Genomic DNA, 53,967 nt, shown 5'->3' on the forward strand with positions numbered 1-53,967 from the left:
TCGATCATGCCGCAGAAGCGCAACCCCGACGCCGCCGAATTGGTGCGCGGGCACAGCGGGCGGATCACCGGCTGCCTCGTCAGCCTGATGGTGACGATGAAGGGGCTGCCGCTCGCCTATTCCAAGGACATGCAGGACGACAAGCCGCCCGTCTTCGAATGCCACGACCTGCTGGCGATCTCGATCGCGGCGATGACCGGCATGATCGAGAGCGCCACCTTCCGCACCGACCGGATGCGCGCGTTGGCGGAAAGCGGCTTCGCCACCGCGACCGACCTCGCGGACTGGCTGGTGCGCGAGGCCGATGTGCCGTTCCGCGAGGCGCATCACATCACCGGCCGCGCGGTGGCCCGCGCCGAGGCGCTCGGCTGCACGCTCGACAAGGTGCCGCTCGCCGACCTGCAGGCGATCGACGCGCGGATCACCGATGCGGTTTACGGCGTGCTGTCGGTCGACGCGTCGGTGGCGAGCCGCAAGAGCTTCGGCGGCACCGCGCCCGACAATGTCCGCGCCGCGATCCGGGCGGCGCGCGCATGAGGGCGCTGCTGCTGCTCGTCGCCGCGCTGCCGCTCGCCGCGTGCGGATCGACGCAGGCGCTGAAGCCGGCGGCCGGCAAGCCGATGCCGGTCACGCCCTACGGCGCGGCGCAACAGCCGGCGGTCGCCGACCTGCTCACCCCCTCGGTACAGGCGCGGCCGCAGCGCACCGGGGAAGTCCTCAAAAGCTCGCAGAAACGGGAGCCCGACCCGTTCGACCTTCCCCCACGCTGACGATTATCTGCGAGTGACCATGGACCATTTTCATTACCGCGACGGTGCCCTGTGGTGCGAGGGCGTGCCGCTGACCCGGATCGCCGACGAGGTGGGCACCCCCGTCTACGTCTATTCCGCCGCCGCCTTCCGCGCGCAGGCGCGCGCGTTCCGCGATGCGCTGTCGGGGGTGCCGGACGTGCATCTCGCCTATGCGATCAAGGCCAATCCCAATCTGGCGGTGCTGCGCGTCGTCGCCGCCGAGGGCTATGGCGCCGATGTCGTCTCCGGCGGCGAGATGGCGCGCGCGTTGGCGGCCGGTATCCCGGCGAGCGGGATCGTCTTCTCGGGCGTCGGCAAGACGCGCGCCGAATTGCTGCGCGGGCTGCAGGCTGGAATTGGCCAGTTCAACCTCGAGCTGGAAGAAGAGGGTATCGTCCTCGCGCAGCTGGCGCACGAACGCGGACTGACCGCGCGCGCGGTGCTGCGCGTCAACCCGGACGTCGACGCGGGCACGCACGCCAAGATCTCGACCGGGCGTAAGGAGAACAAGTTCGGCGTGCCGATCGATCAGGCGCCGGCGATGTATGCGCGGCTGGCGGCGCTGCCTGGCCTGTCGATGCAGGGCGTTGCAATCCACATCGGCAGCCAGTTGTTCGATCTCGCCCCGCTGGAAGCCGCCTATGTCCGCGTGAAGGCGCTGGCCGACGAGCTGCGCGCAGCAGGTCATGAGGTGGCGCGCGTCGATCTCGGCGGCGGGCTCGGCGTCCGCTACAAGGCCGGCGACGATCCGCGCACCCCGGCCGAATATGGCGCGATGGTCGAGCGCGTGACCAAGGGCTGGGATGTGCAACTGATGTTCGAGCCCGGTCGCGTGATCGCGGGCAATGCCGGGGTGCTGCTGACGCGTGTCATCTGGGTGAAGCCGGGGGTGGTGCATCCCTATGTGATCGTCGACGCGGCGATGAACGATCTGGCGCGTCCGGCGCTGTACGACGCATGGCACGATGTCGATGCGGTGACGCCGAGCGGCGAACGGATGACGGCGAACGTCGCCGGCCCGGTGTGCGAGACCGGCGACACCTTCGCGATGGCGCGCGAGATGGACGCGGTGCGGGGCGGCGACCTCGCCGTGCTGCGTACCGCCGGCGCCTATGGCGCGACGATGGCGTCGACCTACAACAGCCGCGCCTTGGTGCCCGAGGTGCTGGTCGATGGCGATCGCTATGCGGTGGTCGCCGACCGCATCGCCGCGGAGACGATCCTCGCCGCGGAGCGCGTGCCGGAGTGGCTGTAGGGGCGGGCGTGACCTTTGCCGTATACCGTCACCCCGGCAAAGGCCGGGGTCCAGTTGGGGGACGTAGCCGCATCAAACGCTCCGCTTGCCACTGGACCCCGGCCTCCGCCGGGGTGACGGGAAGTGAGGGGAGTGCCCTTCCTCGTCATTGCGAGCGCAGCGAAGCAATCCAGAGCCAAGCGCGCAACGCTCTGGATTGCTTCGCTGCGCTCGCAATGACGGCGTGGGGTCGCGCGGCATGACGCTCCACAGCCTCCCGCTATTTGTCCGCCTTAACGGCCGCCCGGTGATCCTCGTCGGCGAGGGCGAGGCGGCGGAGCCGAAGCGGCGGTTGCTCGAACGTGCGGGAGCGGTGATCGTCGGCGAGGACCATTCCGACGCCCGCCTCGCGATCGTCGCCGATGACGACGAAGCAGTCGCGCGGCTCAAGGCGCGCGGCGTGCTGGTGAATGCCGTCGACCGCCCCGAACTCTGCGACTTTACCTTGCCCGCGATCGTCGACCGCGCGCCGGTACTGGTCGCGATCGGCACCGGCGGCGTTTCGGCCGGGCTGGCGGCGGCGGTGCGGCAGCGGCTGGAGGCGGTGCTGCCCGCGTCGTTGGGGCGGCTCGCCGAGGCGCTGCACGGTGCGCGCGCGGCGTTGCGCGCCGCGCTGCCCGATGGCGGCGCGCGGCGGCGCGCGATCGGCGCGGCGCTCGCACCCGGTGCTGCGCTCGATCCGCTGACCGATTATGACGGGCGTGACGCTGCGGCGGCGGTGCTCGGCGGGCGGGCGACGACCGGCGTCGTGCGGCTCGAACTCGCCTCGCGCGACCCCGACGACCTCACGCTGCGGCAGGCGCGGCTGCTCGCCGCCGCCGACCGCGTCACGCACCGCGCCGACGTCCCTGCCGCGATCCTCGACCGGGCGCGCGCCGACGCCGCGCGTGAACGATGCGACGAAGCGCCGACGGACGGCACCGGGCTGACCGTCGATATCGGAATGCGATCATGAGCGGCGTGGCATGGCGCGTCGGAGAGGACGGCAAGGTCGACAAGGTCGCACCGAAGGCGGCGCTGTCGGGGGAGGCGACGTTCCGATGGATTCATCTCGCCTCGAACGCCGCCGAGGCGCAGGCGTGGCTGCGCGACGCCGCCGGGCTCGACACCTTTACCGTCGACGCGTTGACCGCCGCCGAGACGCGCCCGCGTGCGGAGAAGATCGGGCACGGTGCGTTCGTCAACCTGCGCGGGCGTACCGACGAGCCGCTCGACACTTCGGACGTGCTCGCCTCCATCCGCATCTGGGCGACCAAGGGGCGCGTCATCACCGTCTCGCGCAAGCGACTGGTGACGCTGGCGCGCGTCGAGGAGCAGATGGAGCGCGGCGAGCTGCGCGACCCCGGCGACCTGATCGCGGCGATCGCCACTGCGATCACCGAGGACCTCGACCCGGTCGTCGCCGATCTCGGCGACGGGCTCGACGATTGCGAGCAGAAGCTGAGCGCGCACCGCGTCTTCGAGCTGCGCCGTTCGGTGACGCGGATGCGCTCGGAGGCGATCAATTACCGCCGCTTCCTCAGCCCACAGCGCGCCGCGCTGGAGCGGCTGGCGACGTTGCCCGGCGACTGGCTGGCGGAAGACGATCGCGCGCATCTGTCCGCCGCCGCCGACCGCGCCGCGCGCATGGCCGAGGAGGTGGAGTCGATTCGCGAGCGCGCCGCGCTGATGCACGAGGCGCTGACCGACCTGCGCGCCGAACAGCTCGACCAGCGCAGCCTGGTGATCGCGATGGTGGCGATGATCTTCCTGCCGCTGACGTTCCTGACCGGACTGTACGGGATGAACGTCAAGGGGCTTCCCTATGCCGAGGAACCGTGGGCGTTCGACGCGATCGCGGGCGCGTGCGCGGTGATCGCGGCGGGGATCGTGATCTGGTTCGTCCAGCGGCACTGGTTCAAGGGCTAGGCGCGCGCGCTGTCGCGTCCGTCATCCCCGCGAAGGCGGGGATCCAGAACCTCTAACGGCAGCAACTCCTTCGAAGACCTGCGCGTCTGGATCCCCGCCTTCGCGGGAATGACGGACGTCGCTTTACGCCGCGCGCGCCTGACGCCAGGCGCTGGCGATTTCCTCCAGCTCGGCGGCGACGGCGCGGAACGGGCTGCCGTCGGTGCCGATGCTCGCCTCGATCACCTGCCGCCGGCAGCCACCATAGAAGCGTGCCAGCGCGCGCGACACGTCGCCGCCCTTCTCGAAATCGAGATTGGCTTCCAGCGCGAACAGGATCGCGGTGGCGCGGGTGATGCGTTCGCTGCGGGTGGCGAACTGCTTGTGATCGGCCGCCCAGGCGGCGACGCGCAGCGCCTGCGTCAGCTCCTCGTAGAGCAGCTGGACGAGCGCCGGGCCGTCGGCCGCAGCGGTGCGGCCCGCGAGGTCGATCTCGCGATAGGTGCGCGCCGGATCGCGCAGCAGGGAAGAGGCGTAGGCCATGATCTGTCGTCTCTCCCGATCAGCTCGACTTGTACCAGCCGTCGATCTGCTGCTTCATGAACGACTGCGTCTGCTTGTAGGCCGATACGCGAGAGTTCATGCTGGCATATTGCTGCGTCAGCCGCGCCGAGAACCGCGTCGACTGTTCGTCGATCTTGGCGCTTTCCTTGGTCAGATCGTCCTGCGCCTTGCGGAGCTTCAGGTCGGTTGCGCCGAGCCCGTAGAGCGTGCTGCCCGACGAGAGCTTCAATGACTGCATCGCGGCGTTGATGCCGGTCGCGCCGAAGCTGTTGGGCGTGAACATCGCCTGGATCGCATCGGGCGAGTCCTTCATCGCCTTGGTCAGCGCGGCGTCGTCGATCGTCAGCTCGCCGGTGGTCTTGTCGGTGGTGACGCCGATCCCGGCCAGCGTGGAGGGCGTGCCCGGCGCTGCATCGGGGAGCAAGGTCTTGCTCGCAAAGCCCTGCAGGTTGCGCAGCAGCTGCTTGGCGGCGGGATCGGCGCGCAGGCTGCCGTCGACCGCATTGGTCTGCTGCTTCACCTCGTTGAGCAACTGGTTGAAGGTCTCGACGAAATCCTTGACGCCGTTGGTCAGCGCGGTGTCGGGGCGCGTGCCGGTCAGCGTCATCGAACCGGTGCCGGCCAGCGTCAGCTTCACGCCGGGGATCAGATCGCTGATCTCATTGCTGGGACGCTGGACGGTGACGCCGTCGACCGACAATTCGGCGTTGGCGGACTTGCCGACGACCGCCATCTTCGAGGTCGCGGTCGCATCCGGCCCGATGCTGAGCGTATCGAGCGTGCCGCCGGTGCCCTTCACCGAAAACGCCTGCGCGGTGCCGCTCTGCCCCTTCAGCGACAGGAACGCGCCGCCATCGGCGTCGGTGATGATCGCGGCGGTGACGCCGGTGTTCTTGGCGTTGATCGCGGCGGCGATCCCCGACAGCGTGTCGTTGGGCGGCGCGATGTCGACGTCGAAGCTCAGGTCGGTGCCGTCGCTGGCCTTGCCGACGGTCAGGCCGTCCATCTTGCCCGCGGTGTAATTCGCGGTGCCGATGTTGATCGTCAGCTTGCCGGTGCCGAACTGGTCGGTCTTGCCCAGCTTCGCGCTGGTAACCGTCTGGACGGTGGCGAGCGAGGTGACGGTGACGTTCGCCGAGGCGGTGGCCGACATCGGCGCACCGGAAATCGCGGTCGCGCCGGCGACCTTCGGATCGCTGACGTTCGGCTGCGTCGCGAGCGAGCCGCCAGTGACGAGCGTGTTGACCGCCTTGGCGAAGTCGCTGACGAAATTCTTGAGCGTCGCGGCGTCGGAAATCTGCGCGGTCAGCTTGTCGGTCTTGGCGGTGATCTGCGCGCGCTTGGCGGCGAACTGCGCGTCGACCAACTGCGTGACGAGCGTGTCGGTGTCCACACCCGAGCCCGAGCCGAGCGAGGTCAGGATCGAGTTGGCGGTCGACTTGTTGATCGAGGATGCGGTCGACGTCTTGGTGGTCGACGACGCGGTCGCCGACGACGTTTTCGTCGTCGTCGCCGTGCTGCTCGTGCTGGTGCTGCTGATCGTCGCCATGATGCTCTCCTAAACGGCCGCGCGCGGCGATTCTTTATGACTGTCGGACACCATTTTCGTCGAAACGTGCGGTGTCGGGCACGTCGACCGGCGGTTGCGTTCCGCCGGCTTGCGCATTGAGTCCAAAGACAAAAGCCAGCACGGTGGCGATGGCGAGGTACAGATCGTCGCGCACCTCCTGTCCCTCGCGGCTGGTATAGTAAACGGCGCGCGCCAGCGCCGGATACTCGAGGATCGGCAGCGCGCGGTCCTTCGCGGCGGACCGGATCGCGAGCGCCAGCGCGCCGCGCCCCTTGGCGACCACCACCGGCACCTCGTCGCGCCCACGTTCGTAGCGCAACGCGACCGCGAAATGCGTCGGGTTGGTGAGTACGACATGCGCCTGGTCGAGCGCCTTGTGCATCCCCCCGGACAGCATTTCGCGCTGCTTCATGCGCATATGCCCCTTCATCTCGGGGTTGCCCTCGCTCTCCTTATGCTCGTCCTTGACCTCCTGCTTGGTCATGCGCAGCTTCTTGAGCAGCTGCATGATCTGGGTCGGCACGTCGATCATGCCGATCGCGACCAGCCCCATCGACATGACGAGCAGGACGTGGGTCAGCGTCGACCCCAGCCCAGCGAGCGCGACCGGCAGGTTCGAGGCGGCGAGCCCGAAGCTGAAATGCGCGGTCTGCCGCAGCATCCACGCGCCGATCGCGCCCAGCAACGTCACCTTGAGCAGCGATTTGCCGAGTTCGATCCAGCCCTGCATCCCGACGATGCGCATGATCCCGGAGCCGGGATTGATCCGTGATGCCTTGGGCGCGAGCAATTTGGCGTTGAAGCTGAGCGAGCCGAGCCCGGCCTGGCTGGCGATCGCGGCGGCGATCGTGATCGCGAACAGCGTGCCGAGCGGCGCGGCGAGCTTCCACCCGGCCTGCACCAGCGGGCGCCACGGCTGGAAATCCTCGACATCGGCGCGCCCGAAGCTGAAGCTCGCCGCCATCACCTCGCGACACGCCGCGAGCAGCGCCGGGCCGAAGAACATGATCCACGTGATGCCGGCCAGCACGACGAACGCGGTTGCGAGATCGCGGCTCTTGAGGACATCGCCCTTCTCCTTGGCGTCGTCGCGACGCTTCTGGGTTGGGGCTTCTGTCTTGTCGCCACCCTCCGACATCAGCCGAGCACCAGGCTTTGCGCGGCGGCGAGCCCTTCACGGACGATCACCTGCATGTAATCGCCCATCGCGGGCAGCGCGATCGCGAGGCTGATTACGCCGACCGCAAGGCTGGCGGGCAGGCCGATCGAGAACAGGTTGAGCGACGGCGCCGAGCGCGACACCATCCCCATCACCAGGTTGAGGCACAGCAGCAGGAAGCCGACCGGCAGCGCGAGCAACAGCCCGGCCATGAACGCATAGCCGCCGAACAGCGCGATGTCGCGCAGCTGCGCCGCGTTCATCCACGCCGCGCCGGGCGGCAGCGCGGTGTAGCTCTTCACCACCATGTCGACGAGCACCAGATGCCCGTCGAGCGACAGGAACAGCAAGGTCAGCAGGATCGACAGGAACTGGCCGACCGCCGGGCTGGAGCGCCCCGAATTGGGGTCGATCATATTGGCGAAGCCGATCCCCATCGATCCGCCGATGATCTCGCCCGCCACCAATGGTGCGGCGAAGGCGATCTGGACGATGAAGCCCATCGCGAGCCCGACCAGTGCTTCGGCCGCGACCGCCACGAAGGTGGCGAGCGCGAAGATCGTCGGCGGCTGCTGGATCGATGTGGTGCCGAGCACCAGCACCCCGACCGCGCCCGACAGCGTGATCCGCACCGGCAAGGGCACGGAGACGTTGCCGAACACGGGTGCCGCGATGAACGCCGCGCCGACGCGGATCATCACGAAGATCAGCGCCCAGAGTTGCGGTTCGATGCTTAAGCCAAAGCCCAGCACCTTACGCCTCCGTCACCCCGGCGCAGGCCGGGGTCCAGAGCCACGCAGAACCACGCTTGCGGCTCTGGACCCCGACCTGCGCCGGGGCGACGGGGAGGGTCTGGCCCAAGGTTAGTGGACCAGATCCGGGATGCGCGCGAAGATCTCGGTGGTGAAGTCGCTCAGCAGCCCGAGGATCATCGCGCCGAACACCATGATCGACACCGCGACGACGATCAGCTTCGGGACGAAGCTCAGCGTCTGTTCGTTGATCGAGGTCGCGGCCTGCACCATCCCGAGGATCAGCCCCGACAGCAACGCCGGGATCAGGATCGGCGCGGAGACGAGCGCCAGCACCCACATGGTCTGGTTGGCGACGGTCAGGAAGTAATCGGCGTCGACGAGCGGTTGCATGTCACTATTCTCTCTTCGTCATTCCCGCGGAGGCGGGAATCCAGATGCGCAGGTCTGGCGATGGAGTCGGTACGTCGGAGGTTCTGGTTTCCCGCCTTCGCGGGAATGACGGAAGGCTAAGTGGCGAACGAATTTGCCAGACTGCCCATCGTCAGCGCCCAGCCATCGACCAGCACGAACAACAGCAATTTGAATGGCAGCGAGATGATCGTCGGGCTAAGCATCGCCATGCCGAGCGCCATCAGCACGGTGGCGACGACCAGGTCGATGACGATGAACGGCAGGAACAGCAGGAAGCCGATCTGGAACGCGGTCTTCAGTTCCGAGGTGACGAACGCCGGCAGCAGCACCGAGTACGGGATGTCGTTCGGCGACGCATAGGGGCCGGACTTTGCCATCTGCGCGAACATCGTCACGTCCTTCACGCGCGTCTGCTTGGACATGAAGGCGTGCAGCGGTGCGGCGGCGGTCTGGATCAGCTGCGTGCCGTTCATCCGCCCCTGCGAATAGGGCTGAATCGCGGTCGTGTTGATCTGGTTGATCGTCGGCGCCATGATGAAGAAGCTGAGGAACAGCGACAGGCCGATCAGCACCTGGTTGGGCGGGGTCTGTTGCAGCCCCATCGCCTGCCGCAAAATCGACAGCACGATGATGATCCGCGTGAAGCTGGTCATCATCAGCACGATGCCTGGCAGCACCGTGAGCAGGCCCATGATGATGAGCACTTGCAACGACAGCGACAGCGAGCCGTTGTTGTTCTGCGCGCCGGCATCGCCGCGCGACAATTGCCCGAGCGCGCGATCGACCGCGTCGCCGACGCCCGGTGCGGGCGCCGCCGGGGCACCCTGTACCGCCGGCTGCGACGGGGCAGGGAAGTTCTGCGCCAGCGCCGGCATCGCGACGCACAGCGCCACGACGATCGCGAGCAATGCGAGGATCAGGTGCGACCTTTTGCCCGCGGTCCGTGCGCGCGGGCGGATCAGCGCGCCGCTGTGCATCGCCGAGGCGCTCACGCGGCGGGCTCCACCGGCACGCGCCCTTCGGCCTTGTCGACCAGCGTCACCCCGGCGCGGTTGACTGACACGAGCAGCCGACGCCCCTCGAAATCGACCACCGCCAGCTTGACGCCCGGCGAGATCATCATCGTCTCGCGCACCGCGATGCCGCGCGTCGACGGCTTACCCGGCATCCGCGCCTCGAGCCGACGCCACAGGTACAGGCAGCCAATCATCAACCCGCAGACGAGCGGGAGCATCACGACCAGCTTCAGGATATAGGTCCACATCATCGCGTGCGTGCCCCTCAGCCGCGCTTCTCGGGCGAGACCAGCTCGGTCATCTTGACGCCGTAGCGCTCGCCGACCGTCACGATCTCGCCGCGACCGATCAGCGTGCCGTTGACCAGCACGTCGAGCAGCTCGCCCGCCTGCCGGTCCAGCTCGATCACGCTCGATTCGCCCAGCGCGAGCAATTCGCGCAGCGACAAGGTGGTCGAGCCGATCTCGACGGTCAGCTTCACGTCGACGCCCTGCAGAAGCCGCAGGTTGGCGGCGACGGCGGCGTCGATCGCGAATCCGCCGGTCATGTCGTTCATTGCAGGGGTCCTTCGAACTTGGAGATGCGAATGGCCGCGCGGCCGTTGGACGTGCCCACGGTGCCCAGCCCCAGCGCCATCCCGCCGACCACGATCGGCACGTCCGCGCCGAAGCTGATCGGGATGATGTCGCCTTCCTTGAGATCCATGAGCCGCGAGAGCGGGATGGTCGGCTCGGCGAGCACCGAGCGGACCGGGAAGCGTACGCCCATCGCCGCGCGCGTCAGCTGGGTGCGCCATTCGGCGTCGACCTCGCTGGGCTTGGCGACGACCTTGCCAGTCAGCGCGACCGTGTGCGGCTTCAGCGTCGCAACCGGATAGAGGATGTCGACGAACGCCGGCTTGGCGCTGCCGCGCGCGATCGCGAAGCGGGTGGCGATCACCACCTCGTCGCCCTCGACGCCCGGGATCATGCTCCCGCCCAGCTCGAACGGCTCGGCGGTGAAGCGCGCGCGTGCCAGCGGCTCCCATGCGGTTTCCAGCGCGCGGGCCAATGCCTTGGCGATGCGCGCTACGATCACGTCGCAGGCCGGGGTGAATTCGAGCGCGAGCACCGGCGAGACGTCGCCGGTGCCGCCGAAGAACAGGTCGATGATCTCGACGACGAACTGGCTGTCGAGCACGCACAGCGCCGGGCGTCCGTCCATCGACAGCGGCAGCCACGCGGTCAGCTTGTCGCCACGCGCCGCGCGATAGTCGGCGAGCCGCAGCACCTCCAGCGGCTCGGCCCAGGCGCGCGTCTCGGCGCGCCAATAGCCCTCGAACGTCTGGCGAACCCCGCGGGCGGCGCGCGCCGACAGATGCTGCAACGTGTGCAGATCGCCGAACGGATGCAGCTTCGCGGGCGCGCCGCTCCCCCCGCCCAATGCGGCAGCAGGGCCGATCGGCGTACCGGAGTCGAATCCGGCGTCCAGGGAGGAGGGCGTGTTAACCATCTCCGTTCACTGAACCACGAAAGTGGTAAAGTAGACGTTACTGATCCCGCCAAACCCCTCCTTTTCGCGCAGAACCTGGTTGATCGTCGCGACGAGCCGTTTCTGAAGCTGCGCCTTGCCGGTTCCGGTGAACACCTGATCCTCGGGCGTGTCGCCCAGCGTCAGCAGGATCGCCGAGCGAATCGCAATGTCGTTGGTCTTCAGATTCGAGATGACCTTGTCGTCATAGGGCGTCGACACGGCCAGCCCGATCTGGATGAAGTGCACCGAATCCTGCAGGTTCGAGGTGAACTCCTTCTCCATCGCGTAATAGTTCGAGGCATAGGGCTCGCCGCCATGACCCTCCGGGGTCGGTGCGCCGTGCGACTCGCTGGCACCGCCTTCGCCCTCGCCGCCGCCCTCGGCCTTGGCTTCGCCACCGCCGTGGCCGCCCTCACCACCCTCGCCGCCTTCGCCGCCCTCACCGGCGTGCTTCTGCTCGCTCTTGGGGACGAGCTTGGGCTTGTTCGGGTCTTCGTGCGCGGCTGCTTTTTCGCCGCCGCCCCCGCCGACCATGCCCGAGCCGGCGGCATACAGACCGGCCCCGACGCCACCGCCCAACAGGACGATGACGCCGACGGCGCCGATCACGATCATCTTCATCTTGCCCTTTTTCTTGGGCGCGGCGTCTGCGGCCGGAGCGTCACTCATCGGTCGTTTCCCTTAGTCATGCGATACGCTGGTCGGTGTCGTCGGTATCCGCGGTGGCGGCCCGACGGGCGGAAGGCGGCGCGGCCGGGACCGGCGCGGCGCGTTGTTGCTGCTGTTGTTGCGAGGGCTGGCGGTCGCCCTGCGCGCTCGCGCCGCCGGGCTGCGCATGGTGGAGCTTCAGCCCGCGCGCCTCGGCCATTTCGGTGAGTCGCGGCTGCGCATCGGCGAGCATCGCGCGCGTCTGCGGTTGTTCGGCGGTCAGCTGGACCTGCACGCTATCGCCCTCGCGGCGCAGCACGACGTCGATCGAGCCGAGCGCGTCGGGGACGACGCGGATGCGCATGTCATTGGAATCGGCCATGTCGCGCAGCTTCTCGATGTGCTGGATCATCGCCGCGGGCCAGTGCGGCTGGCGCATGTCGAGCGTCTGCTGCTGCGCCTGGCCGGTCGCGGTGACCGCGGCGGCGGAGATCGCGGCGGTCGCCTGCGGTTGTGTGATCGGGGCGGCCGGATCGGCGGGGCGGGCGCGATCCTCGGCGGTGACGGCGCGGTGGATCGCCTCGGCGAAGGTGCGGGCGGCGCTGGCAATCGCCGGCGCGGGGGCGGCGTCGGTGGCGACCTGAGCAGGCGCGGGTGCTGCGCGCGGCGTGTCGCGGACAGCGGGAGCGTCGGCCGGGGGCGTTTCGATCGCCGCCACGGGTGCCGATGTGGTCGCGGCGGGGGACACGTCCGTGGTCGAAATGACCGGCTGTGGTGCGGGCGGCGTCGCGGCAATCGGGGCCGGGGTGACGATCGGTGCATCGACCTGGACCGTTGCGGCGCTGGCGATGATCGGGGTGGATGGTGCGACGGGAGCGGTGCGCAGCGGCGAAGCGGTGGCGACGTCGGTGCCTGCCGGCGCCGTTTCGGCGGGCGCGGTTTGCGTCGCGGCGGGAGCATCGTTCGCGGCCGCCGGTGCCGCGACCGGCGTCAAAATAGCAGCCTCGGTGCTGGGCGCGTCGACCGTTCGAGCCGCTGGACGTGGGCTTTCGACGGCGAGCGTGCGCGTCGGGGTCGCTGCGATCGACGTCGCGGCGGCGGATGGCATGTCGACGCGGATGGTCGACGTTGGAGCGGTGCGGGAGGGTGCGGCGTCCTGAACGATCGCGGCGGCGAGGTCGGGGGCGATCTCGACAATCGGCGGCTGACCCGCTTCGTCCGGCTTCGTGACGGGAGCGGCTGCGTTCGGGTCGCGAAGCGGCGTCGGCGCGAGGGTGGCGCGCGCGGGCTGTCGGGGTTGGGCGAGGGGAGGCGTTGCGCCCGACACGATGTCGGGAGCGCTGGCACCGCGCGGGGTCTGTTCCAGTTGGGTGACGATAGCCGGTGCGCTCGACAAGATGTCTGGACGCGCGGGCTGTTCCGGTTGGGGGACGGTCGCCGGTGCGTTCGACGCGCTGATAGGAGCGGTGACACCGCGCCGGGACGTGGCCGCCGGACCCGGCGTGGGGCGTGGAGGGGCCGACGCCGCTGCCGGGGCGGGAGCGGCGGGTTGCGGCGCAGGAGCAGGATCGGCGGATGATGGGGCGGCCTGCGGCGGGACGATCGCGTCCGCCGCGCGGGTGGCGGGAAGCGGGACGATCGTCGCCGTCGCCGTTGCAGGCGGAGTCCGGGTCTGGGCGACTGCGGCTTCCTCGGGCGAGGCGGTCGGCGTTGTCGTGGTCGGTTCGGCAGTCGGTGCGGTTACATGCGGGGAAACCACCGCGGAAAGCTGCGTCGCGCGACGCGGAGTCGTCGCGTGGGCCGGCGTGACGACGGTCGGCGTTTCGGTGCTCCGCTCCGGCGACGTGACGATCGACGGCACTGCGGGGGGCGACGCCGCCAGCGTGGCCTGAACGTCGGCGACCGGCACCGGGGCGTGCGGGGTGGTTGCGGGCGGCTCTACCGTCGCGGTCGTTGCGTCAGCGGTAATCGTCAGCGCGTCTGTGGGGGGGGGCGGCGTTTCGGTGGAAGCGATCGACGCGTCCCGATCGGCGTGGTCATGCGCGACCGCCTTTGCAATCGTGTCGGTCGCATCGATGTCGCTTTTGGTCAGCGGCGGCTGAACGGGCGGATCGAGGGTGACGACGCGCAGCCGCGGGCGCGCCGCCGGTTCGGCGGCCGGCGTCGGCTCTGGCGTCGGCGCTACTACAGTGCCGGGAACTACCGTCGCTACGGGAACCGCCACCTCGGCGGGCGTCGCGAGCGCCGGCGGCGGCGGGGGGACCGCCACGCCGGTCGCATCGGCCAGCCACGCCAGCGCCGCCTCGCCGGTCGGGATCGCGGCATCGACCAGCGGCAGCCCGGTGCCGGTACCGGCAAGATCCTGCCGCCCCGGCTCCCCCACGACCGTCGGCACGCCGACCGCGACGCCATCGCCGCAGCCGGGCAGCACCAGCTTCAGGAAGTCGCCGCTCGCGCCCGCCACGCCCGGCTTGGGCGAGGCCGCACCCGGCAGCATCGCGCCCGGTGCCGTCGTCAGGAGAAGGCTTGCGATCGTGGTCAAGGGTCAGGCCGCTTTCGTGGACAGGGTTCGCCAGCCACATTGCAAGGAGCGTGCCGTTTACTTCTTCGGGCGCGCGGGGACGTCCTCGAGCGTCTTCATCTCGGCGCGCAGATCGGCGGCGTGCTGGCGTTCCATCAGCTTTTCGACCGCGCTTTGGTCGCGGCGCGCGCCACGCGTTGCCTCGGTGCTGCGCTCGACCTGCGCCTCGGCGGCGCGGACGCGGTTCATCGCGGCCTCCGCCGAGCGGTGCAGCCGCTCGCGAAAATGCGCGGTCGCGGCGAGGTTGACCGCGCCGGCGACGGTGGATGGGGCTGGGGCGACGGCGTCGGCGAGCTGCGCGATGCGCTGCGCCAGTTGCGTTTCGCTGGTCAGCTGCGCCTGCGTCCGCGCCTCGTCGGCGCGCGCCAGCCCGAGCTGGAGCGTGCGGACGCGGTGCAGGCGCTTGAGCCGTTTGGCGTCAGGCATCGCCGAAGACGCCGACCAGCTCCATCTCGGCATCGGTCAGCGACACCATCTGGTGCGTGTCCTGGCGAATGAATTCCATGATCGCGGGTTGATAGGCGATCGCGGCGTCGATCGCGGGATCGCTGCCGCTGCGATATGCGCCCATCAGCACGAGGTCGCGGTTTTCCTCATAAGTCGCCAGATGCCGGCGCAGGATACGCGCGGCCTGCTGGTGATGCTGCGGCACGATGTCGTTCATGACGCGGCTGATCGACTTGGAGATGTCGATCGCCGGATAGACCGCGCGCTCGGCCATCGCGCGGCTGAGCACGATATGCCCGTCGAGGATCGAGCGCGCCGAATCGACGACCGGATCGTTGCCGTCGTCGCCGTCGGCGAGCACGGTATAGATGCCGGTGATCGACCCGCCGGTGTTCACGTCTGACCCGGCGCGCTCCAGCAGATTGGGGAGCATCGCGATCGCCGACGGGGGATAGCCGCGCGCCGACGCCGGCTCGCCCAGCGCGAGCCCGATCTCGCGCCCGGCGTGCGCGACGCGGGTCAGCGAATCGATGATGAGCAGCACGCTCTTGCCCTCGGCGCGGAACGCCTCGGCGATCGCGGTGGCGCGCAATGCGCCGCGGATGCGGAGCACCGGCGAGTGGTTGGCAGGTACCGCAACGACGACCGAACGCTTGCGCGCCTCGCCCGCGACCTTGGTTTCGAGGAAGTCGGCGACCTCGCGGCTGCGCTCGCCGATCAGCCCGATCACGACGACATCGGCCTGCGCCGCGCGCACCATCATGCCCAGCAGCACCGACTTGCCGACGCCCGAGCCCGCCATGATCCCGACGCGCTGGCCCTGGCCGACGGTGAGCAAGCCGTTGATCGCGCGCACCCCGACATCCATCGGCGCGAGCACGCGGCCCCGGTCGAGCGGCGATTGCATATGCCCGGCGAGCGGCCAGCGGCCTGCGCCGCGGATCGGGCCGAGCCCGTCGATCGGCTGGCCAGCGCCATCGACGACGCGCCCGAGCATCGCCGCGCCGACCTCCGCCTCCCCCGGGGGGCCGAGCGGACGGACAGGGGCGTTGGGAAGCAAGGCGGCGGGGCCGCCGAGATTCATCATCAGCGTGCGGCCGTTGCGGAAGCCGATCACCTCCGCCTCGACCTGCTGCCCGCCGTCCGCGCCGATCTTGCAGACGGTGCCGACCGGTAGCGACAGCCCGACCGCCTCCATCAGCAAGCCGTCATAGGACGAAAGCCGCCCGGCGACGCGCGGCTTCGGCCGCGATCCGGCGAGCGCGAGCGTGCCGAGGTAATCCTCGGCGAAGCGGTTCAGCACGCGGGCACCGCCGCGCGTTCGATCGCGTGGGTCAGCTGTTCCAGCCACATTGCGGGGCCGTCCTCGACGATCGTCGACGCGGCCTCCATGACGAAGCTGCCGCGTGCGACGCTTTCGTCGGCGACCGGGAAGACGGTGCCGGGCACGCGGCCTTCGAGCAGCGGCAAATCCTCGGGATGGACGCGCAGCATCGCCGATTCGCTGGCGTCGGCGAGCAGCTCGGTCGCGGCATCGACGCGCGCGGCGAGCAACGGCGCGGACACGCCGATCTCGCCGACCAATTGCGTGACCAGCATCGTGACGGTGCGACGCAATGCCTCGGCCATTGCGACGCGGTCGATCGCGCCGCCGGCCTTCATCGCGCCCGCGACCGCCTCCAGCAGCTCGCGCTCGCGCGACACCACCGCGTCCGCCGCCATCGCGGCGTCGGCGAGCCCTTCGTGATAGCCGGCGATCCGTGCCGCCTCGATCTGCTCGACGCAGGCCGGGATCGGCGCGTCGGCGTCGAGCATGTCCCAGCCGGCGGTCGGATCGGCATCCGGGTCCGCGGGCGAGAAATGGCGCGGCTGGTCGCCGGCCGTGTCGTCCGACGGGTGCTCGGCCGCGGTCGGCGCTGGGGAGCGGGCGCCGAACGCCTGTTCGATGCGCGCGATCAGGTCCGCGGGCGTGAAGCCCGGCGCGATCCCGGATTGCGCGCGCGTGCGGCTGAGTGCCGCGGCATCGGCGCGTGATGGCATACCACTGACGAAATCCGCCTCAGACATAATCGTCGTCGCCTGCCCCCAGGTTGATCGTGCCATCCTTGGCGAGGTTGCGGGCGATCTGGATGATCGCCTTCTGCGCTTCGAGCACTTCGCTCAGCTTCATCGGCCCACGCGCTTCCATATCGTCGCGGATGCCGGATGCGGCGCGGGCGGACATGCAGCCGAGGATGCGGTTGCGTGCCGCCTCGTCCACGCCCTTCAGCGCACGGCCCAGCGTATCGCCGTCGACGTTGCGGATGAGCGTGCCCAGCCCCTTGTCGTCCAGCTCCAGCAGGTTGTCGAAGACGAACATCGCCTCCTCGATCTGCCGCGCGATGTCGCGGTCCATCTTGAGCAGCTTCGGCATGACGCGCTGTTCGGTCGACTTGCGCGCGCCCTGCAGGATCTTCGCCGCCTCGCGCGCGCCGCCCAGTTGCAGCGCGGTGGAAGACGCGCCGCCGCCGCCGCTCGCCCCGCCGCCGCCGGTGCGGCTGGCGATCAGCGTGCGCAGCGCGTCGACCGCGTCGGGCGTGATCGGCCCGAGCCGCGCGATGCGGTGCAGGATGTCGGGCTGCGTCAGTTCGGGCAGCAGTTCGAGCACCTGGCTGCCGATCGCCGGATCGAGATTGGCAATCATCACCGCGCAGATCTGCGGATGCTCCTTGTCGAGCATCGCCGCGATCTCCTTGGCATCCAGCCAGTCGAGCAGGTCGATCTCGCACACCGCCTCGGCCGGGGTGATCTGCGCCAGCACGCTCTCGGCCTTGTCGCGGCCCAGCGCGCGCGTCATCACCGCCTCGACCTTCGGGCCGGGGTTGAAGGTGATGCCGGTGCGCTCGCGCGCCTTGCCGACGAAATCGTCGAGCACCAGCTCGACCTCTTCCTCGCTGACGTCGGCGACCGCGAACATCGCGGTGCCCAGCTTGCGGACCTCCTCGGGATCGAGCTTTTGCAGGATCGCGGCGGCCTCTTCCTCGCCGACGAGCATCATCAGCACCGCGGCGCGCTCGACGCCGGTGAAGATCCGCGGGGCGGTGGCGACCTCGGTCACGGTTTGGCGTCCGCGACCAGCATGTCACGCACCGCCAGCGCCGCGCGCGCCGGATTGTCGCGCGTGAAGCCGCGCACCGCGTCGATGCGCTCCTCGTAGCTCTGGCTGGTCTCGATCTGGTCGAGGCTGACCGGCGCCTGGACCGCGATGTGCTCGCCGTCCGCCTTTTCGCCGTCGGTGCCCTCGCCCGACGCATCGGTCAGCGCTGCGCCGTCGGCCTTGTTCGCGTCCGCGGCGGCGTCCTTGGCGGTGGTGGCGTCCTCGCGCTTCTTCATCAGCGCCTTGGCGATCGGACGCACGCCGAGCAGCAGCACCAGCAGCGCGATGACGAGCGCGGTCAGGTTGCGCGCGAGCATCGGCACCAGCGCATTGTCGTACCATTTCGGCGCGGCGGCGGCATCGGCGCTGGCGTCGGCGAACTTGCGGCTGATGACGGTGACGTTGTCGTTGCGCGACTGATCGAAGCCGACCGCGCTCTTCACCAGATCGTTGATCTGCTGGATCTCCATCGCGGTGCGCTTGGTCTTCTCGGGATCGCGGAGCAGCACCGCGACCGACAGCCGCTTGATGTTGCCCGGCGCGGCGCGCGTGACCGAGACTTCCTTGTTCAGATCATAGGCGCGCTGGAACGCGTCGGTCTGCTTGGCCGGATCGGGCGCGGGGCCGCCGGCGGCGGGCTGCGCCGCGGGGGTGCCGGGGTTGCCGGTCGCGGGCTGCGGGGTCGACAACTGCGAGGCGGGCGGCGGCGTGTTGCTGAGCGCACCCGGGATGCCGGACGGCGGCGCGTTGGTCGCCATGTTGCCGGTCCAGTTGCCGGTCTCGGCACGCAGCCGGCCTTCCTTGTCGTAGCTTTCGCGCGTCGCGCTGGTTTCGTCGAGGTTGACGTCGGCCTGCACCTCGGCAGTGAAATTGCCCGCGCCGACCAGCGGCGTCAGAAGCTGGATCAATTGCTGGCGATATTTGTCCTCGACGCGGCGCTGGAACTCGATGCGCTTGTCGTTGGCGCTGTCGGGGCCGTCGCCCGACTTGGTGAGCAGCCCGCCCATCTGGTCGACGATCGTCACCGCATCGGGCTTCAGCCCCGGCACCGACGAGGCGACGAGGTTGACGATCGACTGGACCTGTGCGTCGCTCAGCGAGCGGCCGCCCTGCAGCTTGACGACCACCGACGCCGACGGCGCGGCATTGTCGCGCACGAACACGCTCGCCTCGGGCATCGCCAGATGCACGCGCGCCTCGGCGACCGCGTCGATCTCCTGGATCGAGCGCGCCAGCTCGGTTTCGCGCGCCTGCCGCAGCCGTTCGCCCTCGACTGCGCGGCTGACGCCCATCGGCAGCTCGTCGAGGATCGCGTACCCGCCCGGCGCGGCCTTGGGCAGACCTTGCCCGGCGAGCAGCAGCCGCGCCTTGGAGAAATCCTCCTCGTTGACGGTCAGCGTGCCCGCCGAATCGTCGATATGGCTGGGGATGTTCGCGGCCGACAGCGCGGTGGTGACCGCGGCCTTGTCCGAATCGGGCAGCCCCGAGAACAACGTCTTCTGCGGCGGAGTCGACAGCGCCGACCAGGCGAGCCCGGCCGCGCCGATCAGCCCGACCATCAACGCCATCGGCCCGGCGCGGCGCACCGCGGGTTGCGCCATCACGCCCTGGATCTGGCGCAGCGGGTTGGCGAACTTCTCGGGCACCAGCGTGACGGGCACCGGGTTCTGCGGGGTGAGAGCGTTGCTCATATCAGACCGGCATGCTCATGATGTCCTTGTACGCGGACAGGATCTTGTTGCGGACCTGCAAGGTGGCCTCGAAGCCGACCGACGCTTCCTGACGTGCGAGCATCACCTTCGCGATGTCGACGGTCTCACCGCGTTCGTATTGCTCCGACAGCGCCGAGGCCTTTTGCTGGCCGTCGTTCACCTTGGCGATCGCCGACTGCATCGTGTCGGCGAAGCTGCTCGCGTTCGCCGCGCCGCCGGTGACCGGGGCAGGAGCCGCCGAGGCCACGCCGCTGGTGCGGTTCAGCGCGGCGTTGCGCTCCAGGATCTGCGCGCGCAGCGCCATCACCCGGTCGACGCCGCCGACGCCTCCGATCGCGCTCATGCCGACAGCATCCGGCTGGTGCCGGCGGCGAGATCGTCACCCTGTTCCCGCGCCTTGGCGAGCCGGTAGCGCAGCGTCCGCTCCGAAATGCCGAGCCGCTTCGCGGTCTCGATCCGGCTGCCGCCGCACGCCGCCAGCGTCTCGCGGATCGCGGCGAATTCGGAGAATTGCACGACCTGCCCCAGCGTATTGTCGTCGCCGCCGTGGCCCGATGCGGCGCGCGGCGCGGGCGAAGGACGGTCGAAGACGATGTGATCGGCCTCGATCGTGTCGCCGCCCGCGAACAGCAAGGCGCGCTGGATCACATTCTCCAGCTCGCGGACGTTGCCCGGCCAGTCGTGCGCGACCAGCCGCGCGATCGCGGCGTCGCTCGGCCACGGCACCGAGGCGCGGGTGCCGGCGTGGCGCAGGATCATCGTCGCGGCGAGCGCGGGAATGTCCTGCGGCCGCTCGGCGAGCGCGCGGGTCGACAGCGGGAACACCGACAGGCGGTAGTAAAGATCGGCGCGGAACCGGCCCGCCGCCACCTCGGCCTGAAGATCGCGGTTGGCGCAGGCGACCACGCGCACGTCCACCGCCTGCGGCATGGTCGCGCCGATCGGCACCACCTCGCGCTCCTGCAACACGCGCAGCAGCTTGGCCTGAAGGTTGAGCGGCATCTCGGCGATCTCGTCGAGCAGCAACGTGCCGCCGTTCGCGGCGCGGAAGAAGCCCTCACCGCCCGACGACGCGCCGGTGAACGCGCCCTTCTGGTGGCCGAAGAGCATCGCCTCCAGCATCGTCTCGGGCAAGGCGGCGCAGTTGATCGCGACGAACGGGCCGTCGCGGCGCTCGGAGTTCAGGTGGATGGTGCGCGCCAGCACTTCCTTGCCGGTGCCGGTCGGGCCGTTGATGAGCACGGTGATGTCGGCCTGCGCGACGCGCTCGGCCAGCGCGAGCAGCGCCAGCGACTCGGGATCGGCGGCGGTCGGCAGCTCGGGCCCGCCGACCAGCGCACGCGCGAAGGCGTTGCCGACCGCCACATCCTCGTGGCCATAGGCGATGCGCGCCGGTTGGCCGTCGCGGAACGGGATCACCTCGCGCCCGGCATTGCCGACGATCAGCGTACGCGCCGGGGCGGGCACCGCCTCGCCGTCGGCGACCAGATAGGCGACGTTCGGCTGCGGCCGGGCGGCGGGGGCCTGCACGGCAAAGCCCTGCGCGCGCAGCGAGGACACGAGCGTCAGGTGCGCGCGCTCCACGGTGGCTGTCGGCATGATCGAACGCATGGCCAGTATTTCCCTCGAATCAGTGCGACGGTGATGCGGCCGTGGTGGTTAACGCGCGGTATAATTGCCGCCGTTGCCGGCAGACTTTTTCCGGGCGCCCGGGGCGCCCGCGCGCGCATACACGTAGGGGGAAGTGGGAGGCGGGGGCGGTCCGCCCCTCGCAGAAATTCTGCGACGAAAAGCGCTAAAGGTCCGGCGCGGGCAGCCGTTTGATGCGGTGACGGCACGGCCACCTGCTCATTCGGGGGCGGCGGGACGGGCCGGTAGATGGAGATTTTCCCATGACCGTGATCAACACCAACACCTCGGCAATGCGCGCCACCAACGCTTCGACCGCCGCGAGCAAGGCGCTGTCGACCTCGATGGAGCGTCTGTCGACCGGCAAGCGCATCAACTCGGCGAAGGACGACGCCGCCGGCCTCGCGATCGCGAACCGCATGGCGAGCCAGACCAAGAGCATGGCGATGGCCGTCCGCAACGCCAACGACGGCATCAGCCTGGCGCAGACCGCCGAAGGCGCGATGGGCGAAGTCACCAACATGCTGACCCGCATGAAGGAACTGTCGACGCAGTCGGCCAACGGTACGCTGAAGGACACCGACCGCAGCGCGCTCCAGTCGGAAATGAGCCAGCTGACGCAGGAAATCGCCAACGTCGCCAAGACGACCTCGTTCAACGGCGTCAACTTGCTCGACGGCAGCTCCGATGCGGTCAAGCTGCAGACCGGCATCAACGCCGATCAGACGATCGATATGAAGCTGACCGACACCCGCACCTCCTCGCTGGGCCTGACCGCCTCGGTTAAGGGCGGCGAAGTGGCGGCGGCAGTCTCCGCCGGCGATGTGAAGATTAACGGCGTGGACATCGGCACTGCGACCAAGGACGCCTCTTCGGTGGCGGCGGCGGTCAACAGCAAGCCGACCACGGGTGTCGTTGCGACCGCAAAGAACACTGTCACTGCAACGCTGGACGCGACGAAGCTGGTGGTCGGCAACAAAATGACGGTTGGCGGCACCGTCGTCACGATGACGGCGGCCGAGAAGGATGCAACCTCGGTAGCGGCGCGCATCAACCAGACGCTCGGTTCGACCAGCCAAATCTCGGCGAGCGCCGATAAGGACGGCAATCTGGTGCTGACCAGCAAGGACGGCAGCAACATCGGCATCACCAACACCGATGCGATGATCAGCAGCGCCACGACCCCGACCAACTCGACCCTCATCGCCAGCTCGGCGACGGCTGCCGTGACCGCAATCGGGACGGTTTCGCTGGAAGATATGTCGGGTGCGGGCATCGACATCACCGGCACCACCCCGGGCAACGGCGGTTTCACGACCGGCAAGACCGCTGGCGTCGTCTCGATCGCAACCCAGGCCGGTGCCTCGGCGGCGATGGCGGTGATCGATAGCGCGCTCGACAAGGTCTCGGCGGCGCGTGGTACGATGGGTGCGGCGCAGAACCGGCTGGAATCGACGGTCAACAACCTGACCACCACCGCGACCAACCTGTCGGACGCCAAGAGCCGTATCGAGGACGCCGACTTCTCGACCGAGACGACCGCGCTCGCCAAGGCGCAGATCCTCGGTCAGGCCTCGACCGCGATGCTGGCGCAGGCCAACCAGTCGCAGCAGGGCGTGATGAAGCTGCTCGGCTAAGTCCGGCAGCCGACCACCGGCCTCTTGCCCCCGATCAGAGCGGGGCCGGTGCCGGACAAGAAGACCCCCGTCAGCCGGATGGCTGGCGGGGGTTTTCGCTGTTTGCGGGTCCGCGCCGAACGCCGTCGCGCCTGCGCAGGCAGGGGCCTATCGCTGTTTCGTTGGTCGATCAGGCTGACACATTGCGCGTGAGCCGTGTGTCAGATGACGCGCGGCACGACGCAGACATGGGCCCCTGCCAGTGCAGGGCGACGGCGCGTGGCGCGGATGGCAGCCCCTCTTGCGCGGTCGCCTGCGTTCGTTCGATTCCAGCCGGGCGGCGTGATGAAATGAGGGCGCGTGATCGTTACGCGCGCTTCTTTCGGGATGCCGGCGTCTTCTTGACCGGCGCTCTCCGCCCGGCTGCAACGCCGAGCATTGCCCATTCGCGCAATGCCTCGGGATCGTCGTGGCACTCCTCGGGCGCGCGGCGGTAGTTCATCGACGCCACCGTGCCGTCGCGGCGCTCATGCGTGAAGCGCGCGCAGCCTGCCGCGTCCCATGCCGCGTCGCTGTCGGCATCGCCCTTGAACCACAGGCTGCCGTCGCCGTCGACGATCGCGAAGACCACACCGTCGAGGTAGAGCGTCACGCCGCCCATCATCCGGCGGTGCGTGACGCTGCCCTCCGCTGTCAGCGCCTCCGCGACCCAGTCGATCAATCCCTGGTCCAGCGCCACGTCAATGCCCCGCGGTCAGCTTCAGCCCGGCGATGCACCCGACTGCGCCGAGGATCAGCAGCAGCCGCACCGGGGTCGCCGCCTCGCCGTAGAAGAAAATGCCGGTCAGCACGGTGCCGAGCGCACCGATCCCGGTCCATACCGCATAGGCCGTCCCCATCGGGATGCTGCGCGCCGCGACCTCCAGCAGCAGCATCGACATCGATATCGAGGCGAGGAAGGCGAGCGTCCAGCCGATGTGGCGGAAGCCGTCGGCGTTGCGCAGGCAGGTGGTGAAGCCGACCTCGAACAGCCCGCCGACGACCAGCCAGACCCACGCCATCAGCCGCGCCCCGCCAGCGTGCGCAACGCCGCGCCGTCGACGCGCTGCACGGTCCATTCACCTTGCGCGACCGCACCCTTGGCGCGGTAGAAGTCGATCGCGGGGGTGTTCCAGTCGAGCACCCACCATTCGAAGCGCGCATAGCCGCGATCGACCGCGATGCCGGCCAGCGCCTCGAGCAACGCCGCGCCGGCGCCCTGTCCGCGCGCTTCGGGCGCGATGTAGAGATCGTCGAGCCAGATGCCGCGCTTGCCGGTCCATGTGGAGAAGGTGAGGTAGAAGATCGCGAAGCCGACCGCGCGGCCGTCGAGGTCGGCGATCAGCGCCTCGGCGGCGGGGGTCGTGCCGAACAGCGCGTCGTGGAGCATCGGCGCGGTCGTCTCGACCGCGTCGGGCGCCTTCTCGAACGCGGCGAGATCGCGGACGAAACCGAGCATCGTCGGAACGTCGGCGGGGGCGGCGGGGCGGATCGTGAGCGTCATCGCCGCGGGTGTAGCGCGTCGTGATGAGCTGCCCAACCTTCGTCCACTGCCTTGCCGTCATTCCCGCGCAGGCGGGGATCCAGAACCTCTGACGTTTCGCTTCTATCGACGGGCCTGCGCGTCTGGATTCCCGCCTGCGCGGGAATGACGGATGAGTCGTCAGGCAGCGCCTTCGAGCGCCCCGTGCGACACCGGCCGCCTTTGTGCCGCGTAGAGGCACGCCGCGACAATCACCCCCGCGCCGGCCAGCGTCGTCGGCGCGACGCGCTCGCCGAAGCACAGCCAGCCGAGCACCGCGGCATAGACGAACGACGTATATTCGGTGGTCGCCAGAAACCCCGCCTCGGCATGCGCATAGGCCCATCCGAGGAGGAACAGCGACGCGGTTGCGAGCAGTGCAGCGATCACGATTTTCCACCACATCGCGGACGCGGGCGGCACCGCCAGCCACGGCGCGGCGCAGAGCAGCAGCAGCGCGATGACCGCAGACTGGACGAAGGCGATCTCGCGCGGGCCCGCCGCCTGGCTCTGGAGCCGCGCGACGATCAAATTCGCGGCGTAGAGGATCGCCGAGGCGAGGATCGCGCCCGCGCCCGCCAACGCTTCCGGCCCGAGCGCCAGGCGCGTCTGCCCGGCAAGGATCACCGCCACGCCAGCCAGCGCCGCGAAGGATGCCGCGACGACCCGCGCGCCGACGCGCTCACCGAGCAACCACGCGCCGAGCAGCAGCGCGAGCAGCGGCGCGATGTAGGTCAGCGCGATCGCCTGCGCCATTGGCACCCGCGCCAGCCCCCAGAAGAACAGCAAGGCCATCGCGGTGGTCAGCGTGCCGCGCGCCAGATGCAGCCGCAGCGCCCGCGCGCCGATCCGCCGCCCGCCGCCGATGTGCCACGCCGCGCCGCCGATCGCGGTCGATAGCAGCGTCCGCCACAGCAGCGCATTGTAGACGCCGATCGCCAGCACCAGCGACTTCATGAACGCGTCCATGATCGAGAACAGCCCGATCCCGCCTGCCGCGACGGCGAGCGCCAGTGCGGGGGAGAGATGGCGCGAGTTGGTCAACGGATCAGGCGGATGTCGACGTCGCCGTCGAACGCCTGCCAGGCGCGATCGGCGGTCACGACGGTTGCGCGACGGACGATGCCGAGCGCCAGACAGGCACGATCGGCAAAAGACAGTCGCAACGCCTGCGCGCGGGGGTGAAGCGCGGCACTGACCCGAGCCTGTTCGCTGTCGAAGGAGCCGATCGCCACTTCAAGGCGGCGCAAGCTATCCAGCACCGCCCCCGCGTCTATGCCACGGCGGACACATTTGTGGAGCACTTCATCGAGATTGACCGCCGAAAGCAGCGCGCCGCGCACGAACGGCAGCGCGACATCACTGCCTGCTTCGTCGAACAACAACGCCAGCAGCGCGGATGAATCGAAGACGATCGTCACGCTGCCGATGCCGCGTCCGCGTCACCTTCTCGGCGCTGTTCCTCTCGGCGACCGGCGAGCAGATCGTCGACGATACTTCCATGTGCATCACGGAACGGACGGAAGATGTCCTGCACCTCCCGAACGACCTGGGCGTGCGTCCTAAGGACCATTCCGCCTTGTGCGTCACGGTCGATGACGACCATGTCGCCGTCCTTGATGCTCAACTCGCGGCGCAGGTCGGCAGGAATAACGATCTTGCCGCCCGCGATCACCTTTGCATGATAGGTCACGTCACGCCCTCCAGGACCTGACGTATATCACAGGACCTATTCCGCCGCCAGTTTCGCCGCCGCGTCCGCTGCCTCGATTTCCACCGCCTTCGCCTCGACCAGCTTGACGATATGCTCGATCATGTCGGCGTCCTGCACGTGGTGGTCGGTGACGCCCGACAGATAGACCATGTGCTTGCCGTTGCCGCCGCCGGTGATGCCAATGTCGGTTTCGCGCGCCTCGCCGGGACCGTTGACGACGCAGCCGAGCACCGACAGGCTCATCGGGGTGCGGATGTGCTGGAGCCGTTCCTCCAGCGCCTGCACGGTGCGGATCACGTCGAAGCCTTGTCGCGCGCAGCTGGGGCAGCTCACCACGCGCACGCCGCGGTTGCGGATGCCGAGCGCCTTGAGGATCTCGAACCCGACGCGGACTTCCTCCTCCGGCTCGGCCGACAGCGAGACGCGGATCGTGTCGCCGATCCCGAACCACAGGAGCGAACCGAGCCCGATCGACGACTTCACCGTGCCGCCGATCAGCCCGCCGGCCTCGGTGATGCCGAGGTGAAGCGGGCAGTCGGTCGCCTCGGCGAGCCCCTGATAGGCGGCGACCGCGAGGAAGACGTCTGACGCCTTCACCGCGACCTTATATTCGTGGAAGTCGTGATCCTGGAGCAGCTTGATATGGTCGAGCGCCGATTCGACCAGCGCCTCGGGGCACGGCTCGCCGTATTTTTCGAGCAGGTCCTTCTCGAGCGACCCGGCGTTGACGCCGATGCGGATCGCGCAGCCGTTGGCCTTGGCGGCGCGCACGACCTCGGCGACGCGGTCGGACGAGCCGATGTTGCCGGGGTTGATGCGCAGGCAGGCCGCGCCGGCGTCGGCGGCCTCGAGCGCGCGCTTGTAGTGGAAATGGATGTCGGCGACGATCGGCACCTTCGCGGCGCGGACGATCTGGCCGAGCGCGGCGGTGGAGGCGACGTCGGGGCAGCTGACGCGAACGATGTCCGCCCCCGCCTCCTCGCAGCGGCGGATCTGGTCGATCGTCGCGGCGGCATCCTCGGTCGGAGTATTGGTCATCGTCTGCACGGTGACCGGGGCATCCCCGCCGACGGGGACATTGCCGACCATGATCTGGCGGCTGGGACGACGCGCGATATCGCGCCACGGACGGATCGACATAGACGCCATATACGCGTGTGGCGTGGCAGTTCAAAGTCGCAGCATCCGCCAAGCAATGCTAGGCGACCGCAAATGCAGCGTCATTACGGCCTGGACTGGCTCCGCATCGGGGCGTTCGCGATCCTGATCCTCTATCACGTCGGCATGGTGTTCGTGCCGTGGGACTTCCATGCGAAGCTGCCGGGCGCGTGGTGGGTGGCAGTGCCGATGATGGCGTCGAACCCGTGGCGGCTGGCGCTGTTGTTCCTCGTTTCGGGATACGCCAGCCGCGCGCTGATGCTGCGCAACAAGGCGCCGTGGCGGTTCGCGCGGCAGCGCTCGCTCAGGCTGCTCGTCCCGCTGATCTTTGGCATCGCGGTGATCGTGCCGGTGCAGCCGTGGGTCGAGCTGTCGCAGAAATATGGCTATCCGCACGGGTTCGGGCACTTCTGGGTGCACGATTACTTCCGGTTCGCGCAGGTCGGGGCGCTGTTCCTGCCCGCCTGGAACCACCTGTGGTTCGTCGCCTATCTGTGGGTCTATACGTTGGTGCTCGCCGCGGGTGCATTGCTGCTGCCGCGGGTGGTGCGGCGCGCGATCCAGGCAGGGTTTGCGTGGATGATGCGCGGGCCGGCGCTGCTGGTGGTGCCGATCGCGTGGATGGTGCTGGTCAGCTTCTGGCTGTTTCCCGGCGGACGCGAGACGCACGCGCTGGTCGACGACTGGGTCGCGCATTTCAGCTACTTCCCGTTCTTCCTGTTCGGCTACGCGCTGGCGTGCGCGCCGGAGACGCTGGCGGCGCTGGTCGCGCGGTGGAAGCCGTCGGCGGCGATCGCGCTGGCGGCCTATGCGGTCGTCGCGGGGATCGAAATCCGGTGGCCGGGCAGCAGCATGCCGTACCCTTGGGGGATCGTCTTCTCGGTGGCGCGATCGGTCGAGGGCTGGGCGGCGGTCGCGGCGCTGATCGGCTATGCCGACGGGCACTGGAACCGCGACCGCAAGTGGCGGCGGGTGCTGACCGAGGCGGTGTTTCCCTTTTACATCGTCCACCAGTCGATCATCGTGCTGGTCGCCTTCTGGCTGGCGCCGTTCGCGCTGCCGGGCGGGCTGGCGTTCGCATTGCTGGTCGCGGCGACGCTGGCGGGGTGCTGGGCCTTCTATCTGGGCGGGCGCGCAATCGGGCCGCTGCGCCCGCTGATCGGGCTGCGGCGGCATGCGTCGCGGCGGACGCATGTCGATCCGCGGCCGGCGATCGTTTGAGGTAGCGGTGGCCTGCCTTCTTCCGTCATACCGGACTTGATCCGGGATCCCGCTTTTGGGTTCGGCCGGGAAGAAGCGGGGCCCCGGATCAAGTCCGGGGCGACGAGGGTTTGTGGCGCTCCCCGTGCCTCCTACTGCCCGAACGACCCCGCGCGGTAGAGCAAGGTGATCGCGACGCGGCGGTTGCGGGGGTCCTGCGGGTTGTCGGCGATCATCGGTTCGCGGTCCGCCACGCCCTCAATCCGGTTGAAGCGCGTCTCAGGGATGCCGCCCAGCGCCAACCGGCGGCGCGTCGCCTCGGCGCGGCCGGACGACAGCATCCAGTTGTTCATCGCGCGCGGATCGCCATACGGCAGGCTGTCGGTATAGCCGCGGATCGAGATCGGGTTCTGCGTTTCCTTGATCCCCTGCGCGACCAGCCCGATCAGCGCCGAGGCATCGCTGGCCAGCGCAGTCGTGCCCAGCGCGAACATCGAATAATCGGCGTCGTCGACCAGATCGATGCGCATCCCGTCCGACGTCATCGTGAAGCGGATGTGCTTGGCCAGCTTCGCCAGCTCGCGCTGCGCCATGATCTTCTGCATCACCTGCTGGCGCAGCTTGGCGAAGTTCTTGGCGTCTTCCTTGGCGACCGCGCTGCTGCTGCGCAGCGAGCCCTTCTTGCCGAATCCCTTGGCCTCGCCGACCGGATCGGTGGTGACCAGCGCCAGCGCGTGTAGATCCGACGTGCCCGCCTTCGGACCGATCTTCTCCTTCGAGGTCAGCGATTCGCCGCCGAACATGCCGTTGCCGCCGATCCCGACGCGCTTCTTGTCGATCAGCGTCGGCGCGAAATAATCGGCGATGCCCTTGCGTTGCTTCTCGGTCGTCGCGCCGAGCAGCCACAGCAGCAGGAAGAACGCCATCATCGCGGTCACGAAATCGGCATAGGCCACCTTCCACGCGCCACCGTGGTGTCCCCCGGCGACCATCGTGATCTTCTTGACGATGACGATCTTGGGCGGCTCGTTCTTGCCGTGCGGTGCCTTGGCCATCGGGTTTACTTACCGCGCAGGCCGTCGAAGACCTCGGCGAAGCCGGGCTGGTTCTTGTGGTCGATCCCCGAGCGCGCCGCCTCGATCACCAGCGGCTGCGGATGGCCGTGGAGCGAGGCGATGATGATCTGCTTGACGACATGATAGATCGCCGCGTCGGCATCGATCACCTGCTTCAGCCGCCCCGCGAACGGATTGACGATCCCGTACGCCAGCAACACGCCCATGAAGGTGCCGACCAGCGCCGAGCCGATCATCCCGCCCAGCACCGACGGCGGCTTGTCGATCGAGCCCATCGTCTTCACGATGCCCAGCACCGCCGCGACGATTCCGAGCGCGGGCAGCGCGTCGGCGAGGCTCTGCAGCGTGTGCTCCGGCCCCTCGACCTCGTGGTGGTGGGTCTTGATCGCGTTGTCCATGACCTCCTCGACCGCATGGACGTCGAGGGTGCCCGAGGACACGACGACCAGCCGCAGCGTGTCGGCGATCAGGTTGACCAACGTATGGTCCTTCAGCAGCTTGGGATATTCGGCGAACACCGCCGAGGACTTCGGGTCCTCGACATGCGGTTCCAGCGCGATCGGCCCTTCCATCCGCAGCATCTTCATCAGCTTGCTGACGAGGAAGATGACGTCGAGATAATCCTGCTTCTTGTATTTTGGGCCCTTGAAGACCTTGCCGAGCCCGCCGCCGACCGCCTTCAATTCCTTGCCGGAATTGCCGATGACCAGCGCGCCGACCGCGGCGCCGCCGATGATGAGCATTTCGTGCGGGATCGCCTCGAACACCGGGCCGAGGTTGCCGCCGGTGATGGCGAAACCGCCGAACACCATGCCGAGGAGGATGACGAGGCCGATGGCCGGGAACATGGCACTTTTCCCCAATAAGCGTGCGGGATGATTCTCGAGGGGAGTGGTTAACCCGACAGCGGTGGAGAAGTGGTTACCGCGGGGGGGTGTGATGCGGCGTTTGCCGTTGGGGGCTGACTGACTGTCCGCTCATCCCGCAAACGTCATTGCGAGCGTAGCGAAGCAATCCAGGGCCGGATCAGGACGCCCTGGATTGCTTCGCTACGCTCGCAATGACGGAAGAGTGGATCAGCGCAGGTAGCTGAACAGCGATAGCTGCGACAGTTTCGAGAAGCTCGACTGGGTCGCGTTCAGGATCGTCATCGTCTTGGCGAATTCCGCCGCGGTCGCGGTCATGTCGGTATCCTCCAGCGACGAGCGCAGCTCCTCGCGGTCGGCCGAGACATTCTCCTGCAACGTCTGCTGAAGTTCGACGCGCGCGGCGCGGGCGCCGACCGATGCTTGGACGATCGAGACCTGATCGGTCGCGCTGTTGACCTTGTCGAGCGCGCCGCGCGCGGACTCGCCGGTCGGGTCGCCGCCCTGCAAGGCCGCGGCGAGCTGCGACAGGATCGCCAGCGTGTCGCCGGCCGGGCTCTGGAAGATGCGCGCGGCGGTCTCGGTCGGCTGGATCGACATATTGTCGGCAATCGGCACTTCGGACAGCGACGGCGCGGTATTGTAGGTGAAGGTGCCGTCGGTGTTCTTCGTGATCGCCGCGTCGCCGCTGGCGCTGCCGAACAGCGAGCGGCCATTCGAATCGGTGACGTTGCCCAGCCCGATCAGCGTGTCGACGACCGCCTTCATCTCGTCGCCGATCACCTTGCGATCCTGGACGCTGAGCGAGCCGTTGCTGGCGCGCACCGTCAGTTCGGTCGCGCGCTGCATCTGCGTGTAGACCGAATCGAGCGTCGTATCGGCCTGCGACAGCAGCGACGACGACATGTTCATGTTCGACGTATAGGCAGCCGCGTCGATGTTCTTGCGGTCGAACTCGGCAAGCTGCTGCCCGACCGCGACATTTTCCGACGGCGAGGTGAATTTCTTGCCGGTCGCCAGCTGGGTCTGGAGCTTGACCGCGTTCGACATCAGCGATCCCATCCGGGCCGCGGAACGATCGAACATGAGGCTGCTGGAGATCTGCATGGCGATTACCTGATCTCGAGGATCGACTGGAAGGTTTCCTTGGCGACCTGGATGACGCGGCTCGATGCCTGATACGCCTGCTGATATTTCAGCAGGTCGACCGCCTCGTTATCCAGATTGACGCCGGTCAGTTCGGAGCGCGTGGTGATCGCGCCGTCGCGGATCGTGGTCTGCGCCTCCGCGACCAGCCGCCGCTGCTTGAGCGTCGCGGCATTGTCGGTGACGAGCCCCTGTACGCTGCCCTCGAACCCCATGCTGCTGCGCTTGCCCGCCAGCGCGACCAGGTTCGATGCGTCGCGCGATCCACCCGCGCGCCCGGCCGCCGCGATCTGGTCGCCGCCGGTCAGGGCCACCTTGAACTGGGTCGGGTCGGTGGTACTCGCCGTGAAGAAGTCGGTGCCGACGTTGCCCTTCAGATCGTCGCCGGCGGCCTGCAACGTGTTGACCGTCTCGGTCAGGTCCTTGGCGATGCGCCCCAGCGCGTCGCGCGTGGTGGCGATCCGCTGCGCACCTTCGACCATCCCGGCCAGCGACCCGCCATCGGGGTCGAACAGCGTCGGGGAGCCGGTGGGCGGGCGCACCGCGAGCGCGACGTTGCTGCCGGTGCGGCCATAGGCGACCTCGCTGGCGTCGCGCGGGTCGACGAGCACGGGGCCGTTGGGGCCGGCGGCGCGGACGGTGGCGCGGCCGTAATCGTCGATCTTGACGTCGACGTCGGTCAGCGCGCTCATCTGCTGAAGCAAATCGTCGCGCTGGTCCATCAGCCCGGCCATCGCCGAGGTGCCGGGTGCGGTCTTCACCAGCCCCTGGTTGACCTTGAGCATCGCCTGATTGAGCCGCGTCAGCTCGGCGGCGGCCTGACCGGCCTGTCCGTCCAGCTCGGCCGCCGAATCGTCGAGCGCGCGCGCGGTGACGCCGAACGCATCGGCGACCGACGAGCCGGCGCTCAGCATCCCGGCGCGCAGCGCGGTGGAGGAGGGATCTGCCTGAAGCGCGGTGCCGGCGGCGAAGAAGGCGGTCATCCGCGACGACAGCCCGCCGCTGCCCAGCGCGGTCTCGATCCGCTCCAGCCAGACCGATCCGGCCTCGGTACGCGACAGATCGGAAGCGGCGGTGCGCAGCGTCTGGTCGGCATAGCTGTTGCCGGCGCGCAGGATGTTGAAGGCCGACGACCCCATGCCGTTCGGCGAAGATGTGTTGAAGCCGGTGCCCCCGGTGATCTCGCGGATGCTGGGCGTGCGCCGGACGTAGGACGCGTTGCCAGCATTGGCGATGTTCTCCGACGTCGTCGCCAGCGCCGTCTGATACGTGCGCACGCCCGAAGCGCCTAAGGAGAGCAGATCACTCATGCGGTGAGAGTCGCACGATTCGGGTTAAGATCGGGTTGACGGGTGGTTTGACAGGTTTTTGGCCCATTGCCCGGCTGGGGAGGCGAGGCTCGCCTCAGGGTCGACGTCCTTGCGAGCGCAGCGAAGCAATCCAGGGCGTCCTGGTCCGGCTCTGGATTGCTTCGCTGCGCTCGCAATGACGGGGGTGACTCAGGGCTTCGGTGTTGCCGTCGCTGCCCCGTCCGTACCCGCCCCCATTTCCGGTTGCGACTGCGCCAGGAACTTGCTCATCGCCTGCCCGATGCCGAGCGGATGGTGTTCGGCCATGTTCTGGACGACCTTCTGGTCGCTCATGTCGCGGAAGGTGTCCATAGCCTTGCTGTCGATCAGCGGGTCGGCGAGCTTCGCCTGGCGCATCGATTTGAGCATCATGCCGGTGAACACCGACTCGAATTGCTGCGCGGCCTTGTCGAGGTTCTGCTTGGTCGCGGCCCGCGACAGCCCCGTATCGAGCCCGGTCTGGCCGGTGATCGGCCCAATCGCGTCGCTCATTACAGCACCACCAGTTCGGCCTTGAGCGCGCCGGCTTCCTTGAGCGCCTCGAGGATCGCGACGAGGTCGGCCGGGGACGCGCCGATCGCGTTCACCGCCTTTACGACATCGGCCAGCTTCGGGCCGGGCGTCAGCATGAACATCGGCTTCTTCTCCTCGCTGACCTGCACGTTGGAGCGGTTCTCCAGCGCGGTCTGGCCGTTGCTGAGCGGGGCGGGCTGGCTGACGCGCTGGCTCTCGTCGATGCGGACGGTCAGCTTGCCGTGCGTCACCGCCGCGGAGGCGAGCCGCACCGCCGAGTTGATGACCACCGTGCCGGTGCGCGCGTTGACGATCACTCGGGCGGGCGGTTCGGCGCTGTCGACGGTCAAATTCTCGATCTCGCTCATCAGCGTCGCGCGGACGTCGGCGCCGACCGGTGCACGCACCGCCACCGACACCGCGTCGGTCGCCTGCGCGCTGCCGAAGCCGAGCTTGCGGTTGATCGCGGCGGCGACGTTCTGCGCGGTCGTGAAATCGGCGCGCGCGAGATTGTAGGTGAGGAACGGCGTGTCGGCGAAGCCGGTCGCGACCGCGCGCTCCACCGTGGCGCCCTCGGGGATGCGCCCGGTCGAGGGGACGTTGACGACGATCTTCGACCCGTCCGCACCTTCCGCGCCCAGCCCGCCGACGGCGAGATTGCCCTGCGCCATCGCATAGACCTGTCCGTCGGCACCCAAGAGCGGGGTCAGCACCAGCGCACCGCCGCGCAGCGACTTGGCCTTGCCCATCGAGGCGACGGTGATGTCGATCCGCTGGCCAGGCTTGGCGAAGGGCGGCAGCTCGGCGGTGATCAGCACCACCGCGGCGTTCTTGAGCCCGGGATTGGCGTTGGCGGGCAGTTGCAGCCCGAAGCGCGACGCGACCGCCTTCACCGACTGGACGGTATATTCGAGATTGTCGTCGCCGGTGCCGGGCAGGCCGACCACCACGCCGTAGCCGGTCAGCTGGTTCGAGCGGATGCCCTGGAACCCGCCGAGATCCTTGATCCGGTCGGCGTGCGCCGGGATCGAAACCAGCAACGCGACCAGCGCGATGAACAGCGTGCGCAGCATCAGAACGGGCTCACCACCTGGAAGAAGCGCGACAGCCAGCCCTGGCGGCTTGCGCGGGCGACGTCGCCCTTGCCGGTATAGGCGATCTGCGCATCGGCGACGCGGGTCGACTCGACGCGATTGTCGCGATCGACGTCGGCGAAGCGGACGATGCCCTTGATCTGCACGAATTCGTCGCCGCGGTTGAGCGTCACGCGCTTCTGCCCGCGCACCAGCATCGTGCCGTTGGGATAGACTTCGGCGACCGTGACCGACACCTCGCCCGACAGCGAGTTCGACTGGTCCGCCGCGCCGGTGCCGTTGAAGCCGCGATTGCCGCTGGCGCCGACGTCGGTGGATTTCAGCAACCCGCCGAGCGGGCCGGTGCTCGGCGGGGTCAGCCCGAACGAGCCCTTCGAATCGATCTTCGACGCCGACGATTTCGACGCCGCAGTCCGCTCGACCAGCACGATCGTCAGCGGATCGCCGACGTGGCGCGCGCGCCAGCCCTCGTAGAGCGCGGCATAGCCGGTCGACACCTGGAAGATCGCGCCATCGGCGACCGGCGCGGTCGGCACCGGGGCGGCGGGCTCGACGCGCGCGGCGCTGAAATCCTCGGCGGGCTTCTTCTTGAGCAGCTTGCCGAACACGCTGGCGTGCGCGGGGGCGGGCACCAGCGCGACCGCGGCGGCGGCGCCGAGCATCCCGCCCAGCAACAGGCGAATCCGGCGAAGGGAAGATACGGTCGTCATGATCCGGGTCATGACAGATTTTGGTTAACGGTTTTCAGCATGTCGTCGGTGGCGGAGATCATCTTCGAATTGACCTCATAGGCGCGCTGGGTCTCGATCATGTCGACCAGCTCCTCGACGACGTTGACGTTGCTCGCCTCCAGCGTCCCCTGCCGCACGCGGCCGCGGCCGTCCTCGCCGGGCACGCCCATATTGGCCGCGCCGCTCGACGCGGTCTCCAGCAGGAAGTTGTCGCCGTTCGATTCCAGCCCCGCCGAGTTCGGGAAGCTGGCGACCTGGATCTGCCCGAGGTTCTGCCCCTCGGCCTGCCCCGGAATCGTCGCGGTGACGGTGCCGTCGGTGCCGATCGTGATCTGCGTCGCGTTGGTCGGCACGGTGATGCCGGGCATCACCTGATAGCCCTGGCTGGTGATCAGCAGCCCCTCGGGCGAACGCGAGAAATTGCCGGCGCGGGTATAGCCGAGCTGTCCGCCGGGCATCTGCACCTGGAAATAGCCGTTGCCGTCCAGCGCGAGGTCGAGGCTGTTGCCGGTCTGGCTCATCGACCCCTGCGTCTCGGTGCGCGACGTGCCCTGCACGCGCACGCCGGTGCCGAGGTTGAGCCCGGTGGCATATTTGGTTTCACCGGTCGATTGCGCGCCCGGCGCGGTGACGACCTGATAGGACAAGGTCTCGAACGCGGCGCGATCGCGCTTGAACCCGGTGGTGCTGACGTTGGCGAGGTTGTTCGAGATAACGCGCATCCGCGTGTCCTGGGCATCCAGCCCGGTGCGCGCGATGTGCATGGCAGCGGTGGTCATCGGTCAGGTCCTTCCTCAGCCCGGCAGGCGCATCACCGATGCGCTCGATTCGTCCATGGAGCGGGCCTCTTTCAGCAAATTGGCCTGCACTTCGTAGCTGCGCTGGTTCTCGATCATGTCGACCAGCGCCTGGGTCATGTTGACGTTGGAGCCTTCCAGCGCGCCGGCGGTCACCTTGGCGTCGAGATCGGCGGGCATCACGCCGCCGCCGCGCACGCGCATCAGATTGTCGAGCCCCTTCACGGCATCGCTGCCCTTGCTCGACACCACCTTCAGCCGGTCGACGACGGTGACCTGCCCGGTCTTGTCGCCCTGCGGCACGATCGAGATCGAGCCGTCCGACCCGATGCTGACCGAATCGTACGGCGGCAGGGTGATCGGGCCGCTCTGTCCCATGACAAGGAAGCCGTCGCCGGTCTGGAGCGTGCCGGATTCGGACACCGACAGGTCGCCGCGGCGGGTATAGGCTTCCGACCCGTCGGACGCCTGCACCGCCAGCCATTTGTCGGCATCGCCCATCGCGACGTCGAGCGGACGCCCGGTCTGCTGGACGACGCCCGGCGCACGATCGGCGTCGCGCACCTCTTCGGAGGTCGGCTGGCGCGCCGACAGCTGTGTCGAGCCGTCGGACAGGATGATCCGGTCGAACACCACGCGATCGGCGCGGAACCCGGTGGTGGAGACGTTCGCCATATTGTTGGCGATCGCGGCCTGCGACTGCATGTGCGCGCGCAGGCCGGTCGCCGCGGTATAGACCAGTTTGTCCACTTACATCCTCTCCGACGTCTCGGCCGTCTGCATCAGCCGCGGATGTTGAGGATCGCCTGCGATACCTGCGTCGCGGTATCGAGCGCCTTCGAGTTCGCCTGGAAGTTGCGCTGCGCGGCGATCAGGTTGACGAGTTCCTCGGTGATGTCGACGTTCGAGCCTTCGAGCTGGCCCGACTTCAGGCTGCCGAAGCCTTCGGCGGCGGCGAAGCCGAGTGTCGCCTTCCCCGAGATACCCGTCGCCTGCCAATAGTTGCTGCCTGCCTGGCGCAGACCGGTCGGCGCGGAGAACTTGGCGATCGCCACCTTGCCGAGCGGCACGATGTCCGAGTTCGAATAGCTGGCCTTGATGATGCCCGCGTCGTCGACGGTGATGCCGACCAGCTGGCCGACCGCGACGCCGTCCTGCACGCGGTTGCTGACCGCGGCCGCGGCCGAGGTCTGGGTCGAGCCCGACAGGTCGAGCTTGATCGTCTGCTGTGCCGCGCCCGAGGCCGGGATGAACGGCTTGAACTGGATCGCGGTCGGTGGGACGAGCGCGCCGGTGGTGTCATAGGTCTGCGTGACCGGACCCGGCCCAGTCGCGGCGCCGTCGTCTGGGGTCAGCATCTGGTCGCCAACGAAGGTGTAGACATCCCACGTGCCGGTGTTTGGCGGCGTCGCGGTCGGCTTGCCCTCCGCGGTGCGGACATAGTAGCTGGTCATCGTCATCGCGTTTCCGTTCGCGTCATAGACGCGAGTCGCGACCGAGTTGTTGTAGGTCGAGGTGTCAGTGCGCTTGAAGCCGCTCGTAGGCTTGACGGTAGCGGTCGACGGGATCTGCACCTTGGTGGCGACGTTCTTGGTCGCGCTGGGCGAGCCGCTGGTCGGCTGGATCTGCAGGTTGGTCAGCGACTTGTCGCCGGTCGCGGTGACGTTGCCGTCGTTATCGACCGGATAGACCATCAGATAGCTGCCCTGCGCGTCGATCACGTTGCGGCTGTCGTCGACGGTGAACGCGCCGGTACGCGTGTAGTTGACCTGATCCGACAGGCCGGTCGACTTCACCACGAAGAAGCCTTCGCCGAGGATCTGCATGTCGAGCGCGCTCTTGGTCTGGTTTGACGAACCGTCCGAGAACTGCTGCACGGTGCCCTTCACCGAAACGCCCGAGCCGACCATCTTGCGCGGATCGGTCGACACGTTCGACGAGATGACGTCGGCGAACGCGGTGCGGCTCTTCTTGAAGCCGTTGGTCGAGACGTTGGCGAGGTTGTGGCTGATGACCGACATGTCGGTCTGCATGGCCTGGAGGCCCGAAAGCGAGGTGAAGAAGGACATGGGGGGTACTCCTGCGGGTAATAAGGTGAATTAGGGGGGATCAGGCGACCTTGCGGACCGCGGCGGGATCGACCTTGCCGAGCCCGGTGACGTTGAGGACCGGCTCCGCGCCCGCGCTCAGGCTGACGGTTTCGACCGGCGCCCACACCAGCGACTTGGCGGGGATGATCGTGCTGCCGTTCGCGGCCTCGACGGTGACGGTGTACGGGCCGTTCTCGACCTTGTTGCCGGCGTCGTCCTTGCCGTCCCAGCTATAGTCGACCGCGCCGGCCTCCTGCTTGCCGAGCTGGATGTTCTTGACCGCCAGCCCGTTCTTGTCGGTGATCGTGACGTCCACGTCGGTCGCCGAATTCGGCAGCTCGACCGCGCCCATGATCCCGCCCGAGGTCCGCTCATACGCGGTCTTGCCTTCGGTCAGCACGGTGCGGCCGACGAAGCTCATCGCGTCGCTCGACGAGGTCGTGCCCAGCCGGTTGGCGATCCCGGCCAGCGTGCTGCTCATCTCGCTGATCCCCGCGACCTGCGAGAAGGTCGCCATCTGTGCGACCATCTGCGTATTGTCCTGCGGGTTGAACGGATCCTGATACTGGAGCTGCGCGGTCATCAAGCGCACGAAGTCCTTCTGCCCGAGCTGCGACTTGCCGACGTTCGCGCCGGCATCGGTGGTGCCGGTGACGGAGTTGGAACGCGCGACCCCGGCCGAGGAGAAGATCGCGTCCTGTGCGGCCTTGTCGACGCCGCTGGTATTGGCGGTAATGCTGGTCATGGTCAGCGACCCATCTTGAGAGTGTCGAGGATCAGCGTCTTGGCGGTCTGCATCACCTCGACGTTGTTCTGGTAGCTGCGCGCGGTCTCCATCATGTCGACCAGCTCGCGCGATTCATCGACCGCCGCGTCGAAGACGTTGCCGTCCTTGTCGGCGAGCGGATGATTGGGATCGTAGCGCTTGGTGGGCTTCTCGCCCGCGGTGACGATCTGCTGCACGTCGACCGTGGACAGACCGCTCGCCTCGTCGAAACTGGTGCGGAACACCGGCTTCATCGTCTTGTAGGCGGCGTCCTCGGTGCCCGCGACGCCGCCGGCATTGGCGAGGTTCGACGCGGTGGTGTTCATCCGCGTCAGCTGCGCCGACATCGCGCGGCCCGCGACCTGGAAGACCGTCATCGGGGTACCCGACATGGCTTATTCTCCCTTCAGCGCGCGGGTGATCTGCCCGATGCGTCCGTTGAGGAAGGCGAGCGTGCTCTGATATTGCACGGCGTTCTCGGCGAAGGCGGTCTGCTCGGTGGACAGTTCCACCGTGTTGCCGTCCATCGACGGGTTGGTGGGGACGCGATACTTGAGCGCACCGCCCAGATCGGCGCCCACGCCGCCCGGCTGGCTCTCGACCGCGTTGAGCGCGGTGGTGAAGTCGATGTCGCGCGCCTTGAAGTTGGGCGTCGACGCATTGGCGATGTTCGACGCCAGCACGCCCATGCGCTGTGAACGCACCTCCAGCGCGGCAGCGTGAACTCCGAACAATCCCTCGGCCATCGGCCCCAACTCCTCCATGCACGACAGGTGCACGAGGCTGTTGAGCAAAGGCCGTGCCAAATGGGTCGGGCAACGGGCTAAATCCCCGTCATTGCGAGCGTAGCGAAGCAATCCAGAGCCGGACCAGGACGCCCTGGATTGCTTCGCTGCGCTCGCAATGACGAAAGAGAGCGCGACCGACCGGCAAAGGCTTGCCGGTTGCCGGCAAATCCCCTTGCCGCCCGCGCGCGGCGCTGCCGTCCGCACAAGCGCCCGACTCACTTGGCCCACGGCTTGCAATAGGGCGGGCATGACACCTGCGCTGCTTCTCGACCCCGTGGCGCTGGCGATCGTGCTGGGCGGCACGATGCTGGCGACCATCCTGCGCACCCCGCTGCGCGATCTCGCGCATGCGCTGCTCGCGCTGGCCACGCTGCCGCGCCGTCGCTTCCGTGCGGAATCGCGGCTGGAGCAGATCGCGACGTTGTCGCGGATCGCGCAACGCCACGGCGTCCACGCGCTCGACCGCAGCGTGATCCGCGACACCGACATCGCCGCGGCGATCATGCAGATCGTCGACGGCGCGCAACCGGCGGTGGTGGTCGAGGCGCTCGACACCGCGCGCCGCCAGCGTGCCGAGCGCCACCGGATCGTCGTCGAATGCTGGACCGGCATGGCCGAAACCGCCCCGGCGATGGGGATGATCGGCACGCTGATCGGGCTGGTCGCGATGTTCACGCGGATGAGCGACCCGCAGGCGATCGGCGCGGCGATGGCGGTCGCGCTGCTCGCCACCTTATATGGCGCGTTGCTCGCCAATCTCGTCGCGATGCCGATCGCGGCGCGGCTGCGCACCGCGGCGCGCGCCGAACTGCTGGAGCGCGAGCGGCTGGTCGCGCCGCTCGCCGCGCTGGCCGAGCGTGAGGCGCCGCGCGTCCGTGCGCGTGCGCATGACGCGGAAGCGCCGCTGGCGATCGTTGCGCAGGACGAGGCCGCATGAACGACGACGCTTTGCTCGACGTTCAGCCCGGCCGTCCGTTGTGGCTGATCACGCTCGCCGATCTGGCGCTGTTGCTGGTCGGCTTCTTCGTGCTGCTTCAGGCCAATCAGACGCTGACCCCGCACGATCTGGCGCGTGGCATCGCCGAAGGGTTCGGGGTCGAGCCCGCCCCCGTTGCGATGCCGGTCGCCAGCCACGGCGTCGCGGGCTTCGCGCCCGGCTCGGCGGTGTTGCCGCAATCGACCGACGCGCTGCTCGCCTGGGCGCGCGCCGAGCTGCGTGACCCGCGCGTGCGGCTGACCGTCACCGCCAGCACCGACGGCAGCGCCGCCGACGTCGATCCCGGCTCGCGCAGCGCGACGGTGCTCGCCGCCGATCGCGCCCGCGCGGTCGCCGCCGCCTTGGCCGCAGGCGGGGTGCCCGATGCGCGGCTGCTGCTTTCCACGACGCCCGCGCACGGTCCGCGCGCGGTCGCCGTTACGCTCGCCTTCGCCGGCGAGGCCCATTCGCAAGGAACTCCCAGATGATCGCGCTGCTCGCCGCCGCTTCGCTCGCCTTTCAGGATACCGCCGCGATCGACCGCGCGGTCGCCGCCTTCACCACGCGCCCGGTCGGTGCGGAGGGCGGCGCGCGCGCGCCGGTCGACGCGCGGCTGCGGCTCGCCACCTGCGGGATGGTCGCGCTGTCGTGGCGCACCGATGCGCATGATGCGGTGGTGGTCGCCTGCGCCGATCCGGCGTGGCGGATCTTCGTCCCCGTCATCGCCCCGCCGCGCGCCGCAAGCGCCGCGCCGGCGGTCGTCCGCACCGGTGCCGCCGCGCCCGCACCACGCGCCGAACCGGTGATCCGCCGCGGCGATTCGGTGACGATCGAGGCCGGCTCGGACGGCTTTTCGATCACCCGCGAGGGCGTCGCGATGGCCGATGCCGCCCCCGGCGGACGGGTGATGGTGCGCGTCAACGATGCCGCACGACCGGTGCAGGCGGTGGCGGTCGACGCGGGCCGCGCGACGCTGCCCGGCTGGCCGGAATAAAAAAGTGCTAAAGCCGCCGCCCCAACGGTCGTTTCTGCCGGTGTCAGCGGAAACCCACGGGTGTGGACATGGTGGAATCAATAGGATCAGCGACGGTGAGGGCGGGGGTTTCCCCCGTTTCCGCCGTCCAGCGGACCGCAAAGGCCGCGCCGGTCGCCGAGGCGGCACCGGTCACGAAGCAGACGGGCACGGACGCCACGCAGGCGCCGGGCGCGCTGGCCAGCGCGATGGCGGCCGAGCCGCCGGTCAACGCCGACCGCGTGCAGCAGATCAAGACCGCGCTCGCCAACGGGACCTTCCCGTTGTCGCCGTCGACGATCGCCGATCAGTTCATCGCACTGCGCTACGACTGGGTGTCACGCAATGACGCGGCGTGACGCGCTGGTCCGCGTGATCGACCTGCTCCATGCCGAGATCGCGGCGCTGAAGAGCAACGACATGAACGCGCTGGAGCGGGCGACGTCGAACAAGCTGCGCGCGATCGAGGAGCTGCAGCAGCTGGGCGACGGACCCGCCACGCCGGAATTGCGCGGGCTGGTCGAGGAGGCGGACCGCCTCAACGACACCTGCCGCATCTACGTGAACCTGATGGCGGCAAATGTTCGCCGCCGCCTGCAACTTCTTTCCGGTCAGGGTGGCAGCTCCTACGGCCGCAGCGCCGCCGCCTACGCCTGACCCACGGGATCACCGCTGACACGACGACGCCCCGGCCCACCCCCGGGGCGTTGTGATTCCGACAGGGCGAAGCCCGTCGCCCCTGCGAAGGCAGGGGCCTATCTCTCTCTCGTTGATGACCGACTTTACGGACACAGCGAACGTCCGTGTGTCGGACGGTCACGCGGTACGCGACAGACATGGATCCCCGCCTTCGCGGGGATGACGGAGAGAGCTTGGCACGGCCCTTGCAGCAATGCCGGGCATGACCGTTGCCACGATCACCTCTGCCACCCAGCGCGTCACGTCCGCGATCCAGCGCGCCGCGCAGCGCACGGGCGTCGACTTCGATTATCTGATGGGTCAGGCGCGGCTGGAGAGCGGGTTGAACGCCAATGCGCGCTCGGGCACCTCGTCCGCGACCGGGCTGTACCAGTTCCTCGACCAGAGCTGGCTCGCGGTCGTCAAACAGCACGGTGCCGAGCACGGGCTGAGCTGGGCCGCCGACAGCATCCAGAAGTCGGGCGGGCGCTATACCGTCTCGGGTGGCAACCGCGAGGCGATCCTCGCGCTGCGCAAGAACCCGGAAGTCTCGGCATTGATGGCCGCCGAGCACGCCAGCGACAACAAGGGCGCGATCGAGGCGGTGACCGGGCGCGAGGCGACCGGCACCGATCTGTACATGGCGCACTTCCTCGGCATCGGCGGCGCGCGCACCTTCCTGTCGGCGATGCAGAGCAATCCCGATCGCAGCGCGGCGGCGGTGTTCCCCACCGCGGCGCGCGCGAACCGCAGCGTGTTCTTCGAGCGTGACGGCTCCGCCCGTTCGCTGTCGGAGGTCTACAAGCGTTTCGCCGACAAGCTCGGCAACGGATCGGACGCCGCCGCGACCGCCAAGGCCAACAACCAGTGGCAGTTCGCCGCGCAGGCGCTGGCGATGGGCGAGGACGCCACCGTCGTCACTGGCACCGGGCAGAGCGCGACCGACGCGCTCGACTGGGCGAAGTCGGCGCTCGGCCAGCGCGGCAATCAGGCCAGCCTGTTGCGCCCGTCGCCGGACAATGCACGGCTGGCTTATATGATGCTCGCTGGGCTGGGGCGCTAAACGATGAAGATCCTCGCCCATATGCGCCAGGGCGCGCTGCCCGCCGCGATCCTGCTGCTCGTCGTCCTCATGGTCGTGCCGATCCCGGCCTTCATGCTCGACGTGTTCTTCATCATGAACATCACGATCAGCCTCGCGGTGCTGATGGTCGCGCTGAATGCCGAGAAGCCGCTCGATTTCTCGTCCTTCCCGACCGTGCTGCTGTTCGCGACGCTGTTCCGGCTGGGCCTCAACGTCGCCTCGACGCGCATCGTGCTGGTCCACGGCCACACCGGCTCGGCGGCGGCGGGGCATGTCATCGAGGCGTTCGGATCGTTCGTGATCGGCGGCGACTATGTCGTCGGGCTGTTCGTGTTCGCGATCATCGTCATCATCAACCTGATCGTCGTCACCAAGGGCGCGGGCCGCGTCTCCGAAGTGTCGGCGCGCTTCACGCTCGACGCGCTGCCCGGCAAGCAGATGGCGATCGACGCCGATCTCAACGCCGGGCTCATCACGCCGGACGAAGCCAAGAAGCGCCGCGTCGACGTCGCGACCGAGGCCGAATTCTACGGCTCGATGGACGGTTCGTCGAAGTTCGTGAAGGGCGATGCGGTCGCCGGGCTGCTGATCCTCGCCGCGAACATCGTCGGCGGATTGATCCTCGGCCCGGTCAGCCATTCGCTGACGATCGCCAAGGCCGCGCAGACCTATACGATGCTCGCGATCGGCGACGCGCTGGTCGCGCAGGTGCCGGCGCTGCTGCTCTCCATCGCCGCCGCCGCGATCGTCACCCGCGTGAAGTCTGAGAAGGACCTCGCCGGGCAGATCGGCAGCCAGTTCGGCTCGGCGCGCACCTGGACGCCGGTAGCGGTGATCCTCGTGCTGCTCGGCGTGCTGCCGGGGATGCCGCATTTCGTCATCCTGCCGCTCGCCGGTGCCGCCGGGTTCGCCGCGTGGAAGCTGAACCAGATCGCCAAGCGCCCCGCAATCGTCGAGACGCCGCCCGTGGTCGAGGCCCCCGATCCCTCCAAGATCGGCTGGGACGAAGTGTCGGAGACGATGCTGGTCAACCTCGACATCGGTTACGGGCTGGTCCCGCTGGTCGACGAGCGGCGCGGTGCGCCGCTGATGGGGCGGATCACCGGCGTGCGTCGCCAGCTGTCGAAGGAACTCGGCTTCGTGGTGCCGCAGGTGCGCGTCCGCGACGACATCAACCTGCCGCCCTATACCTATCGCGTCATGCTGGGCGGGGTGTGCGTCGGTGAGGATCAGGTCTCGCCCGACGAGATGCTGGCGCTCGACACCGGGCAGGGCTTCGGCGAGCTGATCGGCAAGAAGGCCAAGGACCCGACCTTCGGGCTCGACGCGACGTGGATCGCGACCGGCGACGCCGATGTCGCGACCGGCCAGGGCTATCTGGTCGTCGATTCGGGCACCGTGATCGCCACGCATCTCAACCATGCGCTGGGCGCCAATGCCGGCGACCTGCTGGGCGCGGACGAGGTCCAGTCGCTGCTCGACGAATTGAAGGAGCGTGCGCCGCAACTGGTCGCCGCGCTGGCGCCGCTGCCGCTGACTTCGCTCGCAACCGTGCTCAAGGGGCTGTTGTCGGAAGGCATCCAGCTGCGCGAGTTCCGCCGCATCGCCGCCGCGATCTCGCTGGCGGCACAGCGCAGCACCGATCCGTCCGAGATCATCGAGCTGATCCGCCCCGAGCTGGGCTCGCTGATCATCGCCAGGCTGGCCGGCGTGCGCGAACCGTTGCGCGTCATGACGCTGGAGGGCGGGCTGGAGCAATTGCTCGGCCAGGCCGCGCGGCAGGATCCCGGCCGCCACGTCATCGAACCCGAACTCGGCCGTCGCATCGTCGACGCGCTGCAAGCCGCGGCCCAGCCGCTCATCGCGGAAGCGAAGCCGTTCGCGCTGGTCGTCCAGCCTGCGATCCGCGTCGCGATCCGCAAACTCGTCCGCACCGTTCTACCGGATACGCCCGTCATGAGCTTCTTCGAAGTCCCCGAGGACAAGGCCGTCGAGGTCGTCGCGATCATCGGCAACCAGCCGCAGCAGCAGGCGCTGGCGGCATGAGCGCCGAACCGATGCCGCAGGCGTTCACCGGCGCCCAGCCCATCGCCCCGTCACCGATCGACGGCGCGCCGCTCACCTACAAGCCGCGCGTTCGCGCGCGGGATGAAAATGCGCTGGTGCGTGAACACCTTCCGCTCGTCCGCCGGCTGGCGTGGCACGTCCACGGTTCGGTCTCGACCGCGATCGAGGTCGAGGATCTGGTGCAGGTCGGGCTGGTCGCGCTGGTCGAGGCGGTCGCCGCCTTTGAGGATCGCGGGCAGGTGACGCTCAAGCAATATCTGGTCACCCGCCTGCGCGGCGCGATGATCGACGAGCTGCGCCGCCACGCTGCGATGACGCGCGGCGCGATCCGGCGGAAGCGCGAATATGCGCGCGCGGTCAACCAGTTGAGCCACGAATATGGCCGCGCGCCGACCGAGCGCGAGCTGGCGTCGCGGCTGGAGGTGACGCCGGAGAAGCTGCGCACTGAATATGCCGCGGCCGAGGCGGTGAAATATGAGTCGATCGATGAGGTCTATGCCGACGACCAGCCGTGGTTCGCCAGCAACGAGCCCGATGCGTTCGAGCAGCTTTCCGAGACGCAGACGCGCGACCGGCTGATCGCCGCGATCGCGGGCCTGCCCGAGCGCGAGCAGCTGGTGATCCAGCTGTATCACGTCGAGGAACTGAACCTCGAGGAGATCGGGCAGGTGCTCGGGATCGGCGCGGCGCGCGTCTGCCAGATCAAGAGCGCGGCGCACGCCAAGCTGAAGAAGGCGATGACGCAGCGCTGATCGTTGCGACCTTCGGCGGTGGCCGTGCGTTGGTGCGGCGATCAGGAGGAGGAAGCGATGACCGAACCCCGCAGCCACCCCGCGCTGAGCGAAGACCAGCGCGATCCCGACGGGACCGACACCCCGGACGACCTGCCCGCAGGCGAGCCGGACGACAATCCCGACGATCTCACGGTCGCCGATCAGGAATGACGGGAGACGCGGCGGGCCGTGTGACAATCAAAGCGGATACGCACCGCCCCATCTCGTCATCCCGGACTTGATCCGGGATCCCGCTTTCTGTCGAGAAGAAGCGGGGCGCCGGATCAAGCCCGGGGCGACGAAGGGGCAGGCAGGAGCGAAAACGACCGGTCGCCGATCGGCCCCGGTCGGGGTTTATTCCCGGCCCGGCACCTCGAAATCGTGCGGCTCTTCGCCCTGCTCCTTGGCCGCGTTGTAGCGCTCGATCGCTTCCAGCGTGATGCGACGCGCTTCGTCGCGGTCGCCCCAGACGCCGACGCGGACCCACTTCTTCTTCTCCAGGTCCTTGTAGTGCGTGAAGAAGTGCTCGATCTGCTCGAACACGATCTCCGGCACGTCGGCGCGGCCATCGACGTTCGAATAATAAGGGAACACCGCGTCGACGGGGACGCAGACCAGCTTCTCGTCGCCACCGGCCTCGTCCTCGAGGTTCAGCACCGCGATCGGGCGCGCGCGGACGACGCAGCCCGGGATGAACGGCGAGCGCGCGATCACCAAAGCGTCGAGCGGATCGCCGTCCGGCGACAGCGTGTGCGGCACGAAGCCATAGTTCGCGGGATAGCGCATCGGCGTGTGCAGGATGCGGTCGACGAACAACGCGCCCGATGCCTTGTCGAACTCATACTTCACCGGCTCGCCGCCGGTCGGCACCTCGATCACCACGTTCAGGTCGTCGGGCGGGTTCTTGCCCACCGGGATCAGGTCGATACGCATTCTCTTCCCCTCTTGAGGTGCGAACGCCCCGGATCAACGGGGCGCAAGAAGACGATCGAGACCGGTTTCCCCGGTGCCGATCTTCTGAAGGCGCGGGTAACGCAAGCCATTATGATAGTCGAGTGCTGCACTGCGGAAGCGATCGCCTTGCTTCACCGTCAACGGGATAGCGGTCTTCGTGCCCTTTGCGGCGGTGATCGCGGCCTTCAGCTTGTCGGCGCTATACGCCTCGCCATCGACCGCGACGATCTGGTCGCCGACCGTGAAGCCCGCCTTGAAGGCCGCGCTGTCCCACGTCACGCCGGTCAGCGTGCCCGAGGTGTCGAGCACCATGCCGCCCGAATAGGTCAGGTTGGTCGACTTGGACGCGGCCTCGGCAGCCTTGAACGACGAGGTCGGCGTCTCGCTATAGGACAATTGGTAGCCGTTGCGCGCAAATCCGTCGAGCGGCGCGCCCGCGGCATGTTCGGTCAGCCGGCGGCGCAGATAGCCCGCCCAGTCGAACGGCACGATCCCGTTCAATGTCTTGGCGACATCGTCGATCGTATAGGTCACCTCGCCCCAGTCGCCGTCGCGGATGCCGAAGAACGCGCGCGCGAAATCGTCGATCGACTTCGCGCCGCCCGATTTCTCGCGCAGCAGCGAGTCGACGTCCATCCAGACGAGCAGCCCTTCGTTGTAATAATCCTCGCTGCGCTGCCAGCTCGTCCAGCCCTTCGGCCGACGCTGCGAGATCACCGGATCGTTGGTGGTGTCGATCAGCGCGCGCCACTGCCGCGCCGGCTGGCTGTCGTAGAGCGCCATGATCGCGGCATATTGGTCGAGCGTGTCCTGCTTGCTCACCAGCCCCGCGCGCGCCTGGAGCACATAGCCCCAGAATTGCGTCTGCCCTTCATAGACCCACAGCAACGACCCGCGCATCGGCGTGCGGAAGTCGGGGGTCCATAGGTCCGCGCCGCGCCGGAACTTGCCGTCCCAGCTATGCGTGAATTCGTGCGGCAGCAGGTTGCGGCGGCCGGGGCCGTCGTTCCACTTGGTGAAATAGCCCGGCGTCACCCCGTTCTCGCTCGAGCGGTGATGCTCCAGCCCGATCCCGCCCAGCTTGTCGGTGATCGACAGCAGGAATTCGTATGTGTCGTAATGCTGCGCGCCGAAGGTCTTCACTGCCTGCTCGACCAGCCGCTGGTGCCCCGCGATCTGCTCGGGCGTCGCGGCCAGCTCGGCAGGATCGTCGGCGAAGACGTTCAGGTTGACGCGTGGGGACAGCGGCCAGACCTTGCCGTACTTGCCCGCCAGCACCGGCGAATCGACCAGCACCTCGTAATTGGTGGTGTCGTACGTGTAGGTCGATCCGGCCTTCTTCGCCGGCACCGCCCCCGCCGCGGTCCAGCCGTCCGGGTATTTCACCGTCATCTGGATCGGGATCTGCCGCGTGAAATAGCCGGCCGGATAGAGGCTGACCGAATTGGGCTGGAGCGAGATCATCGTCGGGGTCATCACGATCCGCCCCTGATTGCCCTGCGTCGCCGAGATGAACTGGAACCGCGCCTCGATCGTCTTCGCGCCCGTCGGCACGTCGATGTGGAAGGCGAAGACGTCGACCGGGTCGCGCGTCCACTCCACGCGCTTGCCGTTGGCGGTGATGATCAGCCCGGCCAGCTTCTCGATCTCGCCGCGCGGGCTGTGCGCGCCGGGCAGCCACTTCGGGAACAGCAGCACCATATGCCCGGCCTGCGGCACCGGGATCGTCTCGATCACGCGGAAGATCCCCTGCGACGGATCGCTCGCGTCGACGTTCAGCCGGAGCGTGCCGGGAAAGCGCACGTCGCGCGCGGCGGGGATCGTGTCGGTGAACGGCACCGGCTGCGGCGCGCTGTTGCCGGCGGGGACCTGCGCGGCGAGCGGGGTGAGGGCGACGGAGGCGAGAAGGGCGGCGGACGCGAAACGGGCGATCATCGGGGCTCCCAAAGGACAGCGTGACTGACCCGGTTAATCAGCCCGCACCCCCCACGTCCAGCCCCCGCCGGTCAGTTGGCACCCAACACGTTGATGCTGAACGCGATCACTCCGAGGTTGAAGACGAACCCGGCCAGGCATTGCCCCAGCACCGCGCGCCGCACCGTCCCCGACCGGATCGACACGTCGGAGGTCTGGAACGTCATCCCCAGCGTGTAGCTGAAATAGACGAAGTCCCAGTAATCGGGCGTGTCGGTCCCGGGAAAGTCGATCCCGCCCGCATCCTTCCCGTCGTCGCCGGGCATGTAGAACAGATGCGCGTAATGCAGCGCATAGACCATGTTCGAGAACAGCCACGCCAGCGCGAGCGTGACGATCACCAGCAATCGCATCGGGTTGCTCTGCCGCCCCTGCAATTCCTCGTGCACCGCAGTCAGGATCACCAGCATCACCGCCGCGGTGATCGCCAGCAGCAGGGTGCGATTGGCGTCATTGGCCTGCGCGACGACGCGCATCTGCGCCGGGCTGTCGTGGCGCGGCAGCCGGATCATGCTGAGCAGAAACACGACCGCCGCGAGATCGAACCCCGCCATCGCCGCGCGCCCGCGCCCCAGCGGTGCCCACAGCGCCGCGACCGCGACGACCAGCACCGCCACGAACAGCACGAAGCGCGGCGGTGCGATCCGCCGTCCCAACCCCCACCAGCGCGCGTGTTCGTCCATGCGAACAGCCGCTAGCGCGCGGCAGCGTCCGCGACTAGATGCGCACCTTCTTATGGCCCGTATTCCCACTCCGCAGCGCGTGCGCGGCACGCAGGACATCTTCCGCGACGAGCAACGCCGCTTCGCGCACGTGCTCGACACCTTCGACCGCGTTCGGCGGCTCTATTGCTTCGAGCGCGTCGAGGTGCCGGTGTTCGAGGACACGCAGGTCTTCGCGCGCTCGATCGGCGAGACCACCGACGTGGTCTCCAAGGAGATGTACACCTTCCCCGACAAGGGCGACGACCTGCTGACGCTGCGCCCCGAGTTCACCGCCGGGATCGCGCGCGCTTATATCACCAACGGCTGGCAGCAGTTCGCGCCGCTCAAGCTGGTCACCAGCGGCGCGGTGTTCCGCTACGAGCGCCCGCAGAAGGGCCGCTATCGCCAGTTCCACCAGATCGACGCGGAGGTGCTCGGCGCGCCCGAGCCCGCCGCCGACGTCGAACTGCTGACGCTCGCCGATCAGTTGCTTCAGGAACTGGGCGTCGCCGAGGGCGTGACGCTGCAACTCAACACCCTCGGCGATGCCGCGACCCGCGACGCGTGGCGCGACGCCTTGGTGGCGCATTTCGAGGCGCATCGCGGCGAGCTGTCCGAAGACAGCCTGACGCGGCTCGACAAGAACCCGCTGCGCATCCTCGACAGCAAGGACCCGCGCGACCGCCCGATCGCCGACGCCGCGCCCGGGATCGACGCCTATATGAGCGCCGAGGCCGGTGCGTTCTTCGAGAGCGTGCAGAAGGGCCTCGACGCCGCCGGGGTGCGCTGGACCCGCAACGAGCGGCTGGTGCGCGGACTCGACTATTACCGCCACACCGCGTTCGAGTTCGTTACCGACCGGCTCGGCGCGCAAGGCACGGTGCTGGCGGGCGGGCGCTATGACGGATTGGTCGAGAGCCTCGGCGGCCCGGCGACGGCGGGCGTGGGTTGGGCGGCGGGGGTCGAGCGGCTGGCGATGCTACTCGACGAACCGGCGGCGGCGCGGCCCGACGTGGTGCTGGTGGTCGAGAATGACGCCGCGCACACCGCGGCGGTCGCGATGCTGGCGAAGCTGCGCCGTGCCGGCGTTTCGGCGGAACTAGTCGCGACCGGCTCGCCCAAGAAGCGCTACGACAAGGCACTCAAGCTCGACCCGGCCGAGACGCTGACCTTCGCGATGGATGGCGATGCAATTGCGACCCGTGGTCGCGTGCTGCGCGGTGGCACGTCGCGCGTCGCCGAGGTTCTCGCGTGACCCCACCTCTCTCCCGTCGCCCCGACCTTGAGCCGGGGCCCCGCTACCTCTCCGACGTCGCCGCAGAAGCGGGATCCTGGCTCAAGGCCGGGATGACGGTCGGGGCGCGCCCATGACCACCATCTCGATCGACCGAATCCGCCAGATCGAGGCGCGCCGCGACGAACTCGCCGCGCAGATGGCGACCGGCAATCTCGACGGCGATCGCTTCGTCGCGGTGTCGAAGGAATATGCAGAACTCGAACCCGTCGCGCAGGCCGCCAGCGAGGTGCGCCGGCTCCGGCAGGAGGCCGAAAGCCTCGCCTTCATGGCCGGCGACGCCGACGCCGAGCTGCGTGCGATGGCCGAGGAGGAGTTGCGCGAGAACCGCGCCGCGCTCGACGCTGCCGACCGCAAGCTCGCGCTGGCATTGCTCCCGCGCGACGCCGCCGACCAGCGCTCGGCGATGCTCGAGGTCCGCGCCGGCACCGGCGGCGACGAGGCGGCGCTGTTCGCGGGCGACCTGTTCCGCATGTACCAGCGCTATGCCGAAGGGCAGGGCTGGCGCGTCGAGCTGATCTCCGCCTCCGACAGCGATGCCGGCGGTTACAAGGAAGTCGTCGCCAGCGTCACCGGCTCGGGCGTGTTCGCGAAACTGAAGTTCGAAAGCGGCGTCCACCGCGTCCAACGCGTCCCCGCGACCGAAAGCGGCGGGCGCATCCACACCTCGGCGGCGACGGTCGCGGTGCTGCCCGAGGCGGAGGACGTCGACGTCCAGATCGATGAGGCCAAGGATTTGCGCATCGACGTCTATCGCTCGTCGGGGCCGGGCGGGCAGTCGGTCAACACCACCGACTCGGCGGTGCGCATCACCCACTTGCCGACCGGGCTGGTGGTGATCCAGCAGGACGAAAAGTCGCAGCACAAGAACAAGGCCAAGGCGCTCAAGGTCTTGCGGACCCGGCTCTACGAGGCGGAGCGCGAGCGGCTCGCCGCGGAGCGCTCGGGCACGCGCAAGGCGATGGTCGGCTCGGGTGACCGCTCGGAGCGGATCCGCACCTACAATTTCCCGCAGGGGCGCGTGACCGACCACCGCATCAACCTGACGCTGCACCGCTTGCCGGAAATTCTGGCGGGCGAGATGGACGAGCTGATCGGGGCGTTGATCGCCGAGGATGAGGCGGAACGACTGGCGACGTTGGAGGCGTAGCGCAGGCTGGCCTGTCGCATGCTGCGACAGGACTTAGCCAAGCGCGGCCGGCGGGGCGGCGCACCGACCGACGACGCGGCTTTGCCGCGGCGCTGTCCTACAGCCGCCATGTGACGCTATCCCCCTTTCTTCTGTCAGAGCCGTCCTCATGCCCCACCGTCATTGCGAGCGCAGCGAAGCAATCCAGGGTTGCCATCCGGACGCTCTGGATTGCGTCGCTGTGCTCGCAATGACGGCCGGTTGGCGAATGTTGAGACAGGGCACCAGCGTCTCAACATTCGCAGTTGGAATGAACGGCACACCCAATCACCGTCGCCCCGGCCTTGAGCCGGGGCCCCGCTTCTTGTCGACCGAAGTGAAAGCGGGACCCCGGCTCAAGGCCGGGGTGACGGAAGGTGCTGTTATCTCAGTCAATCATGGGAAAGATCGACGAATCCAGACCACCCGACACCCCGAAACCCGAATGTTGAGAAATCCCGCCAGCGTCTCAACATTCGCGACGGCCAGCCCAGCATGACCACCGCCCGCACCGCTCTGCGGGACGCCGCCGCGCGCTTCGCCTTCTCACCCACCGCCCGGCTCGACGCCGAGCTATTGCTCGCCCATGCACTCGGCATCGACCGCAATCGCCTGCTCCTCACGCTCGACGACCACGACGTCCCGCCGGCCTTCGCCGACCTTGTCGCGCGCCGCGCGCGTCACGAGCCGGTCGCCTATCTCACTGGCACCCGCGCGTTCTGGACGATCGACCTTATGGTCGGCCCCGGCGTCCTCATCCCGCGCGCCGACAGCGAGACGCTGATCGAGGCCGCGGTCGAGCATTTCGCGGGCACCGGCGGACCGCGGCGCATCCTCGATCTCGGCACCGGCCCCGGCACCTTGCTGCTCGCCGCGCTCGATCACTGGCCGGCGTCGACGGGGCAGGGGATCGACGCCTCGCCGGTGGCGCTCGACTATGCGCGCCGTAACGCCGCCGCGCTTGGCATGGCCAACCGCGCTTCCTTCATCCATGGCAATTGGGCCGACGAGGTCGCCGAAACCTTCAACCTCGTGCTCGCCAACCCGCCCTATATCGAGCGCGATGCGAAGCTCCCCGACGAGGTCGCGCGCTACGAACCCGCCGCCGCGCTGTTCGCGGGAACGGACGGGCTCGACGACTATCGCCGCATCGCCACGCAACTACCCGCCTTGCTCGCGCCCGGCGCGGTGGCGTGTGTGGAGATCGGCGCGGGGCAGGGGCAGTCCGCCGCAGCCCTGTTCCGTGCCGCCGGATTGTCGGTCACGTTACGCCGCGATCTGGGTGATCGCGATCGCTGTCTGGTGGTCACGCCTTGAATTTGGCGGGGCGAGGCCCAATATTTTGCTTTGAGAACGACGGCCGTGCGTCTAGAGACAGCGCAGGGGCTCGCGAACTCACCGACATGCGTTGGATGGCGCGCCTGCCCTCCCTTCGTCATCAGCCGCTGCAGTCCGGTGGCCATGGCAGGCCCGCGTTACCGAAACGGTCGCGGCGCCGGGGAACGATTGCACCCCGTGCTTCGGGAGCGAATGCCGGTTTTGGTTCCAGGACGAGGACAGTGAATTGATCAACAACCGTCAGAACGGTCGCCGTCGCGGCCGTGGTGGTGGCCAGCAGCGTCAGGGTGGCGGCGGCGGCCACGGGCAGCGTGACAGCGGCAACCGGATCGACAGTCGGGCGCGCGGCAATGCGCCGCAGTTGCTCG

60 protein-coding genes and 3 pseudogenes (2 of these 63 running past the window's edge) are annotated in these 53,967 nt (G+C 68.6%); 22 read left to right on the forward strand and 41 right to left on the reverse strand.

Going from position 1 to position 53,967, the window contains the following annotated elements:
- The 5 genes from argH to SPHPH_RS0115360 all read left to right on the forward strand — a co-directional run.
- Positions 1-537, forward strand: partial view of an argininosuccinate lyase gene (argH, locus tag SPHPH_RS0115340; protein WP_028967490.1) — the end only. 822 nt of this gene lie to the left of the window's left edge; only the last 537 of its 1,359 coding nucleotides appear in the window; its start codon lies off the left edge, out of view; its stop codon occupies positions 535-537.
- Positions 534-770, forward strand: a complete 237-nt coding sequence (locus tag SPHPH_RS0115345) for a hypothetical protein (protein WP_028967491.1) — start codon at positions 534-536, stop codon at positions 768-770. Before argH ends, SPHPH_RS0115345 begins: the two co-directional genes overlap by 4 nt.
- Positions 771-789: 19 nt before the next feature.
- Entirely contained in the window at positions 790-2,046 is a 1,257-nt protein-coding gene (gene lysA / locus SPHPH_RS0115350; protein WP_028967492.1) for a diaminopimelate decarboxylase, read from the forward strand.
- 238 nt (positions 2,047-2,284) lie between these two features.
- Positions 2,285-3,040: a precorrin-2 dehydrogenase/sirohydrochlorin ferrochelatase family protein gene (locus SPHPH_RS0115355; protein ID WP_028967493.1), complete on the forward strand. Its 756-nt coding sequence runs from the start codon at positions 2,285-2,287 to the stop codon at positions 3,038-3,040.
- Positions 3,037-3,993 (forward strand): zinc transporter ZntB, encoded by a 957-nt coding sequence (locus SPHPH_RS0115360; RefSeq protein ID WP_028967494.1) that lies wholly within the window; start codon positions 3,037-3,039, stop codon positions 3,991-3,993. Before SPHPH_RS0115355 ends, SPHPH_RS0115360 begins: the two co-directional genes overlap by 4 nt.
- A gap of 123 nt (positions 3,994-4,116) precedes the next feature.
- On the opposite strand, the gene SPHPH_RS0115365 is transcribed toward SPHPH_RS0115360, so the two are convergent.
- Entirely contained in the window at positions 4,117-4,515 is a 399-nt protein-coding gene (locus tag SPHPH_RS0115365; RefSeq protein WP_028967495.1) for a flagellar export chaperone FliS, read from the reverse strand.
- A 19-nt stretch (positions 4,516-4,534) separates the two neighbouring features.
- Positions 4,535-5,929 (reverse strand): flagellar filament capping protein FliD, encoded by a 1,395-nt coding sequence (fliD, locus tag SPHPH_RS0115370; RefSeq protein ID WP_051273049.1) that lies wholly within the window; start codon positions 5,927-5,929, stop codon positions 4,535-4,537.
- Here fliD and SPHPH_RS21330 point away from each other — a divergent pair.
- Positions 5,922-6,098, forward strand: coding sequence for a hypothetical protein (locus SPHPH_RS21330; protein WP_162143933.1), 177 nt, complete (start codon positions 5,922-5,924; stop codon positions 6,096-6,098). The genes fliD and SPHPH_RS21330 overlap by 8 nt on opposite strands.
- 21 nt (positions 6,099-6,119) lie before the next feature.
- Here SPHPH_RS21330 and SPHPH_RS0115375 read toward each other — a convergent pair whose 3' ends face one another.
- The 16 genes from SPHPH_RS0115375 to SPHPH_RS0115450 all read right to left on the reverse strand — a co-directional run bounded on the left by SPHPH_RS0115375 (position 6,120) and on the right by SPHPH_RS0115450 (position 21,094).
- On the reverse strand, positions 6,120-7,244 hold the full coding sequence (locus SPHPH_RS0115375) for an EscU/YscU/HrcU family type III secretion system export apparatus switch protein (protein WP_028967497.1): 1,125 nt from the start codon (positions 7,242-7,244) through the stop codon (positions 6,120-6,122).
- Entirely contained in the window at positions 7,244-8,017 is a 774-nt protein-coding gene (fliR, locus tag SPHPH_RS0115380; RefSeq protein ID WP_028967498.1) for a flagellar biosynthetic protein FliR, read from the reverse strand. The genes SPHPH_RS0115375 and fliR overlap by 1 nt, the downstream gene beginning before the upstream one ends.
- A 111-nt stretch (positions 8,018-8,128) precedes the next feature.
- Positions 8,129-8,410 (reverse strand): flagellar biosynthesis protein FliQ, encoded by a 282-nt coding sequence (fliQ, locus tag SPHPH_RS0115385; RefSeq protein WP_028967499.1) that lies wholly within the window; start codon positions 8,408-8,410, stop codon positions 8,129-8,131.
- A 116-nt stretch (positions 8,411-8,526) separates the two neighbouring features.
- On the reverse strand, positions 8,527-9,408 hold the full coding sequence (fliP, locus tag SPHPH_RS0115390) for a flagellar type III secretion system pore protein FliP (protein ID WP_037489769.1): 882 nt from the start codon (positions 9,406-9,408) through the stop codon (positions 8,527-8,529).
- 11 nt (positions 9,409-9,419) lie between these two features.
- Complete coding sequence (locus tag SPHPH_RS0115395) at positions 9,420-9,698, reverse strand: flagellar biosynthetic protein FliO (RefSeq protein ID WP_028967501.1); 279 nt, start codon at positions 9,696-9,698, stop codon at positions 9,420-9,422.
- Between the two features lie 14 nt (positions 9,699-9,712).
- Positions 9,713-10,003 (reverse strand): flagellar motor switch protein FliN, encoded by a 291-nt coding sequence (gene fliN, locus SPHPH_RS0115400; RefSeq protein WP_028967502.1) that lies wholly within the window; start codon positions 10,001-10,003, stop codon positions 9,713-9,715.
- Positions 10,000-10,938, reverse strand: a complete 939-nt coding sequence (locus tag SPHPH_RS0115405; protein WP_028967503.1) for a flagellar motor switch protein FliM — start codon at positions 10,936-10,938, stop codon at positions 10,000-10,002. The genes fliN and SPHPH_RS0115405 overlap by 4 nt, the downstream gene beginning before the upstream one ends.
- A gap of 6 nt (positions 10,939-10,944) precedes the next feature.
- A complete protein-coding gene (locus tag SPHPH_RS0115410; protein WP_028967504.1) occupies positions 10,945-11,628 on the reverse strand; it encodes a flagellar basal body-associated FliL family protein in 684 nt (227 codons plus the stop codon).
- Positions 11,629-11,644: 16 nt separating this feature from the next.
- Positions 11,645-14,149: a flagellar hook-length control protein FliK gene (locus tag SPHPH_RS0115415; RefSeq protein WP_156026048.1), complete on the reverse strand. Its 2,505-nt coding sequence runs from the start codon at positions 14,147-14,149 to the stop codon at positions 11,645-11,647.
- Positions 14,150-14,206: 57 nt separating this feature from the next.
- Positions 14,207-14,614 (reverse strand): hypothetical protein, encoded by a 408-nt coding sequence (locus SPHPH_RS19940; protein WP_037488675.1) that lies wholly within the window; start codon positions 14,612-14,614, stop codon positions 14,207-14,209.
- On the reverse strand, positions 14,607-15,938 hold the full coding sequence (locus SPHPH_RS0115425; protein ID WP_028967506.1) for a FliI/YscN family ATPase: 1,332 nt from the start codon (positions 15,936-15,938) through the stop codon (positions 14,607-14,609). Before SPHPH_RS0115425 ends, SPHPH_RS19940 begins: the two co-directional genes overlap by 8 nt.
- Entirely contained in the window at positions 15,932-16,702 is a 771-nt protein-coding gene (locus tag SPHPH_RS0115430) for a FliH/SctL family protein (protein ID WP_028967507.1), read from the reverse strand. The genes SPHPH_RS0115425 and SPHPH_RS0115430 overlap by 7 nt, the downstream gene beginning before the upstream one ends.
- Entirely contained in the window at positions 16,695-17,732 is a 1,038-nt protein-coding gene (fliG, locus tag SPHPH_RS0115435; RefSeq protein ID WP_028967508.1) for a flagellar motor switch protein FliG, read from the reverse strand. The genes SPHPH_RS0115430 and fliG overlap by 8 nt, the downstream gene beginning before the upstream one ends.
- The gene (fliF, locus tag SPHPH_RS0115440; RefSeq protein WP_028967509.1) at positions 17,729-19,462 is read right to left on the reverse strand and encodes a flagellar basal-body MS-ring/collar protein FliF; all 1,734 of its coding nucleotides are present in this window, start codon (positions 19,460-19,462) and stop codon (positions 17,729-17,731) included. The genes fliG and fliF overlap by 4 nt, the downstream gene beginning before the upstream one ends.
- A gap of 1 nt (position 19,463) precedes the next feature.
- Positions 19,464-19,826 carry a flagellar hook-basal body complex protein FliE gene (gene fliE / locus SPHPH_RS0115445; protein WP_037488678.1) on the reverse strand — a complete coding sequence of 121 codons (363 nt, stop codon included), beginning with the start codon at positions 19,824-19,826 and terminating at the stop codon, positions 19,464-19,466.
- Positions 19,823-21,094: a sigma-54 interaction domain-containing protein gene (locus tag SPHPH_RS0115450; RefSeq protein ID WP_028967511.1), complete on the reverse strand. Its 1,272-nt coding sequence runs from the start codon at positions 21,092-21,094 to the stop codon at positions 19,823-19,825. The genes fliE and SPHPH_RS0115450 overlap by 4 nt, the downstream gene beginning before the upstream one ends.
- Positions 21,095-21,375: 281 nt before the next feature.
- Here SPHPH_RS0115450 and SPHPH_RS21795 point away from each other — a divergent pair.
- Together SPHPH_RS21795 and SPHPH_RS21800 are read left to right on the forward strand one after the other, a co-directional pair.
- Positions 21,376-21,786: pseudogene (locus SPHPH_RS21795) on the forward strand (flagellin N-terminal helical domain-containing protein); the annotation flags it as partial.
- A 693-nt stretch (positions 21,787-22,479) separates the two neighbouring features.
- Positions 22,480-22,749: pseudogene (locus SPHPH_RS21800) on the forward strand (flagellin); the annotation flags it as partial.
- Positions 22,750-23,095: 346 nt separating this feature from the next.
- Here the strand turns inward: SPHPH_RS21800 and SPHPH_RS0115460 are convergent.
- The 7 genes from SPHPH_RS0115460 to ispG all read right to left on the reverse strand — a co-directional run bounded on the left by SPHPH_RS0115460 (position 23,096) and on the right by ispG (position 27,143).
- A complete protein-coding gene (locus tag SPHPH_RS0115460; RefSeq protein WP_028967513.1) occupies positions 23,096-23,467 on the reverse strand; it encodes a TfoX/Sxy family protein in 372 nt (123 codons plus the stop codon).
- Position 23,468: 1 nt separating this feature from the next.
- Entirely contained in the window at positions 23,469-23,789 is a 321-nt protein-coding gene (locus SPHPH_RS0115465) for a DMT family transporter (RefSeq protein ID WP_028967514.1), read from the reverse strand.
- A complete protein-coding gene (locus SPHPH_RS0115470) occupies positions 23,789-24,271 on the reverse strand; it encodes a GNAT family N-acetyltransferase (protein ID WP_028967515.1) in 483 nt (160 codons plus the stop codon). Before SPHPH_RS0115470 ends, SPHPH_RS0115465 begins: the two co-directional genes overlap by 1 nt.
- 159 nt (positions 24,272-24,430) lie before the next feature.
- Positions 24,431-25,333 carry a DMT family transporter gene (locus SPHPH_RS0115475; protein ID WP_028967516.1) on the reverse strand — a complete coding sequence of 301 codons (903 nt, stop codon included), beginning with the start codon at positions 25,331-25,333 and terminating at the stop codon, positions 24,431-24,433.
- On the reverse strand, positions 25,330-25,710 hold the full coding sequence (locus SPHPH_RS0115480) for a type II toxin-antitoxin system VapC family toxin (protein WP_028967517.1): 381 nt from the start codon (positions 25,708-25,710) through the stop codon (positions 25,330-25,332). The genes SPHPH_RS0115475 and SPHPH_RS0115480 overlap by 4 nt, the downstream gene beginning before the upstream one ends.
- Positions 25,707-25,982 carry an AbrB/MazE/SpoVT family DNA-binding domain-containing protein gene (locus SPHPH_RS0115485; protein WP_028967518.1) on the reverse strand — a complete coding sequence of 92 codons (276 nt, stop codon included), beginning with the start codon at positions 25,980-25,982 and terminating at the stop codon, positions 25,707-25,709. Before SPHPH_RS0115485 ends, SPHPH_RS0115480 begins: the two co-directional genes overlap by 4 nt.
- A gap of 36 nt (positions 25,983-26,018) precedes the next feature.
- Entirely contained in the window at positions 26,019-27,143 is a 1,125-nt protein-coding gene (gene ispG, locus SPHPH_RS0115490) for a flavodoxin-dependent (E)-4-hydroxy-3-methylbut-2-enyl-diphosphate synthase (RefSeq protein WP_028967519.1), read from the reverse strand.
- 72 nt (positions 27,144-27,215) lie between these two features.
- Here ispG and SPHPH_RS0115495 point away from each other — a divergent pair, with 72 nt between their 5' ends.
- On the forward strand, positions 27,216-28,382 hold the full coding sequence (locus tag SPHPH_RS0115495; RefSeq protein ID WP_028967520.1) for an acyltransferase family protein: 1,167 nt from the start codon (positions 27,216-27,218) through the stop codon (positions 28,380-28,382).
- A gap of 131 nt (positions 28,383-28,513) precedes the next feature.
- On the opposite strand, the gene SPHPH_RS0115500 is transcribed toward SPHPH_RS0115495, so the two are convergent.
- The 13 genes from SPHPH_RS0115500 to SPHPH_RS0115560 form a co-directional block, all read right to left on the reverse strand.
- Positions 28,514-29,416 carry a flagellar motor protein MotB gene (locus SPHPH_RS0115500; protein WP_028967521.1) on the reverse strand — a complete coding sequence of 301 codons (903 nt, stop codon included), beginning with the start codon at positions 29,414-29,416 and terminating at the stop codon, positions 28,514-28,516.
- Positions 29,417-29,421: 5 nt separating this feature from the next.
- On the reverse strand, positions 29,422-30,285 hold the full coding sequence (gene motA / locus SPHPH_RS0115505) for a flagellar motor stator protein MotA (RefSeq protein ID WP_028967522.1): 864 nt from the start codon (positions 30,283-30,285) through the stop codon (positions 29,422-29,424).
- Between the two features lie 228 nt (positions 30,286-30,513).
- On the reverse strand, positions 30,514-31,353 hold the full coding sequence (locus SPHPH_RS0115510) for a flagellin N-terminal helical domain-containing protein (protein ID WP_162143934.1): 840 nt from the start codon (positions 31,351-31,353) through the stop codon (positions 30,514-30,516).
- 62 nt (positions 31,354-31,415) lie between these two features.
- Entirely contained in the window at positions 31,416-32,759 is a 1,344-nt protein-coding gene (gene flgK, locus SPHPH_RS0115515) for a flagellar hook-associated protein FlgK (protein WP_028967524.1), read from the reverse strand.
- Positions 32,760-32,948: 189 nt separating this feature from the next.
- Entirely contained in the window at positions 32,949-33,290 is a 342-nt protein-coding gene (locus SPHPH_RS0115520; protein WP_028967525.1) for a rod-binding protein, read from the reverse strand.
- Positions 33,290-34,384, reverse strand: a complete 1,095-nt coding sequence (locus SPHPH_RS0115525; protein WP_028967526.1) for a flagellar basal body P-ring protein FlgI — start codon at positions 34,382-34,384, stop codon at positions 33,290-33,292. Before SPHPH_RS0115525 ends, SPHPH_RS0115520 begins: the two co-directional genes overlap by 1 nt.
- Positions 34,384-35,067, reverse strand: a complete 684-nt coding sequence (locus tag SPHPH_RS0115530) for a flagellar basal body L-ring protein FlgH (RefSeq protein WP_028967527.1) — start codon at positions 35,065-35,067, stop codon at positions 34,384-34,386. The genes SPHPH_RS0115525 and SPHPH_RS0115530 overlap by 1 nt, the downstream gene beginning before the upstream one ends.
- A 56-nt stretch (positions 35,068-35,123) precedes the next feature.
- Entirely contained in the window at positions 35,124-35,915 is a 792-nt protein-coding gene (gene flgG / locus SPHPH_RS0115535) for a flagellar basal-body rod protein FlgG (RefSeq protein ID WP_028967528.1), read from the reverse strand.
- Positions 35,916-35,930: 15 nt separating this feature from the next.
- Positions 35,931-36,683, reverse strand: coding sequence for a flagellar basal body rod protein FlgF (locus SPHPH_RS0115540; RefSeq protein WP_028967529.1), 753 nt, complete (start codon positions 36,681-36,683; stop codon positions 35,931-35,933).
- A 32-nt stretch (positions 36,684-36,715) separates the two neighbouring features.
- Positions 36,716-38,002 (reverse strand): flagellar hook protein FlgE, encoded by a 1,287-nt coding sequence (locus tag SPHPH_RS0115545; RefSeq protein ID WP_028967530.1) that lies wholly within the window; start codon positions 38,000-38,002, stop codon positions 36,716-36,718.
- Between the two features lie 40 nt (positions 38,003-38,042).
- Complete coding sequence (locus SPHPH_RS0115550) at positions 38,043-38,768, reverse strand: flagellar hook assembly protein FlgD (RefSeq protein ID WP_028967531.1); 726 nt, start codon at positions 38,766-38,768, stop codon at positions 38,043-38,045.
- A 2-nt stretch (positions 38,769-38,770) separates the two neighbouring features.
- Positions 38,771-39,181: a flagellar basal body rod protein FlgC gene (gene flgC, locus SPHPH_RS0115555; protein ID WP_028967532.1), complete on the reverse strand. Its 411-nt coding sequence runs from the start codon at positions 39,179-39,181 to the stop codon at positions 38,771-38,773.
- Between the two features lie 3 nt (positions 39,182-39,184).
- Positions 39,185-39,535: a flagellar basal body rod protein FlgB gene (locus SPHPH_RS0115560; RefSeq protein ID WP_028967533.1), complete on the reverse strand. Its 351-nt coding sequence runs from the start codon at positions 39,533-39,535 to the stop codon at positions 39,185-39,187.
- A gap of 289 nt (positions 39,536-39,824) precedes the next feature.
- On the opposite strand from SPHPH_RS0115560, the gene SPHPH_RS19945 reads away from it, so the two are divergent.
- From SPHPH_RS19945 to SPHPH_RS21700, 9 genes are all read left to right on the forward strand, one after another.
- A complete protein-coding gene (locus SPHPH_RS19945; protein ID WP_051273051.1) occupies positions 39,825-40,514 on the forward strand; it encodes a motility protein A in 690 nt (229 codons plus the stop codon).
- Entirely contained in the window at positions 40,511-41,041 is a 531-nt protein-coding gene (locus SPHPH_RS0115570; RefSeq protein ID WP_238303128.1) for an OmpA family protein, read from the forward strand. The genes SPHPH_RS19945 and SPHPH_RS0115570 overlap by 4 nt, the downstream gene beginning before the upstream one ends.
- On the forward strand, positions 41,038-41,547 hold the full coding sequence (locus SPHPH_RS0115575; protein WP_028967535.1) for a flagella basal body P-ring formation protein FlgA: 510 nt from the start codon (positions 41,038-41,040) through the stop codon (positions 41,545-41,547). The genes SPHPH_RS0115570 and SPHPH_RS0115575 overlap by 4 nt, the downstream gene beginning before the upstream one ends.
- A 95-nt stretch (positions 41,548-41,642) precedes the next feature.
- A complete protein-coding gene (gene flgM / locus SPHPH_RS0115580; protein WP_051273052.1) occupies positions 41,643-41,924 on the forward strand; it encodes a flagellar biosynthesis anti-sigma factor FlgM in 282 nt (93 codons plus the stop codon).
- Entirely contained in the window at positions 41,911-42,222 is a 312-nt protein-coding gene (locus SPHPH_RS0115585) for a flagellar protein FlgN (RefSeq protein WP_028967537.1), read from the forward strand. The genes flgM and SPHPH_RS0115585 overlap by 14 nt, the downstream gene beginning before the upstream one ends.
- A 244-nt stretch (positions 42,223-42,466) precedes the next feature.
- Positions 42,467-43,306, forward strand: a complete 840-nt coding sequence (locus SPHPH_RS0115590) for a transglycosylase SLT domain-containing protein (RefSeq protein ID WP_028967538.1) — start codon at positions 42,467-42,469, stop codon at positions 43,304-43,306.
- Between the two features lie 3 nt (positions 43,307-43,309).
- The gene (gene flhA / locus SPHPH_RS0115595) at positions 43,310-45,373 is read left to right on the forward strand and encodes a flagellar biosynthesis protein FlhA (RefSeq protein WP_028967539.1); all 2,064 of its coding nucleotides are present in this window, start codon (positions 43,310-43,312) and stop codon (positions 45,371-45,373) included.
- The gene (locus SPHPH_RS0115600; RefSeq protein ID WP_028967540.1) at positions 45,370-46,146 is read left to right on the forward strand and encodes a sigma-70 family RNA polymerase sigma factor; all 777 of its coding nucleotides are present in this window, start codon (positions 45,370-45,372) and stop codon (positions 46,144-46,146) included. Before flhA ends, SPHPH_RS0115600 begins: the two co-directional genes overlap by 4 nt.
- A gap of 57 nt (positions 46,147-46,203) precedes the next feature.
- Positions 46,204-46,338 carry a hypothetical protein gene (locus SPHPH_RS21700; protein WP_272944246.1) on the forward strand — a complete coding sequence of 45 codons (135 nt, stop codon included), beginning with the start codon at positions 46,204-46,206 and terminating at the stop codon, positions 46,336-46,338.
- Positions 46,339-46,521: 183 nt separating this feature from the next.
- On the opposite strand, the gene ppa is transcribed toward SPHPH_RS21700, so the two are convergent.
- From ppa to SPHPH_RS0115620, 3 genes are all read right to left on the reverse strand, one after another.
- Positions 46,522-47,100, reverse strand: coding sequence for an inorganic diphosphatase (gene ppa, locus SPHPH_RS0115610; protein WP_028967541.1), 579 nt, complete (start codon positions 47,098-47,100; stop codon positions 46,522-46,524).
- A gap of 33 nt (positions 47,101-47,133) precedes the next feature.
- The gene (locus SPHPH_RS0115615; protein ID WP_028967542.1) at positions 47,134-49,056 is read right to left on the reverse strand and encodes a M61 family metallopeptidase; all 1,923 of its coding nucleotides are present in this window, start codon (positions 49,054-49,056) and stop codon (positions 47,134-47,136) included.
- Positions 49,057-49,127: 71 nt separating this feature from the next.
- Positions 49,128-49,778: a DUF1345 domain-containing protein gene (locus SPHPH_RS0115620; RefSeq protein ID WP_028967543.1), complete on the reverse strand. Its 651-nt coding sequence runs from the start codon at positions 49,776-49,778 to the stop codon at positions 49,128-49,130.
- 52 nt (positions 49,779-49,830) lie between these two features.
- Between SPHPH_RS0115620 and hisS the strand changes: the two genes are divergently transcribed.
- The 4 genes and pseudogenes from hisS to SPHPH_RS21740 all read left to right on the forward strand — a co-directional run.
- The gene (gene hisS / locus SPHPH_RS0115625) at positions 49,831-51,054 is read left to right on the forward strand and encodes a histidine--tRNA ligase (RefSeq protein ID WP_028967544.1); all 1,224 of its coding nucleotides are present in this window, start codon (positions 49,831-49,833) and stop codon (positions 51,052-51,054) included.
- Between the two features lie 112 nt (positions 51,055-51,166).
- On the forward strand, positions 51,167-52,243 hold the full coding sequence (prfA, locus tag SPHPH_RS0115630; protein WP_028967545.1) for a peptide chain release factor 1: 1,077 nt from the start codon (positions 51,167-51,169) through the stop codon (positions 52,241-52,243).
- 513 nt (positions 52,244-52,756) lie between these two features.
- A complete protein-coding gene (prmC, locus tag SPHPH_RS0115635; RefSeq protein WP_037488683.1) occupies positions 52,757-53,578 on the forward strand; it encodes a peptide chain release factor N(5)-glutamine methyltransferase in 822 nt (273 codons plus the stop codon).
- Positions 53,579-53,825: 247 nt separating this feature from the next.
- Positions 53,826-53,967: pseudogene (locus SPHPH_RS21740) on the forward strand (DUF4167 domain-containing protein) (its annotated part continues 50 nt past the right edge of the window); the annotation flags it as partial.

This window comes from Sphingomonas phyllosphaerae FA2 (assembly GCF_000427645.1).
GTDB lineage: Bacteria > Pseudomonadota > Alphaproteobacteria > Sphingomonadales > Sphingomonadaceae > Sphingomonas > Sphingomonas phyllosphaerae.

Bases quoted from the DNA above. Each gene is read 5' to 3' on its own strand.
- SPHPH_RS19945 (WP_051273051.1), top strand. From the start codon at position 39,825: ATGACACCTGCGCTGCTTCTCGACCCCGTGGCGCTGGCGATCGTGCTG.
- SPHPH_RS0115375 (WP_028967497.1), bottom strand. From the start codon at position 7,244: ATGTCGGAGGGTGGCGACAAGACAGAAGCCCCAACCCAGAAGCGTCGC.
- SPHPH_RS0115465 (WP_028967514.1), bottom strand. From the start codon at position 23,789: ATGGCGTGGGTCTGGCTGGTCGTCGGCGGGCTGTTCGAGGTCGGCTTC.
- ispG (WP_028967519.1), bottom strand. From the start codon at position 27,143: ATGTCGATCCGTCCGTGGCGCGATATCGCGCGTCGTCCCAGCCGCCAG.
- SPHPH_RS0115510 (WP_162143934.1), bottom strand. From the start codon at position 31,353: ATGTCGAACGCGGTCAAGCTCCAGACCCAGCTGGCGACCGGCAAGAAA.
- flgC (WP_028967532.1), bottom strand. From the start codon at position 39,181: ATGTCGGGTACCCCGATGACGGTCTTCCAGGTCGCGGGCCGCGCGATG.
- lysA (WP_028967492.1), top strand. From the start codon at position 790: ATGGACCATTTTCATTACCGCGACGGTGCCCTGTGGTGCGAGGGCGTG.
- hisS (WP_028967544.1), top strand. From the start codon at position 49,831: ATGGCCCGTATTCCCACTCCGCAGCGCGTGCGCGGCACGCAGGACATC.
- flhA (WP_028967539.1), top strand. From the start codon at position 43,310: ATGAAGATCCTCGCCCATATGCGCCAGGGCGCGCTGCCCGCCGCGATC.
- SPHPH_RS0115470 (WP_028967515.1), bottom strand. From the start codon at position 24,271: ATGACGCTCACGATCCGCCCCGCCGCCCCCGCCGACGTTCCGACGATG.
- ppa (WP_028967541.1), bottom strand. From the start codon at position 47,100: ATGCGTATCGACCTGATCCCGGTGGGCAAGAACCCGCCCGACGACCTG.
- prmC (WP_037488683.1), top strand. From the start codon at position 52,757: ATGACCACCGCCCGCACCGCTCTGCGGGACGCCGCCGCGCGCTTCGCC.
- fliF (WP_028967509.1), bottom strand. From the start codon at position 19,462: ATGAGCAACGCTCTCACCCCGCAGAACCCGGTGCCCGTCACGCTGGTG.
- SPHPH_RS0115550 (WP_028967531.1), bottom strand. From the start codon at position 38,768: ATGACCAGCATTACCGCCAATACCAGCGGCGTCGACAAGGCCGCACAG.
- SPHPH_RS0115495 (WP_028967520.1), top strand. From the start codon at position 27,216: ATGCAGCGTCATTACGGCCTGGACTGGCTCCGCATCGGGGCGTTCGCG.
- SPHPH_RS0115570 (WP_238303128.1), top strand. From the start codon at position 40,511: ATGAACGACGACGCTTTGCTCGACGTTCAGCCCGGCCGTCCGTTGTGG.
- flgK (WP_028967524.1), bottom strand. From the start codon at position 32,759: ATGAGTGATCTGCTCTCCTTAGGCGCTTCGGGCGTGCGCACGTATCAG.
- SPHPH_RS0115405 (WP_028967503.1), bottom strand. From the start codon at position 10,938: ATGGTTAACACGCCCTCCTCCCTGGACGCCGGATTCGACTCCGGTACG.
- SPHPH_RS0115430 (WP_028967507.1), bottom strand. From the start codon at position 16,702: ATGTCTGAGGCGGATTTCGTCAGTGGTATGCCATCACGCGCCGATGCC.
- SPHPH_RS0115345 (WP_028967491.1), top strand. From the start codon at position 534: ATGAGGGCGCTGCTGCTGCTCGTCGCCGCGCTGCCGCTCGCCGCGTGC.
- SPHPH_RS0115360 (WP_028967494.1), top strand. From the start codon at position 3,037: ATGAGCGGCGTGGCATGGCGCGTCGGAGAGGACGGCAAGGTCGACAAG.
- fliQ (WP_028967499.1), bottom strand. From the start codon at position 8,410: ATGCAACCGCTCGTCGACGCCGATTACTTCCTGACCGTCGCCAACCAG.
- fliE (WP_037488678.1), bottom strand. From the start codon at position 19,826: ATGAGCGCGATCGGAGGCGTCGGCGGCGTCGACCGGGTGATGGCGCTG.
- SPHPH_RS0115590 (WP_028967538.1), top strand. From the start codon at position 42,467: ATGACCGTTGCCACGATCACCTCTGCCACCCAGCGCGTCACGTCCGCG.
- SPHPH_RS0115410 (WP_028967504.1), bottom strand. From the start codon at position 11,628: ATGAGTGACGCTCCGGCCGCAGACGCCGCGCCCAAGAAAAAGGGCAAG.
- SPHPH_RS0115585 (WP_028967537.1), top strand. From the start codon at position 41,911: ATGACGCGGCGTGACGCGCTGGTCCGCGTGATCGACCTGCTCCATGCC.
- SPHPH_RS0115500 (WP_028967521.1), bottom strand. From the start codon at position 29,416: ATGGCCAAGGCACCGCACGGCAAGAACGAGCCGCCCAAGATCGTCATC.
- SPHPH_RS0115520 (WP_028967525.1), bottom strand. From the start codon at position 33,290: ATGAGCGACGCGATTGGGCCGATCACCGGCCAGACCGGGCTCGATACG.
- SPHPH_RS0115530 (WP_028967527.1), bottom strand. From the start codon at position 35,067: ATGCTCGGCGCCGCCGCCGCGGTCGCGCTGGTGCCCGCCCCCGCGCAC.
- fliN (WP_028967502.1), bottom strand. From the start codon at position 10,003: ATGAACGACATGACCGGCGGATTCGCGATCGACGCCGCCGTCGCCGCC.
- prfA (WP_028967545.1), top strand. From the start codon at position 51,167: ATGACCACCATCTCGATCGACCGAATCCGCCAGATCGAGGCGCGCCGC.
- SPHPH_RS0115560 (WP_028967533.1), bottom strand. From the start codon at position 39,535: ATGGCCGAGGGATTGTTCGGAGTTCACGCTGCCGCGCTGGAGGTGCGT.
- SPHPH_RS0115600 (WP_028967540.1), top strand. From the start codon at position 45,370: ATGAGCGCCGAACCGATGCCGCAGGCGTTCACCGGCGCCCAGCCCATC.
- SPHPH_RS0115545 (WP_028967530.1), bottom strand. From the start codon at position 38,002: ATGTCCTTCTTCACCTCGCTTTCGGGCCTCCAGGCCATGCAGACCGAC.
- motA (WP_028967522.1), bottom strand. From the start codon at position 30,285: ATGTTCCCGGCCATCGGCCTCGTCATCCTCCTCGGCATGGTGTTCGGC.
- SPHPH_RS0115355 (WP_028967493.1), top strand. From the start codon at position 2,285: ATGACGCTCCACAGCCTCCCGCTATTTGTCCGCCTTAACGGCCGCCCG.
- SPHPH_RS19940 (WP_037488675.1), bottom strand. From the start codon at position 14,614: ATGCCTGACGCCAAACGGCTCAAGCGCCTGCACCGCGTCCGCACGCTC.
- SPHPH_RS0115395 (WP_028967501.1), bottom strand. From the start codon at position 9,698: ATGATGTGGACCTATATCCTGAAGCTGGTCGTGATGCTCCCGCTCGTC.
- SPHPH_RS0115575 (WP_028967535.1), top strand. From the start codon at position 41,038: ATGATCGCGCTGCTCGCCGCCGCTTCGCTCGCCTTTCAGGATACCGCC.
- fliP (WP_037489769.1), bottom strand. From the start codon at position 9,408: ATGCACAGCGGCGCGCTGATCCGCCCGCGCGCACGGACCGCGGGCAAA.
- SPHPH_RS0115620 (WP_028967543.1), bottom strand. From the start codon at position 49,778: ATGGACGAACACGCGCGCTGGTGGGGGTTGGGACGGCGGATCGCACCG.
- SPHPH_RS0115525 (WP_028967526.1), bottom strand. From the start codon at position 34,384: ATGCTGCGCACGCTGTTCATCGCGCTGGTCGCGTTGCTGGTTTCGATC.
- SPHPH_RS0115365 (WP_028967495.1), bottom strand. From the start codon at position 4,515: ATGGCCTACGCCTCTTCCCTGCTGCGCGATCCGGCGCGCACCTATCGC.
- SPHPH_RS0115615 (WP_028967542.1), bottom strand. From the start codon at position 49,056: ATGATCGCCCGTTTCGCGTCCGCCGCCCTTCTCGCCTCCGTCGCCCTC.
- flgG (WP_028967528.1), bottom strand. From the start codon at position 35,915: ATGACCACCGCTGCCATGCACATCGCGCGCACCGGGCTGGATGCCCAG.
- SPHPH_RS21700 (WP_272944246.1), top strand. From the start codon at position 46,204: ATGACCGAACCCCGCAGCCACCCCGCGCTGAGCGAAGACCAGCGCGAT.
- SPHPH_RS0115450 (WP_028967511.1), bottom strand. From the start codon at position 21,094: ATGCGTTCGATCATGCCGACAGCCACCGTGGAGCGCGCGCACCTGACG.